This window comes from Streptomyces sp. NPDC058758, assembly GCF_042746075.1.
Classification (GTDB): domain Bacteria; phylum Actinomycetota; class Actinomycetes; order Streptomycetales; family Streptomycetaceae; genus Streptomyces.
Genome location: NZ_JBHYPS010000030.1, coordinates 57672 through 98876 on the forward strand (window position 1 = coordinate 57672; position 41205 = coordinate 98876).

Annotated in this window: 26 protein-coding genes and 4 pseudogenes (1 of these 30 cut by a window edge); 15 read left to right on the top strand and 15 right to left on the bottom strand. The window is 68.8% G+C overall.

Annotation, left to right across the window (positions count from 1 at the left end; all coding sequences use genetic code 11):
* From kdpB (ACFW6A_RS28600) to kdpF (ACFW6A_RS28620), 5 genes are all read right to left on the bottom strand, one after another.
* Nucleotides 1-1647, bottom strand: the 5' portion of a protein-coding gene (gene kdpB, locus ACFW6A_RS28600; RefSeq protein WP_386644034.1) for a potassium-transporting ATPase subunit KdpB. 492 nt of this gene lie to the left of the window's left edge; only the first 1647 of its 2139 coding nucleotides appear in the window; its start codon is at nucleotides 1645-1647; the stop codon falls past the left edge of the window.
* On the bottom strand, nucleotides 1644-3308 hold the full coding sequence (kdpA, locus tag ACFW6A_RS28605) for a potassium-transporting ATPase subunit KdpA (protein WP_386644037.1): 1665 nt from the start codon (nucleotides 3306-3308) through the stop codon (nucleotides 1644-1646). The genes kdpB (ACFW6A_RS28600) and kdpA overlap by 4 nt, the downstream gene beginning before the upstream one ends.
* An 8-nt stretch (nucleotides 3309-3316) precedes the next feature.
* Nucleotides 3317-3406: a K(+)-transporting ATPase subunit F gene (gene kdpF / locus ACFW6A_RS28610; protein ID WP_200427395.1), complete on the bottom strand. Its 90-nt coding sequence runs from the start codon at nucleotides 3404-3406 to the stop codon at nucleotides 3317-3319.
* A gap of 263 nt (nucleotides 3407-3669) precedes the next feature.
* Nucleotides 3670-6129, bottom strand: coding sequence for an ATP-binding protein (locus ACFW6A_RS28615; RefSeq protein ID WP_386644067.1), 2460 nt, complete (start codon nucleotides 6127-6129; stop codon nucleotides 3670-3672).
* 125 nt (nucleotides 6130-6254) lie between these two features.
* Entirely contained in the window at nucleotides 6255-6344 is a 90-nt protein-coding gene (gene kdpF, locus ACFW6A_RS28620) for a K(+)-transporting ATPase subunit F (protein ID WP_037878462.1), read from the bottom strand.
* 877 nt (nucleotides 6345-7221) lie between these two features.
* On the opposite strand from kdpF (ACFW6A_RS28620), the gene kdpB (ACFW6A_RS28625) reads away from it, so the two are divergent.
* The 5 genes from kdpB (ACFW6A_RS28625) (at nucleotide 7222) to ACFW6A_RS28645 (ending at nucleotide 12061) form a co-directional block, all read left to right on the top strand.
* The gene (gene kdpB / locus ACFW6A_RS28625; protein WP_351850190.1) at nucleotides 7222-9438 is read left to right on the top strand and encodes a potassium-transporting ATPase subunit KdpB; all 2217 of its coding nucleotides are present in this window, start codon (nucleotides 7222-7224) and stop codon (nucleotides 9436-9438) included.
* A 262-nt stretch (nucleotides 9439-9700) separates the two neighbouring features.
* The gene (locus ACFW6A_RS28630; protein ID WP_351850191.1) at nucleotides 9701-10510 is read left to right on the top strand and encodes an SDR family NAD(P)-dependent oxidoreductase; all 810 of its coding nucleotides are present in this window, start codon (nucleotides 9701-9703) and stop codon (nucleotides 10508-10510) included.
* 14 nt (nucleotides 10511-10524) lie between these two features.
* Complete coding sequence (locus ACFW6A_RS28635) at nucleotides 10525-10602, top strand: 50S ribosomal protein bL37 (RefSeq protein WP_374115657.1); 78 nt, start codon at nucleotides 10525-10527, stop codon at nucleotides 10600-10602.
* Nucleotides 10603-10681: 79 nt separating this feature from the next.
* On the top strand, nucleotides 10682-11470 hold the full coding sequence (locus ACFW6A_RS28640) for a GNAT family N-acetyltransferase (RefSeq protein ID WP_351850194.1): 789 nt from the start codon (nucleotides 10682-10684) through the stop codon (nucleotides 11468-11470).
* A gap of 54 nt (nucleotides 11471-11524) precedes the next feature.
* Nucleotides 11525-12061, top strand: coding sequence for a hypothetical protein (locus tag ACFW6A_RS28645; RefSeq protein ID WP_351850195.1), 537 nt, complete (start codon nucleotides 11525-11527; stop codon nucleotides 12059-12061).
* Here the strand turns inward: ACFW6A_RS28645 and ACFW6A_RS28650 are convergent.
* The gene (locus ACFW6A_RS28650) at nucleotides 12005-12808 is read right to left on the bottom strand and encodes a DUF4118 domain-containing protein (protein ID WP_351850196.1); all 804 of its coding nucleotides are present in this window, start codon (nucleotides 12806-12808) and stop codon (nucleotides 12005-12007) included. The two genes, ACFW6A_RS28645 and ACFW6A_RS28650, sit on opposite strands and share 57 nt — an antisense overlap.
* A gap of 198 nt (nucleotides 12809-13006) precedes the next feature.
* On the opposite strand from ACFW6A_RS28650, the gene ACFW6A_RS28655 reads away from it, so the two are divergent.
* The gene (locus ACFW6A_RS28655; protein WP_351850197.1) at nucleotides 13007-14962 is read left to right on the top strand and encodes an amino acid transporter; all 1956 of its coding nucleotides are present in this window, start codon (nucleotides 13007-13009) and stop codon (nucleotides 14960-14962) included.
* 113 nt (nucleotides 14963-15075) lie between these two features.
* On the opposite strand, the gene ACFW6A_RS28660 is transcribed toward ACFW6A_RS28655, so the two are convergent.
* Nucleotides 15076-16914, bottom strand: coding sequence for an APC family permease (locus ACFW6A_RS28660; protein ID WP_351850198.1), 1839 nt, complete (start codon nucleotides 16912-16914; stop codon nucleotides 15076-15078).
* 206 nt (nucleotides 16915-17120) lie between these two features.
* Between ACFW6A_RS28660 and ACFW6A_RS28665 the strand changes: the two genes are divergently transcribed.
* Nucleotides 17121-17303: a hypothetical protein gene (locus ACFW6A_RS28665; RefSeq protein WP_351850200.1), complete on the top strand. Its 183-nt coding sequence runs from the start codon at nucleotides 17121-17123 to the stop codon at nucleotides 17301-17303.
* Nucleotides 17304-17393: 90 nt separating this feature from the next.
* Nucleotides 17394-17621, top strand: a pseudogene (locus ACFW6A_RS28670) (IS5/IS1182 family transposase); the annotation flags it as partial.
* Nucleotides 17622-17890: 269 nt separating this feature from the next.
* Here ACFW6A_RS28670 and ACFW6A_RS28675 read toward each other — a convergent pair.
* Nucleotides 17891-18238, bottom strand: a pseudogene (locus ACFW6A_RS28675) (MBL fold metallo-hydrolase); the annotation flags it as partial.
* Between the two features lie 152 nt (nucleotides 18239-18390).
* Entirely contained in the window at nucleotides 18391-21264 is a 2874-nt protein-coding gene (locus ACFW6A_RS28680) for a helix-turn-helix domain-containing protein (RefSeq protein ID WP_386644049.1), read from the bottom strand.
* Nucleotides 21265-21355: 91 nt separating this feature from the next.
* On the opposite strand from ACFW6A_RS28680, the gene ACFW6A_RS28685 reads away from it, so the two are divergent.
* From ACFW6A_RS28685 to ACFW6A_RS28700, 4 genes and pseudogenes are all read left to right on the top strand, one after another.
* The gene (locus tag ACFW6A_RS28685) at nucleotides 21356-21553 is read left to right on the top strand and encodes a hypothetical protein (protein ID WP_190224801.1); all 198 of its coding nucleotides are present in this window, start codon (nucleotides 21356-21358) and stop codon (nucleotides 21551-21553) included.
* Nucleotides 21550-21726, top strand: coding sequence for a hypothetical protein (locus ACFW6A_RS28690; RefSeq protein WP_351850203.1), 177 nt, complete (start codon nucleotides 21550-21552; stop codon nucleotides 21724-21726). The genes ACFW6A_RS28685 and ACFW6A_RS28690 overlap by 4 nt, the downstream gene beginning before the upstream one ends.
* Before the next feature lie 163 nt (nucleotides 21727-21889).
* Nucleotides 21890-24655 (top strand): serine/threonine-protein kinase, encoded by a 2766-nt coding sequence (locus ACFW6A_RS28695; RefSeq protein ID WP_386644053.1) that lies wholly within the window; start codon nucleotides 21890-21892, stop codon nucleotides 24653-24655.
* Between the two features lie 83 nt (nucleotides 24656-24738).
* Nucleotides 24739-25337: pseudogene (locus ACFW6A_RS28700) on the top strand (transposase); the annotation flags it as partial.
* Nucleotides 25338-25358: 21 nt separating this feature from the next.
* Here ACFW6A_RS28700 and ACFW6A_RS28705 read toward each other — a convergent pair.
* A pseudogene (locus ACFW6A_RS28705) lies at nucleotides 25359-25469 on the bottom strand (IS5/IS1182 family transposase); the annotation flags it as partial.
* Between the two features lie 60 nt (nucleotides 25470-25529).
* Nucleotides 25530-26864, bottom strand: coding sequence for a hypothetical protein (locus ACFW6A_RS28710; RefSeq protein WP_351850206.1), 1335 nt, complete (start codon nucleotides 26862-26864; stop codon nucleotides 25530-25532).
* Between the two features lie 318 nt (nucleotides 26865-27182).
* On the opposite strand from ACFW6A_RS28710, the gene ACFW6A_RS28715 reads away from it, so the two are divergent.
* Nucleotides 27183-31820, top strand: a complete 4638-nt coding sequence (locus ACFW6A_RS28715; RefSeq protein WP_351850208.1) for an AAA domain-containing protein — start codon at nucleotides 27183-27185, stop codon at nucleotides 31818-31820.
* Nucleotides 31817-32656, top strand: a complete 840-nt coding sequence (locus ACFW6A_RS28720) for a hypothetical protein (protein WP_351850210.1) — start codon at nucleotides 31817-31819, stop codon at nucleotides 32654-32656. Before ACFW6A_RS28715 ends, ACFW6A_RS28720 begins: the two co-directional genes overlap by 4 nt.
* A gap of 453 nt (nucleotides 32657-33109) precedes the next feature.
* Here ACFW6A_RS28720 and ACFW6A_RS28725 read toward each other — a convergent pair whose 3' ends face one another.
* From ACFW6A_RS28725 to cas5c, 4 genes are all read right to left on the bottom strand, one after another.
* Nucleotides 33110-33310 (bottom strand): hypothetical protein, encoded by a 201-nt coding sequence (locus tag ACFW6A_RS28725; protein WP_386644058.1) that lies wholly within the window; start codon nucleotides 33308-33310, stop codon nucleotides 33110-33112.
* Nucleotides 33311-34634: 1324 nt separating this feature from the next.
* The gene (gene cas7c / locus ACFW6A_RS28730) at nucleotides 34635-35504 is read right to left on the bottom strand and encodes a type I-C CRISPR-associated protein Cas7/Csd2 (RefSeq protein ID WP_351850211.1); all 870 of its coding nucleotides are present in this window, start codon (nucleotides 35502-35504) and stop codon (nucleotides 34635-34637) included.
* Nucleotides 35505-35563: 59 nt separating this feature from the next.
* On the bottom strand, nucleotides 35564-37396 hold the full coding sequence (cas8c, locus tag ACFW6A_RS28735; RefSeq protein ID WP_351850213.1) for a type I-C CRISPR-associated protein Cas8c/Csd1: 1833 nt from the start codon (nucleotides 37394-37396) through the stop codon (nucleotides 35564-35566).
* Nucleotide 37397: 1 nt separating this feature from the next.
* Nucleotides 37398-38171 carry a type I-C CRISPR-associated protein Cas5c gene (gene cas5c, locus ACFW6A_RS28740; protein ID WP_351850214.1) on the bottom strand — a complete coding sequence of 258 codons (774 nt, stop codon included), beginning with the start codon at nucleotides 38169-38171 and terminating at the stop codon, nucleotides 37398-37400.
* A gap of 166 nt (nucleotides 38172-38337) precedes the next feature.
* On the opposite strand from cas5c, the gene ACFW6A_RS28745 reads away from it, so the two are divergent.
* Entirely contained in the window at nucleotides 38338-40653 is a 2316-nt protein-coding gene (locus ACFW6A_RS28745) for a CRISPR-associated endonuclease Cas3'' (protein WP_351850216.1), read from the top strand.
* The last annotated feature ends 552 nt before the right edge of the window (nucleotides 40654-41205 follow it).

A 41205-nucleotide genomic window follows, 5' to 3' on the forward strand; every position in this document is an offset into this window, starting at 1 on the left:
GGTGCCGTCGCCGGTCATCGCGACGAGCTTGCCGCCGGCCTGCTCGCGCTTGATGAGGGCCATCTTGTCCTCGGGGGTGGCCTCGGCGAGGAAGTCGTCGACGCCCGCCTCCTCGGCGATGGCCTTCGCGGTCAGCGGGTTGTCACCCGTGATCATGATCGTCTTGATGCCCATGCGGCGCAGTTCGTCGAAGCGCTGCCGCATGCCCTCCTTGACGACGTCCTTGAGGTGGACGACGCCGAGGACCCGCGCGCCCTTGTCGTCGCGCACCGCCACGAGCAGCGGCGTGCCGCCGGCCTGGGAGATACGGTCCGTGAGCGCCTGCGCGTCCTCGGCGACGCTGCCGCCCTGCTCCTCCACCCACGCCACGACCGAGCCGGTCGCGCCCTTGCGGACCTGACGGCCGTCGACGTTCACGCCCGACATGCGGGTCTGCGCGGTGAACTCGATCCAGATGGCCTGGGCGAGCTCGCCCTGGTGCCGTTCGCGCAGGCCGTACTTCTCCTTCGCGAGGACGACGATCGAGCGGCCCTCGGGCGTCTCGTCCGCGAGCGAGGAGAGCTGGGCGGCGTCGGCCACCTCGGCCTCCGTCGTGCCGCGTACGGGGACGAACTCGGCGGCCTGCCGGTTGCCGAGCGTGATCGTGCCGGTCTTGTCGAGCAGAAGGGTGGAGACGTCGCCGGCGGCCTCGACGGCCCGGCCGGACATGGCGAGGACGTTGCGCTGGACCAGGCGGTCCATGCCGGCGATGCCGATCGCGGAGAGCAGCGCGCCGATGGTGGTCGGGATGAGGCAGACGAGGAGCGCGGTGAGGACGATCAGCGAGGTCTGTTCGTCAGCCCCGGCGTAGATCGCGAAGGGCTTGAGCGTGACGACGGCGAGCAGGAAGACGATCGTCAGGGAGGCGAGCAGGATGTTGAGGGCGATCTCGTTCGGCGTCTTCTGCCGGGCGGCGCCCTCGACCAGGCCGATCATGCGGTCGATGAACGTCTCCCCCGGCTTGGTCGTGATCTTGATGACGATCCGGTCGGAGAGGACCTTCGTACCGCCGGTGACGGCCGAGCGGTCACCGCCCGACTCGCGGATCACCGGAGCCGATTCGCCCGTGATCGCGGACTCGTCGACGCTCGCGACACCCTCGACGACGTCACCGTCGCCGGGGATGACGTCACCGGCCTCGCACACCACCAGGTCACCGATCTTCAGCTCGGTGCCGGGAACACGCTCCTCGTCCTTGCCGACGAGGCGACGGGCGACGGTGTCCGTCTTCGCCTTGCGGAGGGTGTCGGCCTGCGCCTTGCCGCGCCCCTCGGCCACGGCCTCGGCGAGGTTGGCGAAGATCGTGGTCAGCCACAGCCAGGCGGTGATGGCCCAGCCGAACCAGTCGCCCGGGTTCTTCAGCGCGAGGGCGGTGGTGACCACCGAGCCGACCAGGACCACGAACATGACCGGTGACTTGACCATGACGCGCGGGTCGAGCTTCCGGATGGCGTCCGGGAAGGACTTCACCAGCTGTTTCGGGTCGAAGAGCCCGCCGCCGACCCGGCCGGCCGGCGGGTGCCCGCCGGGCAGGTCGCCGTGCGACGCCTTCGTCGAAGGGGCGGAGGTGGACATCTGGTCCTCGTGCTTCTTAACGTCGATGGTCATGCCGCGAGCCCTTCGGCGAGCGGTCCCAGGGCGAGCGCCGGGAAGTAGGTGAGACCCGTGACGATCATGATCGTGCCGACCAGGAGGCCGGTGAACAGCGGCTTCTCGGTCCTCAGAGTGCCCGCGGTCTCGGGGACGGGCTTCTGCTCGGCCAGCGACCCGGCCAGGGCCAGAACGAACACCATCGGAAGGAACCGGCCCAGCAGCATCGCGATGCCAATGGTCGAGTTGAACCACTGCGTGTCGGCGTTCAGGCCCGCGAAGGCGGAACCGTTGTTGTTGGCGCCCGAGGTGTAGGCATACAGGATCTCGGAGAAGCCGTGCGCGCCGGAGTTGGTCATCGAGTTCGACGGCGTGTCCAGCACGAACGAGGCCGCTGTGAAGCAGAGGACGAGCGCCGGGGTGACCAGGATGTAGCAGGCCGCGAACTTGATCTCACGGGTGCCGATCTTCTTGCCCAGGTACTCCGGGGTCCGGCCGACCATCAGGCCCGCGAGGAACACGGCGATGACCGCCATGATCAGCATGCCGTAGAGGCCGGAGCCGACGCCGCCGGGCGCGATCTCGCCCAGCTGCATGCCCAGCAGGTTGATGCCGCCGCCGAAACCGGTGTTCGAGGAGTGGAAGGAGTTCACGGCGCCGGTCGAGGTCAGCGTGGTGGCGACCGAGAAGATCGCGGAGGCCGCGATGCCGAACCGGGTCTCCTTGCCTTCCATCGCACCGCCGGCGAGCTCGAAGGCCGGGCCCCGGCCCGCGAACTCGGTCCACAGCATCAGGCCCGTGAAGACGAGCCAGATGGTGGCCATCGTGGCCAGGATGGCGTAGCCCTGCTTGAGCGAGCCGACCATGCGGCCGAAGGTCCGGGTCAGCGCGAAGGGGATGACGAGGATCAGATAGATCTCGAAGAGGTTCGACAGCCCGTTGGGGTTCTCGAAGGGGTGGGCGGAGTTGGCGTTGAAGTATCCGCCGCCGTTGGTGCCCAGTTCCTTGATGACCTCCTGCGAGGCCACCGCGCCGCCGTTCCACTGCTGCGTGCCGCCCGTGAACTGGCCGACCTCGTGGATGCCGGAGAAGTTCTGGATCGCGCCGCAGGCGACCAGGACGAGGGCGCCGATCACCGAGATCGGGAGGAGGACGCGCACGACTCCGCGGACCAGGTCGGCCCAGAAGTTGCCCAGCTCGCCCGTACGGGACCGGGCGAAGCCGCGCACCAGCGCGACCGCCACCGCCATGCCGACGGCCGCCGACACGAAGTTCTGCACCGCGAGGCCGCCGGTCTGCACGACGTGGCCCATGGCCTGCTCGCCGTAGTACGACTGCCAGTTGGTGTTGGCGACGAAGGACGCGGCCGTGTTGAACGCCTGGTCCGGGTCGATCGACACGAAGCCGAGCGAGCCGGGCAGCGACCCCTGCACCCGCTGGAGCAGGTAGAGGAAGAGGACGCTCACCGCGGAGAAGGCGAGGACCCCGCGCAGATAGGCGGGCCAGCGCATCTCGACCGACGGGTTCGCGCCGATCGCCTTGTAGATCCACTTCTCGGGCTTGTGGTGCTTCTCCGAGGAGTAGATGCGCGCCATGTGGTCACCCAGCGGTCGGTACGACAGACCGAGCGCGACGACCAGCGCCAGGAGCTGGAGGATTCCAGCCAGGACGGGACTCATATCCGTACTCAGAACCTCTCCGGCTTGACCAGCGCGAGGACGAGGTATCCCAGCAGGGCGGCGGCGACGAGCAGACCGATCACGTTCTCGGCACTCACAGCTTCGCCACCCCCTTGGCGATGAACGCCACCAGCGCGAAGACCGCGATCGTGGTGACGACGAAGGCCATGTCGGCCATCGTGAACTCCCGGAGAAGAAGGAAGAGCGGATTCTCTGACGAGATGAGGAAACAGCCTTTTCGGCCGCTCTCCGCCGTCGTTGACGCCGCTCTAACGTCCTTGACGCCGCTCTTGACGCGTCCCCTACGCGACCGGCTCCTGTACCCGGCTGGAGGGCATCATTTGCACGGCCCAGGCCGCTGTCAGGGCTCCGTAGGGACGGGGACACCCTGCGTCCGGGAGTACGCGCAGGGCAGCGTGACGACCATGGTCAGTCCCCCTCCGGGGGTGTCCTCCGGGGTGAGCGTGCCGCCCATCGCCTCGGTGAGCCCTCGGGCCAGGGCCAGGCCGAGGCCGACACCGGTGGTGTTGCCGGTGTCGCCGAGGCGCTGGAAGGGCTCGAACACGCGCTCACGGTCCGCCGGCGGCAGACCCGGGCCCCGGTCGACCACGCGCAGTTCGACGCGGCCGGCGAGCGTACTGGCTCCGAGGAGGACGGGGTGTCCTGGCGGAGAGTGGCGTACGGCGTTGGCGACGAGGTTGGCGACGACCCGTTCGAGGAGCGGGGGGTCGGCGAGAACGAGCGGTGCCTTCTCCAGTCCGCGGAGGGCCACCCGGCGTCCCGCGTCGTCAGGGAGGCCGTCCAGGGCCGCCGGGACGACCTCTTCCCAGGCCGTGGGTCGGAGGTCCAGGGTGAGGGCGCCCGCCTGGAGGCGGCTCATGTCGAGGAGGTTCTCGACGAGTCTGCTGAGCCGGGCCATGGACTCGTCCGCCGTGGCCAGCAGCTCCGCCTGTTCCTCCGGTGTGAAGTCCACGTCGGGGCTCCGCAGGGAGGCCACGGCTGCCCAGCCCGCGGCCAGCGGCGTCCGCAGATCATGGCTGACGGCGGCGAGGAGCGCGGTGCGCATCCGGTCCGCGGACTTCGCGGTCTCCGCCTCGGCCGCCGCCTCGGCGAGCCGGGCCCGTTCGACGGCGGCCGTGAGGTGGGCGGCGAACGCGGTGAGGACGCGGCGGTCGGCGGCCGGCAGGGTGCGCCCGCGCAGCACGAGGAAGCTGCCGTCGCCCATGGGGACCTGGCTCGCGGTGGGGTCGTCCACGGGGTGGTCGGTCAGTTCGGCGGCGTGGGCGGAGAAGGTCTCCCGGGTACGGGCGAGCAGGTCGGGGACGGTGTGTTCGCCCCTGACGACGGAGCCGGCGAGTGCCGAGAGAGTCTCGGCCTCGGCCGTGGCGCTCGCGGCTCGGCGCGACAGCCATAGTGACCGGTCCACGACCGCCGCGACGGCGCCCGCGACCACGACGAACACGCCGAGGGCGAGGACGCTGTCGGTGTCTTCGAAGGAGAACGCCCCTATGGGCGGCACGAACCAGTAGTTGAGCAGCAGGGAGGCCGTCACGGCGGCGACGAGCGCGGATCCGATGCCGCCGATGCAGGCCACGCCGACCACGGTCAGCAGGAAGAGCAGGGCCTCGCTGGTCAGGCCGATGCTGTCCCTGACCCGGTCGAGCAGCAGGGTGAGGAGGACCGGGAGGACGACACCGGCGAGGGGCCCGGCGATGCGCCGGGACAACGGGAGGGAGCGTCGGCGCGAGGGGAGCAGGCGTCCCCGGCCCGCCCGCTCGTGGGTGACCATGTGCACGTCTATCCCGCCGGAGAGCGAGACGGTGGTCTCGCCGATGCCGCGCCCCGTGAGGAAGCGTTCGAGACGGCCGCGTCTGCTCGTACCGAGGATCAACTGGGTGGCGTTCCCGGCCCGGGCGAAGTCCAGCAGCGCGGTCGGCACGTCCTCGCCGACGACCGTGTGGTAGCTGCCACCGAGGCTCTCGACCAGACGCCGCTGTCGTGCGAGGGCCGTGGACGAGGCGCCCGCCGCGAGACCGTCACCCCGCGCGACGTGCACGGCCGACAGCTCGCCGCGGGCCGACCGGGCGGCGATCCGGGCGGCGCGTCGTATGAGGACGTCGCCCTCCGGGCCGCCCGTCAGTCCGACGACCACACGCTCCCGGGCTTCCCAGATCCCGCCGATGCCGTGGTCGGTGCGGTATCTCCGCAGGGCGTCGTCGACCTGGTCGGCGACCCAGAGCAGGGCGAGTTCCCGCAGGGCGGTGAGGCTGCCGGGGCGGAACCAGCTGGCCAGGGCCGCGTCCACCATCTCCGGGGGGTGAATGTTCCCGTGCGCCATCCTGCGGCGCAGGTCCTCGGGATCCACGTCGACGAGGACGATCTGGTCGGCGCCACGGACGAAGCCGTCCGGGACGCCGTCGCCGGGCGGCACCTCGGTGATCGCCTCGACGACGTCGCTCAGGGACTCCAGGTGCTGGACGTCGATGGTCGTCAGGACGTCGACGCCGGCCGCAAGGAGTTCCTCGACGTCCTGCCAGCGGCGAGCGTTGCGGTGACCGGACGGGTTGGTGTGGGCCAGGTCGTCGAGGAGGAGCAGTCCGGGGCGGCGGCGCAGGGCGGCGTCCAGGTCGAAGCCGTCGTCGTCCGGCGGACGGCCGACGGTGACGTGGTCCAGGCGTTCCGGTCGCTGGGGGCTCTCCGAGCTTCGCAGGCGTTCCAGGCCGTCGAGGAGTGCCTCGGTATGTGGTCGGCCGCGGCAGTCGGCGGCTCCGACGACCACGTCCGTCCCCCGCGCCGCCCTGCGGTGGCCCTCGTCGAGCATCCGGTACGTCTTGCCGACGCCGACCGCGGCGCCGACGAGCACCTTGAGCCGTCCCCGGCGTCCGGCGGGCGGGTCCGTCTGCGGGCGCGCGGCGAGCGATTCCGTCGCCGGACGCCCGTCACGGTTCAGAACTTCTCCGGGCGGATCAGCGCGGCCACCAGGTAACCGACGAGACTCAGGGCGACGACGAGACCGACGACGTTCTCGACACTCACGAAAGATCAACTCCCCAGGGGATGCGGCCGAGGCCGGACACGAAGGGCGCCTGAACACGATCGCCCACTGCCATCGAAGCCCGCATTGGGCGGCAGCCCGCTCACCTTGACGTCGTCCTGTCGACCGTGCCCCGGAAGCTGACGGGGCCTTGACGGTTCCTGTACGGGTGGTTCACGCGGGCGGGCGTGCACGCCCGCCGATCCGGAGCGCGGACGTCGGGGCGTGGGAGGGGGAGGCTGTCGTGCAGGAGGGCTCGTCCGGCCCGCGGCCACCCCCTGGTGCCGCGGGCCGGAACGTCCCTCTCGTCGGACGGTCCCGCCCGCTCGTACCGAGGTGTCGGTCCGGCCGTCGGTCACGGACCGTGCGCGCCGCCTCGGCGACGCGCCCCCTCACACCTCACACGTTCGAACGACCGTCCAATCCCCCGTGAGGAGATCATCCTGTGGCACGACCGGGTGGAGATCCGGCCTCCTTGACGCCGTCCTGACGTCTGATCATCTTGCTTTGACGGAGCCTTGACGAACACCTTCAGTAGCTCGTAAGAGGCTCGTCAAAGCCTGCGCCGAGCGGGTTCCACCCGAGCGTCGAGCGTCTACATTCATGCTCGGTCGCTCACCGGCCCAGGGACGTCAGTGGCCTGATCGTCCCGGCCGCGGGGGCACGGTACGCCCTCCCATCCGGCGTTCCGTGCCCCCGCGTCGCGACCGTGCTGTCCGTCCACAGCCGCACCACGGGTGCCGGGTCCATGCGTCCCGGCACCCGCAGGCGCGGGCCGGACAGTCCACTCCTCCGGGACTTCTTCCCGGGAGGGGCCCAGCCGTTTCTCCTCGGCCTCCGCCGCACGGCCGGCCGGGATCTTCCCGAAGGTCTTCCGCGATGCATTCCGCCGCGCCCCGACCGGCGCACCCTCACGCCGGCCCGCATGTCCCTGCCGGTTCGCCGCCTTCCGGCGAACCGCCCCTCCCCGGCCCCCCGCCGGCCCCGCCCCGCAATCCCGCCCCACGCTTCCGTCCCGGGCGCCGGCGGGCGGGCCACGGCGGGCTCCTCGACCCCGTGCAGCTCGTGAAGTCCTTCCCCGAGGCGCTGCGCAAACTGCACCCGCGGACCCTCGTCCGGAAGCCCGTGCTCTTCGTGGTGGCCGTCGGCTCGGCGCTGACCACGCTCTCGGCGCTGTTCGACCCCTCCGTGTTCACCTGGACCGTCAGCGTCTGGCTCTGGCTGACCGTGGTCTTCGCGAACCTGGCGGAGGCCGTCGCCGAAGGCCGGGGCCGCGCGCAGGCCGAGTCGCTACGCAGGGCCCGGACGGACACGGTCGCGCTGCGGCTCACGCACTGGCGGTACGGCACCGATGTCGACCGGGCGGCGACGGAGGCGGTGGCCGCGACCGAGCTCAGGCAGTTCGACTTCGTCCTCGTCGAGGCGGGTGAACTGATCCCGGCGGACGGCGACGTCGTCACCGGGATCGCCTCGGTCGACGAGTCCGCCGTCACGGGCGAGTCCGCGCCGGTGATCCGGGAGGCGGGCGGCGACCGCTCCGGGGTCACCGGCGGGACGACAGTTCTTTCGGACCGGATCGTCGTCCGGGTCACCTCCCGGCCCGGGCACTCCTTCATGGACCGGATGATCGCCCTCATCGAGGGCGCGGAACGGCAGAAGACACCGAACGAGATCGCCCTCAACATCCTGCTCTCCGCGCTGACCGTCGTCTTCATCCTCGTGGTGGTCGCACTGAAGCCGATGGCGGGGTACGCGGACGCCGCCCCGTCCACCACCGTCCTCGTCGCCCTCCTCGTCACCCTCATCCCCACCACGATCGGCGCGCTGCTCTCCGCGATCGGCATCGCCGGCATGGACCGGCTCGTCCAGCGCAACGTCCTCGCCATGTCGGGCCGGGCCGTCGAGGCCGCAGGTGACGTGAACACCCTGCTCCTTGACAAGACCGGCACGATCACCCTCGGCAACCGTGAGGCCGCCGCCTTCATCCCGCTCCCCGGGGTGGAGGCCGCCCTCCTGGCCGACGCGGCCCAGCTCTCCTCGCTCGCCGACGAGACCCCCGAGGGGCGGTCCGTCGCGGAGCTCGCCCGGCGGCAGTACGGTCTGGAGGCGCCCGCCGAGGGCGAACTGGCGAATCCGCGGTTCGTGGAGTTCAGCGCGCAGACCCGGATGAGCGGCGTCGACCTGCGTTGGGAAGGCGGCGCCTGCCACATCCGCAAGGGAGCCGCCGCCCAGGTCACCGCCTGGGTGGAGATGTACGGGGGCACGGTGCCGCCCGAGGCCCGCGCCTGGTCCGACGCGATCGCGGACGCCGGCGGCACCCCCCTCCTCGTGGCCCTCCACGACGGCGACGGCCCCCGGGTGCTCGGGATCGTCCACCTCAAAGACGTCGTCAAGGAGGGCATCCGGGAGCGGTTCGCGGAGCTGCGCCGCATGGGCATCAGGACCGTCATGGTCACCGGCGACAATCCGCTCACCGCCCGGGCCATCGCCCACGAAGCCGGGGTCGACGACTTCCTCGCCGAGGCCACCCCCGAGGACAAGCTCGCCCTGATCCGAAGAGAGCAGGAGGGCGGAAAACTGGTCGCGATGACCGGCGACGGCACCAACGACGCCCCGGCCCTCGCGCAGGCCGACGTCGGCGTGGCGATGAACACGGGCACGTCGGCCGCGAAGGAGGCCGGCAACATGGTCGACCTCGACTCGAACCCGACCAAGCTCATCGAGATCGTCGAGATCGGCAAGCAACTCCTCATCACCCGAGGAGCGCTGACCACCTTCTCCATCACGAACGACGTGGCGAAGTACTTCGCGATCATCCCCGCCATGTTCGCGGGCGCGTACCCGGGACTCGAAGCACTGAACATCATGGGGCTGAGCAGCCCCACCTCGGCAATCACCTCCGCGATCATCTTCAACGCCCTGATCATCGTGGCCCTGATCCCGCTCGCCCTGCGCGGCGTCCGCTACACCCCGGCGTCCGCGCACGAGCTGCTGCGCCGCAACCTGCTCGTGTACGGACTCGGCGGCCTCATCCTCCCCTTCGTCGGCATCAAGGCCATCGACCTGCTCGTCTCCACCGTCCCCGGCCTCGGGTGAATGTCCGTCAGGGCTTCATCAGGGAAAGCCCGTTGGGCTTGCGAGCGGACCGACCCGAGGCTTCGATGGGAAGCATGAACAGCGCGTGGCTCCTGCTCGACCGGCCGCCCCATCGGGCGCCCCGTCGTGAGCCCCGCTGCCCGGAGACCGCAGTACGCAGCTGATCCTCTCCGGCCCTGCCACGGGGCGCCGCGACCTCTCGCGTCCGGCGCCCCTTCTCCGTACCCGCACACCTTCGACACCCGTAAGGGACTGACCAGTCATGTCCGTTTCCGACCTTTCCTCCCGCACCGTCCTGGTGACCGGCGCCACCTCCGGCATCGGCTACCAGACGGCCCGGATCCTCGCCGAGCGCGGCGCCACGGTCCTCGTCCACGGCCGCACCGCCGAGGAGGCGCACGCCGCCACCGACCGTCTGGTCACCCTGGCCGACGTCGACGAGGCCCGCCTGCGCCCGCTCGGCGCGGACTTCACCCGCCTGGAGGAGGTCGAGCGCCTCGCGCACCGCGTCCTGGCCGAGCACCCGCACCTCGACGTGCTCGTCAACAACGCCGGCATGGCCGCGCCCGAGCGCCACACCGTCACCGCCGACGGCAACGAGATCGCCTTCCAGGTCAACTTCCTCGCCCACTACCTCCTCACCCACCTCCTCGAACCCGCCCTCACCACCGACCCCGGCGGCCGGGTCGTCAACGTCTCCTCCGTCCTCCACCGCACCGGCTCCATCCAGTGGAGCGACCCCAACCGGACCCGCCGCTACTCCCGCCTCGCCGCCTACGCCCAGTCCCAGCTCGCCCTCACCGTCTTCGCCGCCGACCCCCGGGTGACCGCCGTCTCCGTCCACCCCGGCATCTGCGCCACCAGCCTCCTCCCCCTCTACGCCCACGAGGGCGTCGCCCCGGCCGAGGGCGCCGCCCACGTCGTGCGCCTCTGCGACCCGGCCACGGAGATCGTCAACGGCGCCTACTACGACCGTGAGCACCGTGTCACCCCGGCGCCGGTCGCCCTGGAGGAACGCAGCGTGAAGCGCCTCAGCAAGCTCGCCGACGTCCTCGTCGGCCAGACGGCCTGAAAGGGGCACCGGACATGTCCAAGCGCGCCCGCAAGAAGAAGGCCCGCCGCAAGAAGAAGGCGAACCACGGCCGCAGGGCCGGCCAGAGCTGACCCCCTCCCGCTGTTCCCACCCGGGGCGGCCCGCACCGTGACGGCGGGCCGCCCCGCTCCCGTACTCCCGGAGGTTCCCGTGATCCCCCACCCCGCCCACCAGCCGCCCTCCGCCGCGCGTGCCTTCCCCACCGGCGCGCCCGGCACGGCGGCCCTGGCCGAGCACGTGCTCGCCACCGGCCACGGCACCTGGTGGACCGACCGGCTCGTCCACCCCCGCGTCATCGCCGTCACCAGCGGTCGCCACGCCCTCCTGGCCGGCGACCCCACCGTCCTCGCCCCCTCCGACCTCGCCCCGCTGGCCGGACACTGCGTCGAGGCGTCCCCCCGCTTCCTGCCCGTGCTCGCCGCCGCCTTCGACCTCCTGCACCCCTGGGACCGCATGCTCTACGTGCACCGGGCGGAAGCAGCCGCCACGCGGATCCCCCACGGGACGACGGTCCGGCGCCTGCGCGCGGAGGACGGCCCGGCACTCGCCGCCGCCGGTACCCCCCTCGGCCGGCCCTTCGCCACGTGGGGCGGCCCCGAGGGCCTCGCCCGTTCCGGGCACGGCTGGGCCGCCTTCCGCAAGGACCGGATCCTGGCCGTGGCCTGCTCCCGGTTCACGGGCAGCCGGTACGAGGACGTGGCCTGTGCCACCGACCCCGCCGAGCGGCGACAGCACCTGGCCCTCGCCTGCGTCGTCGGCCTGACCGCCGACATCGCGGCCCGCGGCCGGACCGCCACCTGGAGCTGCTCCCGCGAGAACCGGGCGAGCCGCCTGCTCGCCTGGACCGCCGGGTTCCGGATCCTGCGCGAGTACGTGCACCACACCACCGGCCCGCACAGCGCCGTCAGCGGCACGTCAAATCTGCGGGCCGCCGCGTAAACAGCGCGTAGCCCGCACCGCACACACGGGGTTCCCGGCCCTAGCGTCAGCGCCATGCAGCCACCGCTCCCCTCTCCCCGCCCCGCCGCCGACGTGCTGCACGACGCCGGATGGCCCGGCGAGGCCCGGGCCGCCCTGCTCTGCTCGGGCCTCCTGCTCGGCATCGCGCTGGTCGTCGATGCCGGAACCCCGCACGGCCTGACGTTGCCGGGAGCCCTGGGCTGCATCGCCCTGGGCGTGGTCCTGCTGGTCATCCTCCTGCCGTCCAGGGTGAGCGCCGCACCGGGCCTCCTGACGGTGCGGGGCCTGTGGGTCACCCGGACGGTGCGCACCGACCGGCTCGTGGCGGTCGCCTGGCCGACGGACACCGCCGGGCGCCTCGCACTGCGGGACGAGGACGGCGCCCGCGCCGAGGTCGACCTCCGCGTCCTCCTCGCCAACCCCGCCCTGTGCCTGCGCATCGAAGCAGACGCCCGTACGTCCCGCGCGCACGGCACCCTGGAGCACGGCACGGCCGACCTCGCGCGGCTCGCCCTACACGTCCACTCCGAGACGGCCCGCACCGTCCTCAGGGTCTCCGGCCTGGACTAGCCGCCCCGACCCTTCGAGCGCGACCGCTGCGAGGCCGGCCAGGTCGACGGCGACGAGCCGCGCCTCCACCGGGACCGGTACGGTTCCGGGAGTGGGCGTCAGCAGGAACCGTCCCCGAACCTTGCCGGCCGCCACAGCCGGCAGCTCGATCTCCCCGTCCGGCCACCCCTGCCGCTCCAGGTCCCAGATCCAGCCCTCCACACGCACCGACCCGTCCGTCTGGAGCCTGGGCGGCGGAGAACCGGCAGGCTCCACGGCGAAGGTGAACCGGCACTCCCGCAGCTCCAGCACGTCCACAAGATCCCGGCGAAACCGGTCGATCAGCTCCGGCGCCGCACCTCCACCCGATCGCATCAGGCGGATCGTGCCGTGCAGGCGTTCCAGGTATTCCGCGTCCGCGCCCGCGGCCGACCGCATCACGCGGGCCCGGGCGGCGAGCTGGGACACGAGCAGGCCGACGACAAGCAGCAGGAGCGCCGTCTCGACATCGGCCCGGTCCCGGATGTCGAAGCTCTGGTACGGCTCGGTGTGGAAGAAGTCGAACCAGGCCACCGCCGAGACCGCGGCAAGCGCACCGGCCCACCGGTTCCCCAGCGCCGAGACGGCGACGACCACGACGACCAGTACCAGCGCGAGGTTGGTGGAAGTGACGCTCCTACGAAGCGGCAGCAACGTCAGCGCCACCAGGAAGGGTGCGAGGACCGCGGCCGTCACAGCGACCACATCCCGGATCGGCATACGCATCATCGGCCTCCTCAGCGGCCCACACGCGCTCACTATCAATTGAGACTGCACCCGATGTGAGGAAGGTGACGCCCTACCGGCGGATCTTGACGCTTCCCTGACGCGCACGCCGGCTACGCCTCCCCGCACCCTGCTTACGCTGGCTCGGCCGCATCGCAGGCGGCCGAAAACCCCTCATCCAGCAGACTCCAGGAGCACCCCATGGCCACCACAGACGAGACGCGCGGCGGGAAGCTGCGCGCGTGGATGCTGGAGGGCCTGTCCGACATGGGCAAGGGAAAGCCGTCCCGCCCCAAGGAGACGGCCCCGGACGCCGGACACAAGGGCCAGCCCTGGTGGCGGGTGATGTGCCTGACCGGCGTCGACTACTTCTCCACCCTCGGCTACCAGCCCGGCATCGCCGCCCTCGCGGCCGGCCTCCTCTCTCCCATCGCCACCATCGTGCTCGTGATCGTGACCCTGGCGGGCGCGCTGCCGGTCTACCGGCGGGTGGCGGAGGAGAGCCCGCACGGCGAGGGCTCGATCGCGATGCTGTCGCGGCTGCTGTCCTTCTGGAAGGGCAAGCTGTTCGTCCTCACCCTGCTCGGCTTCGCCGCCACCGACTTCCTCATCACCATCACCCTGTCGGCGGCCGACGCCTCCACCCACCTGGTGGAGAACCCGCACCTGGAGTCGGCCCTCCACGACAAGCAGGTCCTGATCACGATGATCCTGATCGCGTTGCTCGGCGCGGTCTTCCTCAAGGGCTTCCTGGAGGCGATCGGCGTCGCCGTCGCCCTCGTCGCCATCTACCTGGGACTCAACGCCGTCGTCGTCGTGACCGGCCTCTACCAGGTGCTGACCGAGGGACACGTCGTCACCGACTGGACCGCCGCCCTGACCCAGGAGCACGGCAACGTCTTCGTCATGATCGGCGTCGCCCTGATCGTCTTCCCCAAGCTCGCCCTCGGCCTCTCCGGCTTCGAGACCGGCGTCGCGGTCATGCCACACGTCAAGGGCGACGCCGGTGACACCGAGGCGCGGCCCGCCGGCCGGATCCGCGACACCAAGAAGCTGCTCACCACCGCCGCGCTCATCATGAGCGTCTTCCTCATCTGCACCAGCTTCATCACCACCGTCCTCATCCCGCACGAGGAGTTCGAGTCCGGCGGCAAGGCCAACGGACGCGCGCTCGCCTACCTCGCCCACGAGTACCTCGGCAACGCCTTCGGCACCGTCTACGACGTGTCCACGATCCTCATCCTGTGGTTCGCGGGCGCCTCGGCCATGGCGGGGCTGCTCAACCTGATGCCGCGCTATCTGCCGAAGTACGGCATGGCCCCGCACTGGGCGCGCGCCGTGCGCCCCATGGTGATCGTCTTCACCCTGGTCGCCTTCCTCGTGACGTGGATCTTCGACGCCGACGTCGACGCCCAGGGCGGCGCCTACGCCACCGGCGTCCTCGTCCTGATCTGCTCGGCCGCCATCGCCGTCACCATCGCCGCCCGCAAGGCCGGCCAGCGCGGCTGGACCATCGGCTTCGGCATCATCTCGGTCGTCTTCCTCTACACGACCGTCGTCAACGTCATCGAGCGCCCGGACGGCGTGAAGATCGGCGCCTGCTTCATCGCCGGCATCATCCTCATCTCGCTGCTCTCCCGGCTCGGCCGCGCCTTCGAGCTGCGGGTCACGCACGTCGAGCTCGACGACATGGCGGAGCGCTTCATCCGTGACGTCGCCAGCCGGACCCCGCGGTTCATCGCCAACGAGCCGGACAACCGTGACGCCGAGGAGTACCGGGCGAAGAAGGACCAGATCCGCGCCGACAACGACCTGCCCACCACCGAGGACTTCGTCTTCATCGAGGTCACCGTCACCGATCCCTCCGAGTTCGAGGCCAGGCTCACAGTCCGCGGCGAGGTCCTCCACGACCGCTACCGGGTCCTCACCGTCGAGTCCTCCTCCGTCCCCAACGCCCTCGCGGCCCTCCTGCTCCACGCCCGGGACATGACCGGTGTGCGTCCACACGTCTACTTCGAGTGGACCGAGGGCAACCCCTTCGCCAACTTCCTCCGCTTCTTCCTCTTCGGCCAGGGCGAGATCGCCCCGGTCACCCGAGAGATCCTCCGCGAGGCGGAGTCCGACCGCGACCGCCGCCCCCGCGTCCACGTCGGCTGATCGAACGTCCACCCATCGCCCCTGGCGTGCCGCCCGTCGTGAATCCCATGGCGACGGGGCCCGGATCCGGCGGCGTGTCCGCGTCGGAGGCACGGCGGAGACGTTCCGGCCGGCTATCGATCTCTGAGCCGGAACCTCAGCCGGCAGATCACGGCGTCGGTGTCCCGGCGGACGGCGTGGGCGACGACGGCGCCGCGCTGGTTCTGCAGCAGCCGCTGCCACAGGCTCTCGGGTTCGGCCTCGGGGATCAGGACGGTGACACGGGTTCCGGGGGCGTCGTCGCGCAGCGCGCGGACGTAGGTGCTGATGGGCTTGCCGAGCGAGCGGCGTTCGAAAGGGAGCCTGACGAGCGGGACGCCCGGGTTCCACAGGGCCCAATCCCGCTCCAGGGCCTCGGTGGCCGCCAGATCCTCGGGGTCCGGGTGGCAGACGGTCACCGCGCGGACCTCGTCGCCGAGGGAGACCGCGGTGGTGAGGGCCTCGCTCGTGAGCCGGGTGAGCGAGGAGACGGGCACCAGGATCAGGGAGCGCTCGCGGTGCGGCGGCTCCGGGATCCTGCCGACGCCCAGGCGCTCACCGATCCGCCCGTACGCGCGGTGGACTGTCTCGAATGCGAGGACGAGCACGGGCAGGGCGATCACGATCAGCCAGGCGCCGTCGTGGAACTTGGTGGCGGTGACGACGACAGCGGAGACGCCGGTCAGAACGGCGCCGAGGCCGTTGAGGAGGGCTTTGCCCCACTGCCGGGTGGCCCTCCAGTGCAGGACCATGCCGGTCTGGGCGATCGTGAAGCCGACGAAGACGCCGATCGCGAAGAGCGGCACCAAGGTGTTGGTGTCACCTCCGGAGAAGACCAGCAACGCCGCCGAGACCACCGCCAGCCACATCACGCCGTGCCGGTGCACCTGCCGGTCCGCCTTCAGGCCGAAGACGTGCGGCGCGTAGTTGTCCCGGGCCAGCAGCTTCAGCAAAACGGGCAGACCGCCGAAGGACGTGTTCGCCGAGAGCGCCAGCAGCACCATGGTCGCGAACTGGACGACGTAGAAGGCTCCGTTGTGGCCGAGGGAGGCGTCGGTGAGCTGGGCGAGGACGGTGACGCCCTCCACCGGCTGGAGCCCGAAACGGGAGATCAGCACCGACAGGCCGATCAGCATCACGCCCAGCAGCCCGCCCAGCGCCACCTCCGCGCGCATCGCCCGGCGGGCGGCCGGCGCCCGGAAGGACGGCACCGCGTTGGCTATCGCCTCCACACCGGTCAGCGCGGAGCAGCCGGAGGCGAACGCCTTGAGCAGGAGCAGGGCCCCCACGGTGGTGGCGTTGTCGGCGAGTACGGAGACATGACCGTCGGAGGCCGCTGTGGAGACGGGGGCGTCGCGGAACAGGCCGACGGCGATCACGACGAGGATCGCGCCGACGAAGACGGCGGTCGGGACGATGAACGCGCGGGCCGAGTCGACGATCCCGCGCAGGTTCACGGCCGTGATGAGCACCAGGACGCCGAGGCAGATCACCAGCCGGTCGCCGTACAGGCCCGGGAAGGCGGACGTCAGTGCGGCCACACCGGCGGTGACGGCGACGGCCACGTTCAGCACGTAGTCGAGCACCAGCGAGCCGGCCGCGACGAGACTCGTCCGCCGTCCCAGGTGTGCCTTCGCCACGGCGTAGGAACCGCCGCCGTCCGGGAACGCGGCGATGACCTGCCGGTACGAGGCGACCAGCACGGCGAGCAGCCCCGCGATGGCGAGCGTCACCGGCAGTGTGAACCCGAGCCCGTACCCGCCGGCGGCGGCGAGGACGAGCACGATGGCCTCGGGTCCATAGGCGACCGACGCCATCGCGTCCAGGGACAGGGCAGCGAGCCCGGTGACGGCGGTCAGCTTGTGCCGCGCGCCGGTATCGGGCGGTTCCTCGACGCCGGGTACGGCGTCCTTCTCGGCGGTCACGGTGGTCATGCGGGTGGCTCCTTCGGATCGGGCTCCGCTCAGCTTCCGCCCGTACCGCAGGCTTGTCCGCCCTTCCTGGCGCGTTCTTGGCGCCAGCCCTCCTTCCCCTGACAGCTCCTTGACACCGGCCTCGACGGCGCGGGGGGTATCAGGGTGGTGTGAAGACTTCCCGAGCATCGGCTGTCCTGCCCGACCGCGGCCCTACAGTGCGCCCTATGAGCCCCCATGACGGACGCCTGCCCTCCGACCACCGCGTGCGCCGCATCTCCCTCGCGCTCTTCGTCGGCGCGTCTCTCACGAGCGCCACCGGGCTGGCCCTCGACAGCATGTGGCTGCTCGCCGCCGGTGCGTGGCAACTCATCGCAGCCGTCCTCCTGGAACTGGTCTACCGCCCGTGACCACCAACATCACGCCCCCTGGACCGCCGGCAGCGACTACCGCGTGGCCGAAGATGTTCTCCGCATCGGAGGCGACATGGACAGACCCGGCTGAGCCCACATCACTTCGGGAAGCTGGTGACCACGCTACGGCGCGAGCGGGCCGCTGCAGTTCACAGGGTCCGCCCCCTGGAGTCTTCCGCTGCTGAACCGGGCGGTGCTCATCACGTCCTGCTGGTGCTCGAACCCGGCCATTCGGCAGCTCGCTCCGATGTACGAGGCCCCAAGTCGGCAGCAGACCGCATCATCGACCACCTGGGGCCGATGCCCGCCCTCCAGGCCGAGACCACCCGCTGAGGCTCTGCCGCAGACAGCGCTGCGAAGCCCACCCAGATTGCTCCGTCTGCGGGCTCAGCCCTCCACGAATCGTGTCCGCACAGTAACCGAGGACGAACCCCGTCGGGTCGGCAGAGGCACGAACCGCTGCGTACGCACGGAAGGCTCCCGTCGGGACGGACCGTCGAGTACGCACACCACGCGATCACGCTCCTCGACCGAGAGGCGAGCCAGCAAAGCCACGACCCTGTCCAGCTCGCCCTCACCCGACGTCACCGATCACCAGCCAGGTCGAGATCACGCTCGGACGCATCGACAGAGGTCTGCACCGGCTTCGGTCGCCTCCACGGGCGAGCGAGGGGCTGGGACACCCCGCGCCACCAAGCATCCGCGGGCAGCTTGCCCGCCGGCTCGAACGGCTCACCGGGACGGGGGAACGCCACCGCCTGCCCCGCCTCCTCCGCCGCGTCCTTCGTCCACTCCCCCGGCTCCGCCCACGGGTGCGGAGCCAGGTTGAACGTGCCCCAGTGGATCGGCAGCATCACACCGACCGGAGCACCTCCCTGCAGGTCAAGATGGGCCTGGACCCCCTGCGCAGGCGTCATGTGAATGTCTGGCCACGCCCCAGGCATCGGCGTATAGTCCGTGTGGTTCTTGGGCCAAAAGCCGTTCTTGATTCTTGGAGTCAACAGAAGCCCAAAAGCCCGCCACTCCGCGTCTTCACCGCTAGCGAGATCACCCTGCGCGCCCCCGGTACGTGCCGGGGACGCAGTCACTTCCAGGATTCGCTGGGGATCCCATCCGCGTCCAGTCCATGGGGCCACCGCGCCTCGAGCTCCAGGCGGAAGAGCCATGAGCGGCCGGTGTCTGCTACCTCGCGGTAGAGCGCTTCCACGTCCTGCGAGTTCCCCTGTGCTTCCTGGCGCGAAATGAGGACGCGCAGAGCCTCGGCACTCCCGGCGTCGGCTGCCGCACGGTACAGCTCAGCGGCTTCGCTGTGCCGGCCCGCCTTCTCGCACAATGCCGCATGGTCCATCAAGGCGTAGCTGTCACCGGCTTCTGCGGCCTTGCGGTACATCGACACAGCACGCTTCTCGTCGCCGTTCCACTCTCGCCACCGAGCCAGGGCACGCAGACCGTCAGGTGAGCCAACGACTTCGGTGGCCCGCCGAGAGACGGCCTCTGCACCAGCTCGGTCCCCGGTCTCGTCCAGCCACCGCGCAAGATCACGCAGGGCGTAGGGGTATCCGGCGTCGGCAGCCTGGCGGAAAAGAATCTCGGCGCTTGCGACGTCCCCCGCTTTCGCCCTCAACACCGCCAAGTTGCGCAAGGTTTGGGGGCGGCCGGCTGCGGCACTTTGTCGTGCCAGTTCCTCTGCGCTCAGGTGGTTGCCCGACCGTTCCTGCAAGAGGACCAGGACCCACAGGGCGTCGGCGTCCCCAGCATCTACGGCTAGCCGGAGGAGATCTTCGGCGCCCTTCGTGTCCCCGGCCCGCAACCGCAACACTGCCTGGCTGTACGGGGATACAGGGCGGCCCTCTTCGACGGCCTGTTGAGCAGGCACCGTGTTCGGGTGGGAACCGTCGGCTCGCTGATCGTCGTCGGCGCCGGCCTGGGCGAGGGCCTCGGCACTCGCCGATTCGTCCAAGTCCGCCCGCTGCTCATCCAGTAGGCGCGGCGCATCCACGTATCCGGCGTCGGCAAGTTGTTGCACCAGGGCGTCGGCGTTCGCACTCTCCCCATTCCTCTCGCGCTGTTCCACCATCAACCACAGTGCCCCGGGATGGCCAGCTTCGGCGAGCTGTCGCGCGAGGGCCTCGGCTCCTGTCCGGTCGCCTGCTTTGTCCCGCCGCTCTGCCAGCAAGCGCAGAGGTTTGGGGTACCCGGCTTCCGCGGCCCGGCGTGCCAGAGTCACGGCGACCTGATGCTGTCCCGCTTCCTCTTTTAGGAGCGCCAGAACCCCCAAAGACCTGATGTGCCCTGCATCGGCAGCCTGCTGAAAGAGTTGCTCGGCGCCTGACGCATCGCCGGACTTGCTTCGGGCGATTCCGGATGCGAAGAGAGCGTCCGAGGCGTCGTTGGTATTTTCCCCTTCGGGAAGCTCGCTGTTGTCGCCGCGTATTTCAGAAACGGGAGACTCGGAATTGATGGCGCGTTGATGCAAGTGATGGCCCCATTCGAGTCGGTATCGGTCTTTTGCGGCCTTGGACAGGCTCATCAAGTCATCGGTGCGGGAAATGTGAGTGTGGGCCGCATTCCAAAACGAGGCAGGCGGGCACAAGCGGTGTCGAGTCTTCAGGCCGTGCTGTTCAAGGTAGTCAGCGAGGCGTAAGGCCTGCCCAGCTTCCTCCTCTACAGGCAGAGTGCGTCGGCTGCCGGGCGGACGACTCTTCGGGCGGGACGCCGCAGGGCGCAGTGGCGCATGCTTGCCGTGAACCGGCTCCGCGAGTTCAGAGAACGCCTGTTGTTCCCAGCCGGCCAGTTGTTGAATCGAGTCGTAATCGTCGTCGCTGAGATAGTCGATCGCGGCGTCGGTCAGGAACTTCTGCGGCAAGTGGAGGCCGACGCCAAGGCGACGGGCGTCCATAGCTGCCTCCAGCACGGCCTTGGCACCGGGGCTTGCGGTCCGATAGCGATGGAGGAGTTCCGGGGCGCCGGCAAGGTCCTGGGCCACCCGCCCACTGTTGCGTGATCGGGTGAGCGAGTCGGCCAGCAGGGAATCCCCTGCCTCCGCAAGTTTACTCGCGTCCTTGAGCGCCTTTTCGTCGAAGGAGTCCGGGACCGTGACCAGTCGGCCGGCGAGAATCTCCCGCACTTGACTGTGCGGGTCCGGCGATCCGGGGGCTTGCGGAGCCGTGTACCGGCGCGCGTGCTCCGGCCACAGTGTTCCCAGTACGAGAACCGGCCCGCGCTCGGGGGTGGTGAGCAGCGCGTGGACGGCGGCCGCAATCGGCTCGCCCTGGGTGGGGTCGCCAAGATAATGCTGGGCCTCGTTCAGCCACACGACCGTCCTCGGCCCCACCTGGGCAAGCGCATCACGCGCAGCTTCCGCCCGCGTCGGGTTGAACGGATGCCACAGCTGCCACTCCTTCGCCGCCAGGGGCTGCACAGCCTCCCAACACGCTCGGGTCTTGCCCGTCGAGGACGCGCCGACGAGCACCATCATCCGGCTGTGGCCGTTCATGGCCGCGTTGACGGCGCCTGCCAACATCCGGTCGTGGGCACGAGAGACGTAGCCGGAGAGCGCGGGCACGTGGCGGTCATCCGTTTCGGGACCGGCCGGGTGGACTTCAAGGTCGTGCGGATTCCAGTCCCGGATCGGTTTGCCCAGCGCATGGCCCGGCTCCTGAGGCTCACGCGTTTCCCCGGCAGCCGTGCGGCGCAGGTCCAACAGCTCGGTTAGCGGCAGATCCAGGGCCAGGGCGAGAGCCGCGACTGTGTCGGCCGAGGGCACCGGTGCGTTGGCGTTGAATGCTTGCTGGACCGTAGTGCGTCCCAGCCCTGTCCGGGCCGCAAGCTGAACCTTCGTCAGGCGAGCGCGCGCCAAGCCATTGGCCAGACGCCTGCGCATCTCGGCGAGCGCGGCATCGCGCTCTCGACTTCGGTCCCCCACCCGCCGTGTCCCTTCGCCCCGCTTGTTCGACATTGTTCATCATCCACCGCCTGAACCACGGCGAACATCTCCTCCGCGACCTTCGGACACATCAATGCCCCTCCGTTCTCCGGGAGCTGCGCTCATGTCCAGCCTTTTCGTCGTGCTGCTCGTCACCGCACTGGTCCTTATCCTTGCCCTGCTGACTGCTGTCGGCGCGGGCAAACTCGCCCGTCTTGATGGCGCCTCGTACCCTGCTGCTTTGACCCGGGCCGCCGTCGCCTTCGCCGGCACGCTGACGCTCGCGGCCGCAATCACCGCAGCGCTGTCCGTGGTGCTGTGAAACCCGGCCGCCGCCGTGTGCCGTCCGTCTTCACGGTCAACGGCCACCCCTACGCGGCCCGGATGCGGACCGGCGTCGACCCCATTTCAAACCCGCTGGACCCTGCGCTGAGAACTGCCCTGAACGCCTTCGACATCACCTTCGACGGCCGGCTCTCCGCAGCCCGTCAGTAACCCCAACCACCCTCGTTACACCGTTCGATTGACAGACCCGCTCCGGGCCCAACGGAACCGGGCGTCCGCTGATTTGGCTGTCCCCGCTCGTCGAGTCCGGGTCGTACGGGACAATCGCCCGGCGGGCACGGCGCCCGGGCAGGCACGACGCACGGGCGGGACGATGCAAGAGGTACGGGAACTGCTGGCCGAGTACGGCCAGGTCCACAGCGACGAGCTGCCGGAGGCGGACCGCCACCGGCTCCTGGTCGACGTGGTGGCGGCGCTGATCCGGCGTACCGATCCCGATGCGACGCTCGTCTACCGCTCGCCCTACGAGCCGGCCGTGTTCTTCGAGCTCGACGGACGCGACTACGCGATCACGGTAACGACCGCAGTGGGAGAGGAGGCAGCGACCGCGGCCCGCGTCGCGGTGACCGCCCGAGAGCGAGAACTCGGGGCGGGAGTGCGATGGGTCCTGATTTGCGCGAGGGCCGCAGGCCAGGAGATCGGAGCCGAGGTCAGCGCCGTCCTGCGGACGCAGGGCGTCCTCCTGGACCGGAACCATCTCGAGGCCGCCGTCTGCGACCTCGCCCCGCTCACCGCCTTGATCCGCTCGGCCTTCCGGCCGCCACGGCCACCGCACACCCCGCTGCACGAGCTCCTGCTGCACGAGCCCGCAGAGCCTGCCCCCGTGCTGGCCCTGGCGGCCCGCCCGTCCGGAACGTCGAGCGTGCCGTCCCGGACGCCGGAGGGGATCGACCTCTGCGTCGTCCTGACCGGCGAGTACTGGCCGGTGCGCCCGTCCGGGATGGCCTGGGAGTCCGCCGAGCGCGCGCTGATCACCACCGAGGTGGGTGTCGCGGAAGTGGACCTGCAGCGGGGCGGGACCAGATGGCGGCTGCCCCTGCCCGGCGTCCACGGCGATGCGGCGGTGCCGGCGGACGGCTCGGTGTGGGTACTGTGCGGGCCGGCCGTGGTGAGATGGCGCGACGGCGAGCTGCGGGCGGTCGGCGGCGGATTCGAGGCGAACGCCAGCCTGCTGCTCGGCCCCGACTCCAGCGTGTGGGTCCTGTCCGGGTCCGGAGCGACGCTCGGCACCCGAACCGGCTCGACCCTGGCGCTCACGCGGCTCGACGAGCAGGTGGGCGACCAGCAGCGCTTCGCCCTCGACTTCGACGCGGCGGTCCGCTCGGCCGCCTGGCTCGGCGAGCGTCGCTTCCTCCTCGCCGCCGGCGGACACAGCGCCGTCGTCGACCTCGCCGTCAGCACCAGCGCCGGAACACGTGAGGACTGGATGCTCACTCCGGTGTCCTACCCGGGACATCTCGCGCGCAGCGGCGGCGACACCGTGCTGGCGGCAGGACGGGCTGGCTCCGGCGTCGGCGTGGAACTGCACGCCCTCGACACGGCCGGCCGCACCAGCGACCCGGTCGCCGAGGTACAGCTCGGCGACGTCCTCGGGCTCGTTCAGAACCCGGCAGGCGGCCCCGCGTACCTGCTGGGGGTGCGGGCGACGAACGACACCGACGCCGTCCACCCCGTACTGGTAAAGGTCAACGGTCGCGCGGCCGCCGCCTCGTCGGCTGGCCCGGACCCCGAGCCGCCGTCCGCCGACGCCTACGCCGAGGTGCGCCGCCTGGCCGCCGGCGTCAGGAGCGACTACGCGCTGGAGAAGTTCCCGCTGCCGGACGGCAACGGCGGCATGGGCATCGTCCACGAGGCCGTGCACAAGGCGACCGGGACCGTTGTCGCCTTCAAGAAGCCCCGTTCGCTGCGCGAGAACCTGACCGCGCGGATGCTACGCGAGATCGAGGTGGCGCAGAAGCTCGGCACCAACCGCCACGTGATGCCGGTCCTCGACTTCAGCCCACGCGCCGAGTGGTTCGTCATGCCGATGGCCCAGAACACCGCCGAACGCCTGCAGCCTGAGCTGCAGCGCGACCCGACCGCCCTGCGGGCCCTGGTCGACGCGGTCGCCTCCGCCCTGGCCGACGCCCACCACATGGACTACCTGCACCGCGACATCAAGCCCGCCAACATCCTGTTCCTCGACGACCGCTGGGTCCTCGGAGACTGGGGCATCGTGCGCCGTCCCCGCGGACAGACCACCAACCCCAACCGCACCGGCACCAAGATCGGAACCATCGAGTTCGGCGCCCCCGAGCTGTCTGTCGACCCGCACAATGCCTCGCCCGCCAGCGACATCTACAGCCTGGGCAAGGTCATCGGCTGGCTGCTCACCGGCCTTACCCCGGAGGTGAACGTGCCGCTGCTGCCCCCCGGGCCCTGGCGAGGTGTCGTCCGCAGGTGCACCTACCGCGACCCGCGACAGCGGCCGCAGACGATCGCCGACTTCCTCGACCTGGTCGAGCAGGAGACCACACCGCAGATCGGCCTGCCCGTCGCACGGGCCCACCAACTTCTGGCGGCCGCCCAGGACGGGGACACCGACGCCGCCCGCCGGCTGCTGGCCCTGGTCGCCGACCACAACGGCGACTACGAGCTCTACCTGGACGTCCTGCCCGGCCTGGACATGGAGACGATTGCCCCGCTCCTGCTGGACCACCCCGAGCAGACCCGCACCCTGGTGGAGGCAATGACCGGGCACGTCCAGGGCGACGGAACCGGCTGGCCGCACTACAACGAATGCAAGCGGGCCATCGCCTGGCTTCGCGGCGTCGCCCGCCGCGCCGCCGAGGACCAGCAGTGGGACCTCTTGGAAGAGGCCGCCCGTGGCATGTGCACCTGGGACGAGGCCTCCAACGAGTTCGACCAGCAGATCGAGAACCGCAAATGGCTGCGCAGACTGCGCGGCCAAGCCGCCCGGATCGTCGCCGGCGTACTGCGAGACCACCCCGACAGCGCCCGCTCGTACTACGAACTCGCGGGCGAACGCGCCGTGGACATGGCCATCCGCAACGCCGTCAACCAGGCGATTGGCTACTGACCACACCCCCACGCGGCCGGACCCTCACCCTGACCATCGCCGCTTGCCTGTACACACTGATCGGTCTGACCGGCCCCGCACTGCTCAACGGCCTCCTGCGGCAACTGCTGCGCGAGAAGGAGGGCCGGAACGGCGAGCCTTCGGCGTGTGTGATCGACGCGCAGAGCGTCAAGACCTCCACCAGCGTTCCGGCCTCGAGCCAGGGCATCGATGCCGGCAAGAAGATCGTCGGTCGGAAGCGGAGCATCGTCACTGACACGCTCGGACGCCTCCTCGCCGTACTGGTCACCGCGGCAGGCGTGCAGGACTCGGTGGCCGGTACTACGCTGCTCGACGAGGTCGCCGCCGACCACCCCGGGTCCGCAAGGTGTGGGTCGACGGTGGCTACCGACAGCACCTCGTCGAGCATGCCGCCGTTCTCGGCATCAACATGGAGATCACCACCCGCAAGCCCGGGACCAGGGGTTTCACTCCGATCCCGAAGCGGTGGACGGTGAAAAGGACCTACGGCTGGCTCATGCTCCACCGGCGCCTGGCCCGCGACTACGAAACCCTGCCCACCCGCTCCGAAGCCATGATCCACCTCGCGATGACCGGCCTCACGGCCCGCCGCCTCACCAGCGAGAACACCATCTCCTGGCGCGACCCGAAAAACACCACAGAACACCCCATCAAGGGATGAAACATCGGGCGAAAACGACCTCTACCAAAGGCGTTGGACGTGTCGGTGGGTGATGAGGCAGGTGGCGAGGCCGAGGAAGGCTTCGTGGATGTCGTCGCGTCGTTCCCAGCGAACGCGCAGACGCCGGAAGCCACGACCGCAGGGGCCTCCAAGCCCGGAGAGAGCGCTGTCGGCTCCTGAAGGCTTGCGACCTCACGCCCATGGGACGGGCTCGGTCTCACCGACCCACCTGTTGGTCCTGGAGAGGTCCTGGTAGGAGCCGCGATAGCCGATCGAGCGGAGCACCAACAGCGCGAGGTAGTGGCGGGTCAGGAGCCAGGCGTCGGTGACCAGTCCTTTGACCCCGTAGACGGGCTCTTGTGTCTCCTTGGGATGCACAAGACGGTTACGGACTCGGGTGACGACGTCGGCGCCGTCCGCCGGCCGAGCGCCGTCTACCTGCTGCCTGGTCGCATAGGCAGCGGCTGCAGGCAGACGGTCTGCGCGCACCCTCAGATCGACCCCGGACTCCGTCAGGAGCGTACGCAGCTTGTCATGAGCCGGCCGTGCGCGGGATGCGTACTCGGCTTCCGTGAGCCGACCGCTAAGCACGAGTTCCTGCCACATCACATGCTCCAGTCCGGCAGCTCCACTCATGATCCGCTGTTCGACAAATCCTCGATCGACAATGGCAGTGATCGCGTACTGCATCTGCAGGCGAAGCGCCTGCCTCTTGCCGGGATCGCGGAAGGTGGGCAGGAGGCAGGCCAGCAGATCTGCCAAGGACTTCTGGTCTTCGGGGTACCACCAGCCGGAGCTGATGCGGCGTGCCGGGTCGCAGAGCATCGGGCCCCACTGGCCCCACACCGCATGCTCCTGGTCGTTCAGGCCGACGGGCAGGGCGGGGGCGACCCACCGGCCGAGCGCGAAGGACAGCCCCACGTGCAGAGCGCTGAGAACCGGGGTGACCTCGGCAGACGTGAACGTGGTTCCGTCCAGCCGCCGGATCTCCATCACATGGGTCATGACGTAGACGTCGGCCTGGCGCACATCAGAGAAGACGGCCTCGTGGTCGGGGCGGACGTCGAGCGTGATCCTCCACCCGTCAGCCTCATACACACTGCGTCCGGCCGACACCAGTCGCGGCGCCCCCTCAGCAGCATGAGCCTCGAGGTGGGCTGATCCATGCCATCGGGGCAGATTGAACCAGTGGGCAACGACACGGTCGAGCGGGGCGGTGGGGTCTCCGTAGGAAGTGCCGTTGGACCAGCCGCTCACAGCGTCTCTGGCGGACACCGGTAGTTCGATGCCGAGGTCGAGCAGACTCAGCTCAGTCCTGTCCATAGAGGTGGGGTCATAGTCCTCGGTACGCAACCGCCACGAGATTCCGGGCTTCGGGGAGCAGTCGTACTGGACAACCCCGGGCACCTCAGCCCCGGCCGGTCCAATGGGTCCGTCGTAGAGGGTGATCGGCTCCCCTGGCGCATTGAAGGGGTAGACCGGCGCCAGGGGTTCCTCAGCCTTGAGCTCAGTTGACGAAGCAGACATGCGGCGGACTCTAGACGTTGCCACCGACATTGGCCGTGCAGTTCCGTCGGGCACTGCGCGGCTCCCCCTGCAAGCTCAGCTCTCCACAACGCGAGAAGGGCCGCAAAGGGAGGGCGGTGCAAGGACCTGAATCGCTACGCAACGGCCCCACGCTCTGCGCGGTCCCCTCAGAAGGGAGCCCATCGCCGTCCAATTACAGTGCGTTAATCCAGCCTATACAGTGTGTGGATCGCGCCATTCTCCCGGACCATGTTGTCGTGCCTCCTCGGTCACCCGATTCTGGAACGTTCGTCACCTGCTGAGGGGAGACAGGTAAAGGTGCCACGGTACGCCGCGAACAGCCCTGATGTCATCGGGCAGACCTCTGGGCTGATCGGCTTCTTGCGAGAGGTCGTCCAAAGCAGCCACCAGCGTCTACGGGACGACCGGCGTTCACGGGAGCGTTTGTGGCTCGCCAGTCTGCCGGCCTCTGTGCGGCGCCCCATTGACCGGCCCGACGGCGTCCTGCTCACCCTCGACCACGTGCCCCAGGCTGCCCCGCCGCCACTGCCGGAGGTGCTGGACGGCTGGGTGTCCCCTGAACTGTGCCGGGACGCGGACGGTGAGGATCCGCCGCTCGCGAGCGAGGGACCGGGGAAGGAGTTGGTGCGTACCGAGGACGGTCGCCAATGGCTGGAGAAGGCCGACGACCACAGCGTCCGCCGCGAGGACGCGGCCGAAGTGTTGCGGGCCTACGGACCGTGGCTGGCGCGGTGGCGACGCTGGGCCGAGCGGGAGCGCGCCGAGCGGGCCCTGCGGGAGCTGTACGAGCAGGTCTACCACTGGCACCAGAAACTGACCCAGCAGGACGACCAGCTCGAACTCGTTCTGGTCACAGGTCTGTTGACATGGAGTGACCCACGCGGCGACGCCGTCCATCGTCACATCCTCACCCACCGGGTGGAGACTTCGGTGGACCGCAAAACCGCCCGGCTCACTGTCCGGCTGACGGCCGAAGGAGCGGTACGGCTGGAGGACCAGGCGTTTCTCGACACCGACGACGGCTGGGTCCCCGAGCGGTCGGCCGCGCTCGCCGAGGAGATCGCGGCCCAGTCACTGCATCTCCTCGGCTCGGAAACCTTGGAGCACCTGGCCCAGTGGCAGGAACGCGTACTGCAGCGTCCTGTGACGTTCAGCGCCGAGTGGCAGCCTCCTCGCGAGCCGGAGCCGGGGGCACGCCTCACGTATGCCCCGGCGTTGGTGTTGCGTCCCCGGGACCGAAACGCCCTGCTGAATTTCTATGAGCGGATCGCCGACAGCGTGGCTTCCGAAGCGCACGCGCCGTTGGCACTGGCACAGCTGGTGCTGCCCCTGGACGCGGAGGCTCGTGCGAACTGGGACGGGCGAGAGATCCCGCCCCTGTTCGGGGACGACCCGCTCTTCCCGGGCAAGACCAACGAACGCCAGCGCAGTGTGCTGCGGCGCCTGGAACACGACACCGGCGTGGTCGTGCAGGGTCCGCCAGGCACCGGCAAGACGCACACCATCGCCAACCTTGTCTCGGCATTGCTGGCCCAGGGGCAGAGGGTCCTGGTGACCAGCGCCCGGGACCAGGCCCTGACCGTCCTTCGGGACAAACTTCCTCCTGCCGTACGCGACTTGTGCGTCCTCCTACTCAGCTCCGCCCGCCAGGACGGGGCGGACGAACTGGAGCGGACGATCAACGCACTGACTGACCAGGTCGCTGCCAGCGATCCGGAGCAGCTGCGGGACGAGATCCGCCAACTTGCGGGGCAGCGCGAAGAGGTACGTGAACGGATTGCCACGCTCACCGAGGAGGTGATCTCACTGCGGGAGGCAGAGGTGTACCGGCACCCGGAGATCGCTCCAGGGTACGGGGGTGTTCTCGCCGTCATCGTGCAGCGCGTCCGCGACAACGCCGAGCACCACTCCTGGATCGGCCTGGTTCCGGAGGGCGATCCGGCACCCTCCTTCCCTCCGCTGTCACCCGCTCAGGCAGCCGAACTGCTGAGCCTGCTGCGCGAGGGCGCCGCGGAACCCCGGGCCGGGGGTACTTTGCCGGATCCTGACACCCTCCCTTCTCCCGAGGATCTGAGTCAGGCTATTGAGGCGGGACGTATCACCGACGATGGCCTGTCCCTCGAGGCTGTCGGCATCCGCGACAGCCTCGCGCAACTCGACACCTCCGTCACCGACGAACTGGCCTCGCTCGCCCGCGATTGCCGTACGGCCCTGCACCACCTCGGCCTGCCGTCAAACGCCAAGCAGTGGGACACCGGCAAATGGACGACGAAAGCCCTGTCCGACCGCCTGTCACGCGAAAACTTCGCCATGTGGCGTCAGGTGGACGCTCTCAACGACCAGCTCACCGAGGTGTCACAGCAGCTGGAAGCCGTTGTCACACGGCGCGTGGTCCTGCCCCAGGCGCTCACGGGGCAGCAGGCCGACGCGTTCAGCACCGCCGGCGCCGCCCTGCGAACCCATCTCGCCGGGGGTGGCAGGCTACGCAAGCGCGGCAGCCTCCTGGCCTCGAAGGCTCAGAAGGATGCCCAGGACCTCCTTGACGTCTGCTCTGTCGACGGTCATTCGCCCGGTACGACGAGCGAACTCGACGCCGTCCTTGCACACTTGCAGGCCCTCTCCATCGTGGACGCGATCGCGCACCGGTGGGCGCAGGTAGACGCCCCCCTCTCCGACGGTCCGCTGGAACTCAGACTGGCGTCCTTGACGGAGGCGTACACGCGCCTGAGGCAGGTCGACGCCTTCGGTGCCGCCCGCGAGCGCATCGACGACGTCCTCGTCCGCCACGGCCTGCACATTGATCTCACCTCACGCATGGCCTGGCAGGACTTCGCCGAGGCACTGGCAGCGCTGTCGGATCGGCGGGCCGCGGACGAGGCGCTGATCCGACTGACCTCGTGGGAAGAGCAGTTGCGTACCCCGTCGGAGGGTTCGCGTCCCGCCCCCGAGGCGCTGGCCGCAGCACACGCCATCCGGGAACAGGACACCGAGCGCTATTCCAAGGAACTTGACGCGTTGCGGGAGGCGCATCGGCGCGAGCACCGCCAGCGACGATGCGCTGTGCTCCTGGACAGTCTGCGCCGGGCACACCCGCTGCTCGCGGACCAGCTGACGGAGGATTCCGACAACCCGACCTGGGAAAAGCGACTGGGCTCCCTGGCCGAGGCATGGGCCTGGGCGACGGCCTCCGCGTTCGTGAAGCGCCTACGCACGCCGGGTAGGGAACGTCAGCTGGAAGGCGAGTTGGGTGAGTGCGAGCGCCGTCTGGAGGCCCTAACCGGCGATCTTGCGGCCGCATGGGGCAGGTTGCACTGCCTGGAGCGCATGACGCAGGAGCAGCGTTCGGCGCTGCAGGCATACCGCAATCACATGGCTTCGTACGGCAAGGGCAAGGGACGCAACGCGGGCCGCTACCGTGCCGCAGCGCACGACGCCATGCGGACGGCGCAGGGAGCGGTGCCCGCATGGGTGATGCCCATCTCTCAGGTGGCGGAGATGGTGTCGCCCAAGCGCGACGTCTTCGACGTCGTCATCGTCGATGAAGCCAGCCAGGCCGGCATGGACGCGCTGTTCCTACTGTGGCTCGCTCCCCGCGTGATTGTCGTCGGTGACGACAAACAGTGCGCGCCCCCGGTCAGCGGCATGGGCCGACTCCAGGCGATCCAGGACCGGCTCCTCACGCACCTGCCGGATATGCCGCCCATGCTGCGCCAGCTCTACACCCCTGCCACCAATCTCTACCAGCTGCTGTCCACGTTCTTCCCGAAGGTGATCCGGCTGGAAGAACACTTCCGCTGCATGCCCGAAATCATCGGCTGGTCCTCCCGGACCTTCTACAACGACAAGCTGCAACCACTTCGACAGTTCGGCGGCGAGCGCCTCGACCCGCTCGTGACGCACTTCGTCGACGGAGCCGTCACCCAGGGCCGCGACAGCCGCCTACGCAACCCCAAGGAAGCCGAGGCCGTTGCCGACTGCCTGGCCCGGCTGGTCGAGGATCCCGCCTACCAGGACAAGACCATGGGCGTCATCGCCCTGCAAGGCCCGGTGGGGCAGGTCAAGCTCCTGGAACAGCTGATCAACGAGAGGATTCCGGCGCCGGTACGCGAACGCCACCAGATTCGGGTGGGCAATCCCGCCTCGTTCCAGGGAGACGAGCGACACGTCATCCTGCTGTCGATGGTGGCGACGAACCCGCCACGCATTGCGGGTGGTGCGCGCAGCGAACGGCAGGCGTACAACGTCGCCGCTTCCCGGGCTCAGGACCAAATGCGGCTGTTCTACTCGATTCCGCCGGACCGCCTGAAGAACGAAGACCTCCGGTTCAACCTCCTCGCCTACATGGAGAACCCGCCCGCCGTTCTGGCGACCGCCGACCAGATCGGCGACGTCTCGGCGGAGATCCCACAGGATCCGTTCGAGTCCCTCTTCGAGCAGCAGGTCTACCTGCGCCTGAAGGCACGCGGCTACCACGTCATCCCGCAGTTCCCCGCTGGGAACAGGCGCATCGACCTCGTGGTGGTGGGTGCCCGCAGCCGTCTGGCGGTGGAATGCGACGGCGACCGATTCCACTCCACGCCCGAGCAGATCCGGCGCGACCAACGACGCGACCGTGAACTCCAGCGGGTGGGATGGACGTTCTGGCGTATCCGAGAGAGTGAGTTCCGCTTCGACCCCGACGAGTCACTGACCGGGCTGTGGGCGGAGCTGAACCGGCTGGGCATCCATCCGGCCACCTTCGACGGCGCCCGCTCCCTCACACCATCCACCGCGCCCTCCGCTGTGCAGTGGACCCCGCTCGACCTCTCCTCCGACGAGGACCTGACCGAGGACACGGCGGAAGCCGCGGACACCACCGACGCAGCAGATCCCCTCGCTGTCCTGCAAACGGCCGAGGACGAGGAACTCGAAGACATCACGGAAGGTTCGGCATGACCCCGCACTCCCCTCTCGGCATCCTGGACGCCAACACCCTGGAGGAACTGGCCCGCGTCATCTGCGGCGACGAACACCTCTACTACCGCAAGGGCTACGAGATCGCCCGGTTCCTGGAACACGCCGGCTGGCAGCGCGTGCCGGAGTACGACGGCGAGTACCGCATGGAGTGGGCCCTCGCACAGCTCACCGGGCGCCGCGAGGACCCCACCGAGCTGGAGAGGGTCCTGCTCCGGCTCGCTGACCCACGCGAGTACCTCGACGAGCCCGAACAACTCCCCGCCGTCATCTCCGCCGTCAACGCCTTCCTCATCCATGAGGGCGTACGCCTGGAGAACCCCGGCGGCCGCCCCCGCCTCGTCGCCTGCGACCCCTCTCTCGCCCATCCGGGCAGCCAGGGTCCAGTCGAACTCCGAGCTACCATGACCGACCTCATCACGGACAAGAACATGGCTGGCCTCCTCCAACACCGCCTGGACGAGGCCCACACCTGCTACGCCAACGGCGCCCACGTGGCCGCCATCATCATGCTCGGCAGCCTCCTCGAAGGCGTCCTCGTCCACGTCGTTCACGAGCGTGACGCTTCCCTGCTCGGCCGCACCTCCCCCGACAGGGTGAGCCTGGATTCCCTGATCAAAACCTGTCACGACGCCGGCTGGATCGGGGCCGACGTCGAACGCTTCTGCCACGAGCTGCGCAAGTACCGCAACTTCGTGCATCCGCGCGCCGAGATCCGGGAAGCTCACGCCCCGGACCGCGACACCCTGGACATGTGCTGGCCCGTGGTCAACGCGGTCCTGAACGACCTCGCCGACTCCCAGCCGAAGGCAGTCTGACCATCCGGACCACGCCGTCCCGCGCACAGCTCGTCAGACGACTCTGAGCGCGGGACGGCCGCCCGGCAACCCCAGCAGCTCCCGCACTCATGTCCGCTAATGCCGCCCAACTGCATGACCGACATAAAGCCCTTTCCAGCCTCGCCTGGAAGCGTCAGCCCCGAAGAAGGTCAATACTTCGACTGCACCCGTTAACCCTATCCAGGACGAAAAGGAGCCCCGCCACCAAACCGACGAGGCTCCTTCGGGCACATCCTCACGAACCCACGGTGCGGGTACGGACGACAACCGCAGACGAACCCGCACTGGTCGGCAAGGGCACGAACCGCGGCACACTCACCGAAGGCTCCCACTGGGACGGACCGTCGAGCACGCGCACCACACGATCCCGCTCCTCGGCAGAAAGGCGAGCCAGCAGGGCCAGGACTCGGCCCAGTTCGTCCTCGCCCGACGTCACCGATCATCCGCCAGGTCGAGATCCCGCTCGGACGCCTCGCCAGGAAACTGCACTGGCTTCGGCCGGCGCCACGAATGAGCCATCGGCTGGGACACCTCACGCCACCAAGCATCCGCAGGCAGCTTCTCCGCTGGCTCGAACGTCTCACCGGGACGCGGGAACGCCACCGCCTGCCCGACTTCCTCCGCTGCGTCCATCGTCCACTCCCCCGACTCCGCCCACGCATGCGGCGCCAGGTTGGGCGTGCCCAGGGGATCGGCAGCATCATAATGTGCCGAACAGCGGCGTTCGGTGGCCAGCGACACCTTCAGATGCCCCAGAGGTCGACCACCTCCGGACAGTACATTGGCGCCAAGGGCCTGGGCTGACGCGTTGCGATCCTCGGTTGTCCCCGGAAGCCACCCGTCCCTTGACGACCTTCCCAGCCGGGCAGCGTGGGTCCCCAGGGTTGCGATCCTCGGCCGTCTCGAAGGACGACCGCCACCGGACGGGGTGTGGTAGCCCTGCCTGACGCCCTCGGCATTGTGATATTCGGTCGCCTCGAAGGGCGACCGATACTACCCCCCCCGGAACGGACTCAGAATTTCAGGGTCGGAGGTATTTTGATCCTCAGCCACTGCGATGGAAGAGTCCAGTGCAAACAGAGCTGCGCCCAGGTCCTCCGCTTGGGTTCCATTGCGATCCTCAGCCGCCCCGAGGAGGGGGCGACCGCAACTCCCAGCAGAATGCGAAGCGCGCGCCGTACTTTTTAACGTTGCGATCCTCAGCCGCCTCAGAGAGCAACCGCCATACACGTGTGGTTAGCGGGCCACCCGACGCACTCGGCGTTCAGATTTATCGGCCGCCCTGGAGCAGTAGAGTCATCCATCAGTTGCCTGGCGCCGCGTGCTTCGTGACGTCGATATTGCGATTCTCGATCGTCCTTGAGGGCTGCCGCCATGCCAGCATCGCCGTTCCACTTCGGGCAGATGGGGATGTTGCGATCCTCGGTCGCCTCGGAAGCGACCGCTAGACGTACTGACCCCACTCCCCAGGCGTGATGTGAGCATGATTGCGATCCTGGTCGCCCGGGAGGACGATCGCCAAGAGCCAGTGGCACGGACTGTCGGGATTGGTGGTGGCATTGAGATCCTCAGCCGGCCCAGGGGCCGACTGCCGCATCGCTGGCTTGTAGTTGCCAGCGACCATGAGAAGGTTGCGATCCTCGGTCGCCGTAGAGGACGACCGCCACGACGAGGCCAGTTTAAGTGCCTCCGCCCTTGCCGAAGTTGCAATTCTCGGCCGCACCGGAGGGCGACCTCTAGGTTCCGTCATCAGCGCGTCAATACGCGTCGTCATGGTGTTGCGACTCTCGGCCGTCCCGGAGAGCAACCGACACATCCATGTTCATATCCATCGCGTACATGGCGCGTTGGTTGCGATCCTCAGCAGCCCTGGGGTAGCGGCCGCTGCTCATGGGTCGATTCCAGTGCTTTGCCTTCGATCGTTTGGCTGCGATCCTTGGCCGCTTGCAGGGGATGTTTAGTCGATGAGCCGGGTCATAGTCACTCCGGTGGGGATCTTGTCTTCGTCGATGGTGATCCGGTCGGCATAGTCGTCCCAGGAGCGTGCCTCGCTGTGGCCGAGGGGCTTGATACGGATCAGGTCGAAGAGCTTGTGCGCGGGGGCTCGTCCGTAGGCGTCGGCGTGGGAGAACACGTACAGGCCGCGGATGGCCATTTCACCGCGGGAGGATGCCCGGTCGTGGTCGAACATCATGGTCACGGCCTGCCAGTAGGCGGCGAGGTCTTCCGGGGTGACTCGTGCCTTGGCGCCGAGGGCTCCGGAGTAGAAGCCGTGGCCGCGGTAGAGGCCGTAGGGGACGTAGTGCTTGTTGCCCATCTCGGTGACCTTTCCCTTGGCCAGGTCCTCGGGCTTGTTCGGGGCGACACGAGTGATGCCGGCCTCGAGAGGTGTGACGGGGTCGATAGAGCGGGAGAAGGTGAGCTGCATGGGCCCGCGGGCCCTTCCCGCGTGCTTTTTCTGGTCGCCCACAGACATGACGGCTCCGAACAGGCGCACGTCGTAGAAGTTGCGGATCATCCACTCCTGCGCGGTGGCGGTCTCGCCTTCCTTGGCGCCTCCTTCGATGTAGGCGCGCTGGATCTGCGGGTTGAGGGCGACGCCCTGTTCGACGTACATCTCGAAGCCGGGCTTGCCCTGGTGGACGAGGGTGATGGTGTTGCGGATCTTGCGCTTGAGGGCGACGTCGGTGATGAGGCCCTGGCCGGTGATGGGGTCGGTGCGGGGCATGCCTCCGGCGTCGGGGTCACCGTTGGGGTTGCCGTCCTTGACGTCGGCGAGGAAAACGTAGTCGTGCTTACGGGTGGGGTCCAGGTGCGCGTCGGTCATGGTCGTGCTGTTGTCCTTCCGGGGCAGTGGCGTCGTGGTGAACGGGTGGCGGCAGGCGTTTACCAGAGGGTGCTGTCCGAAGATTCGGCGTCCCCGGCAGAGACTTCGGGAAGGGCGTCCGCTTGCTGTTCTGCGGCGAGTTCCTTGCCGGCTTCCCGCGCCTTGATGGCTTGTGCCGCAGCACGTGCGGAGTGGGCTCGCTGGTGGTCGTAGCCGAGGATGAACAGGGCCTGCTGCTCGGCGCTCAGGTGCGCGGGAATGGTGTCAAGCAGGTCGAAGACGTCTCGCAGTCTGTTGTCCATGGCCTTGGCTGCTGGTTCGCTGACCCGGCCGATGGTGCGCAGGTGCGGGCGTGCTCCGATACGGAGGCGGGTGAGGACGGCTCGGGGGGAGACTACGGCAGTACTCAGGTACTTGTCGGTAATGGTGGTGTTGACCTTGGGCATGGCCTTGCGCTGGATCGCTTCGAGCATGGCCATGATCCGTCCGCATACATAGCCGGGCTCGGTCGACTGAGGGTTCAGCTGGGGCACACAGAGCTCCTTGTGGCGGGTGGTGGTACGGATCAGGGCGAGGCGCAGCAGGGCGAGGCGGGGCCGGTCGAGGTGGTGGTCGGCGCGGATGCGTTGCAGGAGGACCGGCAGGAGATGGGCTGGTGGTGCGGCGCCGTGGAGTGCGGCTTTGGTGAGGTCGGCCTGGAGGTGCTTGGGGACGGTGGTGTCGATGTATTTGTTCTTGTGCTTGTCCCAGCGGGCGCAGGCGAGGGCGAGTCGCCAGACCGACCAATAGGTGTAGGTGTTGTTCCAGCCGTCCCAGGTCTGTTGGTCGGCGAACCAGGTCCCGAGTCTCTGTTTCAGTTCGGGGACGGGGATGGTGATCCAGTCGGCGACGATGACCCTGTTGGTGTTCACCCGCAAAGTGAGGGCATGGAAGGCATCTTCATCAAGGACCGTCAGCGCATCTCGTCCCCTTTGGGGGTGGCGGAGGCCGGCGACGAGCTGGGCTACTTCCTCGGGCTGGGGGTCGCGAAGAGTCCACATGGATGTGTCGATGTCGGGATCACGGGTCCACCAGACGATGGCGGAGTCGTCGGCAAAGGCGCGGTGTTCGGGGTCGGCGAGCAGTGTGTTCAGGGCGGTGGCGGACTTGGTGCCGCACTCGACGCAGATGGGGGTGGCACCGAGTTGCTTGGTGCCGGCCCGGAAGTGGGCGGGTTGGTTGAGGCAGACCAGCTGGGTGTTCATCCCGGAGTTGGGGATGCCCTTAATGGGAACCGGGAGCGTGGACAGCAGGGGCATGACGTGTCCGCACACGAGGCAGAGTCCGTGATTCGCCTTGCCCGTCTTCCCGCTCTTGGCTTTCTTGACCTTCTCGGCCCACCAGCTCCTGGCTTCCGGCAGGTCGTGGACCCACTCGCCGTCCACACTGATGGCGATGAGGTGGTCCTTGTCCATCTCCAGCGGCCACGCGGTCGGCATCGGGCCATTCAGCCACGCGAACACCGTCTGCGCCTGGGAAAGATACGGGTGGTCGTCACACCAGGAGGTGACCAGGTCACGATAGGCGGCATGTCGAGTTCTCGCCTTGGTGACATCGGCAGAACCGATCGAGAGAGTCTTTTCCCCGTCCGGTCCTTTGACCAGGCCGGGGTGGGCGAGCGCGAACTGTGCGGTGTCGGCTAACAGGAGCGGTGCCGGCTTAGACCCGGAGCGGCCGGTGTACGGGGCGGTGATCTTCCGCTCTTCCTGACGAAGGTCGATGACCAGCGGTTCGGTGCTCCCCATGCCGGTGCCGGAGAGGTCGATCTGCCACATGACCCGGCGTGCGAGGTAGTACTCGGGGGTGTCGTCCTGGCGGCTGTCGGCTTGCCGGACAAGGCTCTGCAGCAGCATTTCAGGCCACCTCCTCCGCGGAGGCGCGCCCCTCGGCGCCGGGCATGCCACTGACTTCGGCGGGGGCGAGCGGGCGGTCGGGCACCTGGAGAATTCCGTACTCGAGGCTGGCTCGAAACCAGTGGTAGCGCTCCTTGCCTTTCGGGAGGTACTCGATGTGGTGGAGCATCAGTCCGAGCTCGTCGATGGGCGGAATGCCTGCCTGGTCGGCGGGAGTGACCGCACCGGCTTCCTCCGCCGACCCGTGGGGCCCGAAGAAGGCTGCGAACTCACGGCAGCCGAAATGGGGTTGCTCGTAACAGGCGCCCCGTGCGAGCCGGCGGTCGAACTGGTCGCGGTACTTCGGCAGGGGCGCGGTGCACCGGTCGGTGGCGTGGATGGTCGCGTGGATGCGGTAGGCGACATCGCTCAGGGCGACGGTGACCCGCTGGCCGCGGTCTTCGGCGACATCGTAGTAGTAGCCGTTGTTGGCCCGCAGGCTCTCGTAGGCGTTCTTGGTGATGATCGAGTTGTTGACCTCGTTGCGCCGGAAGCGGGTCCACCTCACCGGCTTGAGCTGTTCGATCCGCTCGATCCGGTAGGTCATCTCCGGCTTCCAGAAGATGGCCTCCAGGAGTCCCCTCGCCGCAGAAGGGGTCATGGTCGGATAGGAAACACGTTCGACTTTGAGTTCCGGGCGGGTGAAGCAGGCCAGTGGTCCCCATGCCTCCACCTGGACGCGAAGGGGCCGGTCAGCCCTCTCCTCACGCTGCTTTCGGGGACGTGACGCAGTCATGCACTTGTTCCCTTTCCTACCTGCTGGCACAGGCCGTTGTCAGTGCCTGCGTCTACCTTCCTTACGTCGCGCGCCCCCGAAGCCTGCACCTGCACTTCGAGGGGTGTGCGGCGATCTGGTCGGATCTCAACGTATAACTGACGGAAAGTCAAATATGGTTGTACAAATGGCAGTTGATGCGTTAGAGGGTGTCTTGCCATCTCCTGAAGGCAGGCTCGTGGCTCACTCGCCGGGCCATCAAGGGACATGGCACTGGTACGAAGACCACGCCCGCGGTACGGCCGAACTGGCTAGCCGGTTCGCCGAGCCATGGGGAGGCGGAGACCTCGCCTACCGGCTCGGACGCGACCACGACACGGGCAAAGGAGCCTGTGCATGGCAGGAGGGATTGATCGAGGAGGCCACCACCGGCCGCAAGGTCAGACGCCCCCCGCACAACAACGCCGGGACACTCTTGTTCGCGCGGACGGCCGAACAGGTTCCCGCCCTGCTGCCATGCGCCGGCGTGATCGAGGGACACCACACCGGTCTGTCCGCGTGGTCGGAAGTCCGGCTCCGGCTGAAAGCCCTGATGGCCGACTCCAGCGAGGTAGACGAAGCCATCCATCGCGTCGCCGCGATCATGCCAGAAATCCTGGACGGCTCATGCCCAGCCGCCCCGGACTGGCTCGACCCCCGCGACAAGGTCGCTGTGGAAATGCTGGTCCGCATGACCTACTCGGCCGTGGTTGATGCCGACCGGCTCGACACCGCCACCCACTTCAGGCCCGGCACACACATCAGGCCACACGTCGGGATGCATGAGCTATGGGAACGCTACGAAACCCGCCGGCAGAAGGCAATCGGCGAACGCCAGCGCTCCAAGGGAACCTCATGGCTGGACAAGCTCCGCGAGAACGTCTATCAGGAGGCGCTTGAGGCCGCCGTCGGCAAGCCGGGCGTGTACCGGCTGCACCTTCCGACCGGCGCCGGAAAGACGTTCACGGGCGGAGGCTTCGCCCTCCGCCACGCTTCCCTGCGCGGGCTGCGGCGCGTCATCGTCGCAGTCCCGTTCATCTCGATCACGGAGCAGAACGCAGCAGAGTACCGAAGCCTCCTGGACCCGGAGCAAGGACCATCGGTGGTGCTGGAACACCACTCTGCCGTAAATGTCGAAGCACGGCAGTCCGCCGCCCCCTCGACGAGCGTGCGCCACGGCCAGAATGTGGGGCAGTCGAACCGGTGGGCGAAACTAGCGGCCGAGAACTGGGACGCCCCCTTCATCGTCACCACCACCGTCCGCCTGATCGAAACGATCTTCGGAAACACCCCCTGGGCCACTCGTCGGCTTCACCGGCTCGCCAACTCTGTAATCGTCCTGGATGAGGTCCAGGCCCTTCCCGACGGGCTCCTGACGCCGATCCTCTCGGGCCTGCGGGAACTCGTGGAGCACTACGGCGTGACCCTCGTGCTGTCATCGGCCACCCAGCCGGAGCTCGCCGCACTGAATCCCTGGCGCTCCGGCCTCCCGCAGCGCAACGTCGTTGCCGACCCCGCACCGCTCTTCGAACAATTGCGGCGGGTCAGGTACGAATGGCGGACCGGCCCGGACGTGACCCTCGCAAGCATCGCCGCCGAGGCGGCCGAGCACGATCAGGCCCTCGTCGTGGTCAACGGGACCAAGGACGCCAGCCAGATCCATCGCCTCTGGTTCACTACGAACCGCAACGAAGACACAGGCATCTTGCACCTGTCGACCCGCATGACCGGCGGCCACCGCCGAGAAACCATCCAGGCGTCGAAACAACGTCTGGAGAAGGGCCTGAAAACGCTCCTCGTGTCGACCTCTCTCATCGAAGCTGGCGTCAACCTCGACTTTCCCCGCGGGTATCGCGCCAGATCAACACCGGAGTCCGCACAGCAGGCCGCCGGACGGGTCAACCGCGAGGGCAAGCGCCCCGCGAAGGACAGCGTCATGACGGTCTTCGATCCCCAAGACGGCCTCAAACCGGAGATGGTCTACAACACGTGCGCCATCGCAGCAGCCTCCCGCCGCTTCGGCGACGGGCTGGCTGACCCCGACGATCTGAACGCCCTCCGCTCGTACTACCAGCACCGCTACCGCCTCCAGGCAGGACAACACTCCAAGGACCCCAACGGAGCCACCGGGGAAGTCATCGAGGCGCTGCGAGCGAAGCTGCACTACCCGGAGGTCGCACGCAGAATGCGGATGATCGACAACGAGCGCTCCGTGGCTGTGGTCGTCATCCGTCCCCATCTCAAAGAAGAAGCCCGACAGACCGCCCAGAAGGCAGTCGATCAGCTCCGATGCGGCCTGCCGACGCCAGCGACCTACCGAACCCTGCAGGAACACATGGCATCCATTCCCAAACGGGAACTGGAACTGGCGATCAATGCCGGCCACGCCATCGAAATCGCCGGTGACCTGTACCAGTGGGTCGGCCCCTACCACCCCAAACGAGGCGTCGAACCTCCCGCATGACCATTCAGACCCTTGAGTAGCATCTCAACCAGTATGCTTGCCACGCAGTGATCGTTTCTCATGCGGCCAAGGGTCGCAACAGCTTCCGCTCGGGCTGGTACCTGGACGCCTCAGTCATGGCGGTCGTCCTTCGGAGCGGCTGAGGATCGCAACATCGAGACCGGCGGCATGGTACGACTGTGGGGTGGGAACGGCGGTCGTCCGCTGGGACGGCCGAGGATCGCAACGCCACCTACCATTCCCTGCACCGGGCCCAGGACGCCCAAATGCCGGTCGCCCTTTGAGGCGGTCGAGGATCGCAACAACCGGTCGGTCGCCGACAAGGCGATCGAGGCGCAGCATGGCGGTTGCCCCTCGAGGCGGCCAGGGATCGCAACGCTTTCGAAAACCAGCAGATCGACACACCCGACCTCATGGCGGTCGCCCTTCGGGGCGACCCAGGATCGCAACCTGCCTAACTGATCATTTCAGAATGAGTTTGGTTCGGGGGCTTGGCAGTTGGGCTGGTGGGCGGCAGAGTTCTGCAGGTGTCGGATGATCTTGTGCCTGATG

What these genes read in the sequence shown, in the direction of transcription:
- ACFW6A_RS28710 (WP_351850206.1), bottom strand. Translation starts at nt 26,864, where the DNA reads ATGTCTGCTTCGTCAACTGAGCTCAAGGCTGAGGAACCCCTGGCGCCG.
- ACFW6A_RS28655 (WP_351850197.1), top strand. Translation starts at nt 13,007, where the DNA reads ATGGCCACCACAGACGAGACGCGCGGCGGGAAGCTGCGCGCGTGGATG.
- ACFW6A_RS28650 (WP_351850196.1), bottom strand. Translation starts at nt 12,808, where the DNA reads ATGATGCGTATGCCGATCCGGGATGTGGTCGCTGTGACGGCCGCGGTC.
- ACFW6A_RS28725 (WP_386644058.1), bottom strand. Translation starts at nt 33,310, where the DNA reads ATGGACGCAGCGGAGGAAGTCGGGCAGGCGGTGGCGTTCCCGCGTCCC.
- ACFW6A_RS28665 (WP_351850200.1), top strand. Translation starts at nt 17,121, where the DNA reads ATGAGCCCCCATGACGGACGCCTGCCCTCCGACCACCGCGTGCGCCGC.
- ACFW6A_RS28615 (WP_386644067.1), bottom strand. Translation starts at nt 6,129, where the DNA reads ATGCTCGACGAGGGCCACCGCAGGGCGGCGCGGGGGACGGACGTGGTC.
- ACFW6A_RS28660 (WP_351850198.1), bottom strand. Translation starts at nt 16,914, where the DNA reads ATGACCACCGTGACCGCCGAGAAGGACGCCGTACCCGGCGTCGAGGAA.
- ACFW6A_RS28720 (WP_351850210.1), top strand. Translation starts at nt 31,817, where the DNA reads ATGACCCCGCACTCCCCTCTCGGCATCCTGGACGCCAACACCCTGGAG.
- ACFW6A_RS28630 (WP_351850191.1), top strand. Translation starts at nt 9,701, where the DNA reads ATGTCCGTTTCCGACCTTTCCTCCCGCACCGTCCTGGTGACCGGCGCC.
- cas7c (WP_351850211.1), bottom strand. Translation starts at nt 35,504, where the DNA reads ATGACCGACGCGCACCTGGACCCCACCCGTAAGCACGACTACGTTTTC.
- kdpA (WP_386644037.1), bottom strand. Translation starts at nt 3,308, where the DNA reads ATGAGTCCCGTCCTGGCTGGAATCCTCCAGCTCCTGGCGCTGGTCGTC.
- ACFW6A_RS28635 (WP_374115657.1), top strand. Translation starts at nt 10,525, where the DNA reads ATGTCCAAGCGCGCCCGCAAGAAGAAGGCCCGCCGCAAGAAGAAGGCG.
- ACFW6A_RS28645 (WP_351850195.1), top strand. Translation starts at nt 11,525, where the DNA reads ATGCAGCCACCGCTCCCCTCTCCCCGCCCCGCCGCCGACGTGCTGCAC.
- ACFW6A_RS28695 (WP_386644053.1), top strand. Translation starts at nt 21,890, where the DNA reads ATGCAAGAGGTACGGGAACTGCTGGCCGAGTACGGCCAGGTCCACAGC.
- ACFW6A_RS28745 (WP_351850216.1), top strand. Translation starts at nt 38,338, where the DNA reads ATGGCAGTTGATGCGTTAGAGGGTGTCTTGCCATCTCCTGAAGGCAGG.
- cas5c (WP_351850214.1), bottom strand. Translation starts at nt 38,171, where the DNA reads ATGACTGCGTCACGTCCCCGAAAGCAGCGTGAGGAGAGGGCTGACCGG.
- kdpB (WP_351850190.1), top strand. Translation starts at nt 7,222, where the DNA reads ATGCATTCCGCCGCGCCCCGACCGGCGCACCCTCACGCCGGCCCGCAT.
- ACFW6A_RS28680 (WP_386644049.1), bottom strand. Translation starts at nt 21,264, where the DNA reads ATGTCGAACAAGCGGGGCGAAGGGACACGGCGGGTGGGGGACCGAAGT.
- ACFW6A_RS28685 (WP_190224801.1), top strand. Translation starts at nt 21,356, where the DNA reads ATGTCCAGCCTTTTCGTCGTGCTGCTCGTCACCGCACTGGTCCTTATC.
- cas8c (WP_351850213.1), bottom strand. Translation starts at nt 37,396, where the DNA reads ATGCTGCTGCAGAGCCTTGTCCGGCAAGCCGACAGCCGCCAGGACGAC.